48 protein-coding genes (1 of these 48 running past the window's edge) are annotated in these 57,671 nt (G+C 70.3%); 29 read left to right on the top strand and 19 right to left on the bottom strand.

The window, feature by feature from the left end:
• Window positions 1-223: the 3' portion of a VOC family protein gene (locus EGT67_RS04220; protein WP_127914818.1), read on the top strand. The gene continues 164 nt to the left of window position 1, outside the view; the window shows 223 of its 387 coding nt (coding positions 165-387); its start codon lies beyond the left edge, outside the window; it ends in the stop codon at window positions 221-223.
• Between the two features lie 5 nt (window positions 224-228).
• On the opposite strand, the gene EGT67_RS04215 is transcribed toward EGT67_RS04220, so the two are convergent.
• Both EGT67_RS04215 and EGT67_RS04210 read right to left on the bottom strand, forming a co-directional pair.
• A complete protein-coding gene (locus EGT67_RS04215; RefSeq protein ID WP_241565914.1) occupies window positions 229-1,206 on the bottom strand; it encodes a glutathione S-transferase family protein in 978 nt (325 codons plus the stop codon).
• Between the two features lie 134 nt (window positions 1,207-1,340).
• Window positions 1,341-2,045 (bottom strand): GNAT family N-acetyltransferase, encoded by a 705-nt coding sequence (locus EGT67_RS04210; RefSeq protein WP_164877482.1) that lies wholly within the window; start codon window positions 2,043-2,045, stop codon window positions 1,341-1,343.
• A gap of 121 nt (window positions 2,046-2,166) precedes the next feature.
• Here EGT67_RS04210 and EGT67_RS04205 point away from each other — a divergent pair, with 121 nt between their 5' ends.
• Both EGT67_RS04205 and EGT67_RS04200 read left to right on the top strand, forming a co-directional pair.
• The gene (locus tag EGT67_RS04205; RefSeq protein ID WP_127914815.1) at window positions 2,167-4,536 is read left to right on the top strand and encodes an ATP-binding protein; all 2,370 of its coding nucleotides are present in this window, start codon (window positions 2,167-2,169) and stop codon (window positions 4,534-4,536) included.
• Between the two features lie 138 nt (window positions 4,537-4,674).
• Window positions 4,675-5,538 carry an alpha/beta fold hydrolase gene (locus EGT67_RS04200; RefSeq protein WP_127914814.1) on the top strand — a complete coding sequence of 288 codons (864 nt, stop codon included), beginning with the start codon at window positions 4,675-4,677 and terminating at the stop codon, window positions 5,536-5,538.
• A 3-nt stretch (window positions 5,539-5,541) separates the two neighbouring features.
• Here EGT67_RS04200 and EGT67_RS04195 read toward each other — a convergent pair whose 3' ends face one another.
• Window positions 5,542-6,687: an acyl-CoA dehydrogenase family protein gene (locus EGT67_RS04195; protein WP_127914813.1), complete on the bottom strand. Its 1,146-nt coding sequence runs from the start codon at window positions 6,685-6,687 to the stop codon at window positions 5,542-5,544.
• A 115-nt stretch (window positions 6,688-6,802) separates the two neighbouring features.
• Here EGT67_RS04195 and EGT67_RS04190 point away from each other — a divergent pair, with 115 nt between their 5' ends.
• The 8 genes from EGT67_RS04190 to EGT67_RS25005 all read left to right on the top strand — a co-directional run bounded on the left by EGT67_RS04190 (window position 6,803) and on the right by EGT67_RS25005 (window position 14,832).
• The gene (locus tag EGT67_RS04190) at window positions 6,803-7,612 is read left to right on the top strand and encodes an enoyl-CoA hydratase/isomerase family protein (RefSeq protein WP_127914812.1); all 810 of its coding nucleotides are present in this window, start codon (window positions 6,803-6,805) and stop codon (window positions 7,610-7,612) included.
• Window positions 7,613-7,696: 84 nt separating this feature from the next.
• A complete protein-coding gene (locus EGT67_RS04185; RefSeq protein WP_127914811.1) occupies window positions 7,697-9,217 on the top strand; it encodes a class I adenylate-forming enzyme family protein in 1,521 nt (506 codons plus the stop codon).
• Entirely contained in the window at window positions 9,207-9,968 is a 762-nt protein-coding gene (locus EGT67_RS04180; RefSeq protein WP_127914810.1) for a crotonase/enoyl-CoA hydratase family protein, read from the top strand. Before EGT67_RS04185 ends, EGT67_RS04180 begins: the two co-directional genes overlap by 11 nt.
• A gap of 4 nt (window positions 9,969-9,972) precedes the next feature.
• The gene (locus EGT67_RS04175) at window positions 9,973-10,941 is read left to right on the top strand and encodes an adenosine deaminase (RefSeq protein WP_127914809.1); all 969 of its coding nucleotides are present in this window, start codon (window positions 9,973-9,975) and stop codon (window positions 10,939-10,941) included.
• Between the two features lie 66 nt (window positions 10,942-11,007).
• Window positions 11,008-11,871 (top strand): hypothetical protein, encoded by an 864-nt coding sequence (locus tag EGT67_RS04170; RefSeq protein ID WP_127914808.1) that lies wholly within the window; start codon window positions 11,008-11,010, stop codon window positions 11,869-11,871.
• A gap of 49 nt (window positions 11,872-11,920) precedes the next feature.
• A complete protein-coding gene (locus EGT67_RS04165) occupies window positions 11,921-12,313 on the top strand; it encodes an ArsR/SmtB family transcription factor (protein ID WP_127914807.1) in 393 nt (130 codons plus the stop codon).
• Window positions 12,306-14,270 (top strand): heavy metal translocating P-type ATPase, encoded by a 1,965-nt coding sequence (locus EGT67_RS04160; protein ID WP_127914806.1) that lies wholly within the window; start codon window positions 12,306-12,308, stop codon window positions 14,268-14,270. Before EGT67_RS04165 ends, EGT67_RS04160 begins: the two co-directional genes overlap by 8 nt.
• 406 nt (window positions 14,271-14,676) lie before the next feature.
• Window positions 14,677-14,832: a DUF6131 family protein gene (locus EGT67_RS25005; RefSeq protein WP_241565913.1), complete on the top strand. Its 156-nt coding sequence runs from the start codon at window positions 14,677-14,679 to the stop codon at window positions 14,830-14,832.
• A 40-nt stretch (window positions 14,833-14,872) separates the two neighbouring features.
• Here EGT67_RS25005 and EGT67_RS04155 read toward each other — a convergent pair whose 3' ends face one another.
• From EGT67_RS04155 to EGT67_RS04135, 5 genes are all read right to left on the bottom strand, one after another.
• The gene (locus EGT67_RS04155; RefSeq protein WP_206612300.1) at window positions 14,873-16,156 is read right to left on the bottom strand and encodes an MFS transporter; all 1,284 of its coding nucleotides are present in this window, start codon (window positions 16,154-16,156) and stop codon (window positions 14,873-14,875) included.
• Window positions 16,146-16,817, bottom strand: a complete 672-nt coding sequence (locus tag EGT67_RS04150; RefSeq protein ID WP_127914804.1) for an ArsR/SmtB family transcription factor — start codon at window positions 16,815-16,817, stop codon at window positions 16,146-16,148. Before EGT67_RS04150 ends, EGT67_RS04155 begins: the two co-directional genes overlap by 11 nt.
• Window positions 16,818-17,129: 312 nt before the next feature.
• Complete coding sequence (locus EGT67_RS04145; protein ID WP_127914803.1) at window positions 17,130-18,302, bottom strand: thiolase family protein; 1,173 nt, start codon at window positions 18,300-18,302, stop codon at window positions 17,130-17,132.
• Between the two features lie 83 nt (window positions 18,303-18,385).
• The gene (locus EGT67_RS04140) at window positions 18,386-19,750 is read right to left on the bottom strand and encodes an amidase family protein (protein ID WP_241565887.1); all 1,365 of its coding nucleotides are present in this window, start codon (window positions 19,748-19,750) and stop codon (window positions 18,386-18,388) included.
• Between the two features lie 34 nt (window positions 19,751-19,784).
• Complete coding sequence (locus EGT67_RS04135) at window positions 19,785-21,095, bottom strand: D-arabinono-1,4-lactone oxidase (protein ID WP_127914802.1); 1,311 nt, start codon at window positions 21,093-21,095, stop codon at window positions 19,785-19,787.
• Window positions 21,096-21,172: 77 nt separating this feature from the next.
• Here EGT67_RS04135 and EGT67_RS04130 point away from each other — a divergent pair, with 77 nt between their 5' ends.
• Window positions 21,173-21,844, top strand: a complete 672-nt coding sequence (locus EGT67_RS04130; protein ID WP_127914801.1) for a TetR/AcrR family transcriptional regulator — start codon at window positions 21,173-21,175, stop codon at window positions 21,842-21,844.
• Between the two features lie 48 nt (window positions 21,845-21,892).
• Window positions 21,893-23,071, top strand: coding sequence for an amino acid deaminase/aldolase (locus tag EGT67_RS04125; protein ID WP_127914800.1), 1,179 nt, complete (start codon window positions 21,893-21,895; stop codon window positions 23,069-23,071).
• A 9-nt stretch (window positions 23,072-23,080) separates the two neighbouring features.
• On the opposite strand, the gene EGT67_RS04120 is transcribed toward EGT67_RS04125, so the two are convergent.
• Window positions 23,081-26,551: a TM0106 family RecB-like putative nuclease gene (locus tag EGT67_RS04120; protein ID WP_127914799.1), complete on the bottom strand. Its 3,471-nt coding sequence runs from the start codon at window positions 26,549-26,551 to the stop codon at window positions 23,081-23,083.
• Window positions 26,552-26,652: 101 nt separating this feature from the next.
• Between EGT67_RS04120 and EGT67_RS04115 the strand changes: the two genes are divergently transcribed.
• Complete coding sequence (locus EGT67_RS04115) at window positions 26,653-27,297, top strand: alpha/beta hydrolase (protein WP_127914798.1); 645 nt, start codon at window positions 26,653-26,655, stop codon at window positions 27,295-27,297.
• Entirely contained in the window at window positions 27,297-28,052 is a 756-nt protein-coding gene (locus EGT67_RS04110) for a maleylpyruvate isomerase N-terminal domain-containing protein (protein WP_127914797.1), read from the top strand. Before EGT67_RS04115 ends, EGT67_RS04110 begins: the two co-directional genes overlap by 1 nt.
• A 70-nt stretch (window positions 28,053-28,122) precedes the next feature.
• Here EGT67_RS04110 and EGT67_RS04105 read toward each other — a convergent pair whose 3' ends face one another.
• The 3 genes from EGT67_RS04105 to EGT67_RS04095 all read right to left on the bottom strand — a co-directional run bounded on the left by EGT67_RS04105 (window position 28,123) and on the right by EGT67_RS04095 (window position 31,507).
• Window positions 28,123-29,910, bottom strand: a complete 1,788-nt coding sequence (locus tag EGT67_RS04105) for an AMP-dependent synthetase/ligase (protein ID WP_127914796.1) — start codon at window positions 29,908-29,910, stop codon at window positions 28,123-28,125.
• A gap of 164 nt (window positions 29,911-30,074) precedes the next feature.
• Window positions 30,075-30,794: a heme peroxidase gene (locus EGT67_RS04100; RefSeq protein WP_127914795.1), complete on the bottom strand. Its 720-nt coding sequence runs from the start codon at window positions 30,792-30,794 to the stop codon at window positions 30,075-30,077.
• Between the two features lie 68 nt (window positions 30,795-30,862).
• Window positions 30,863-31,507, bottom strand: a complete 645-nt coding sequence (locus EGT67_RS04095; protein WP_127914794.1) for a phosphoribosyltransferase — start codon at window positions 31,505-31,507, stop codon at window positions 30,863-30,865.
• Between the two features lie 124 nt (window positions 31,508-31,631).
• Between EGT67_RS04095 and EGT67_RS04090 the strand changes: the two genes are divergently transcribed.
• Window positions 31,632-32,159 carry a DUF7700 domain-containing protein gene (locus tag EGT67_RS04090; protein ID WP_127914793.1) on the top strand — a complete coding sequence of 176 codons (528 nt, stop codon included), beginning with the start codon at window positions 31,632-31,634 and terminating at the stop codon, window positions 32,157-32,159.
• A gap of 50 nt (window positions 32,160-32,209) precedes the next feature.
• Here the strand turns inward: EGT67_RS04090 and EGT67_RS04085 are convergent, their stop codons facing one another.
• Window positions 32,210-33,493: a TrpB-like pyridoxal phosphate-dependent enzyme gene (locus EGT67_RS04085; protein WP_127914792.1), complete on the bottom strand. Its 1,284-nt coding sequence runs from the start codon at window positions 33,491-33,493 to the stop codon at window positions 32,210-32,212.
• A gap of 223 nt (window positions 33,494-33,716) precedes the next feature.
• Here EGT67_RS04085 and EGT67_RS04080 point away from each other — a divergent pair, with 223 nt between their 5' ends.
• Window positions 33,717-35,507, top strand: coding sequence for a DEAD/DEAH box helicase (locus EGT67_RS04080; RefSeq protein WP_127914791.1), 1,791 nt, complete (start codon window positions 33,717-33,719; stop codon window positions 35,505-35,507).
• Between the two features lie 182 nt (window positions 35,508-35,689).
• Window positions 35,690-36,274: an NlpC/P60 family protein gene (locus EGT67_RS04075; protein ID WP_127915287.1), complete on the top strand. Its 585-nt coding sequence runs from the start codon at window positions 35,690-35,692 to the stop codon at window positions 36,272-36,274.
• On the opposite strand, the gene EGT67_RS04070 is transcribed toward EGT67_RS04075, so the two are convergent.
• The 3 genes from EGT67_RS04070 to EGT67_RS04060 all read right to left on the bottom strand — a co-directional run bounded on the left by EGT67_RS04070 (window position 36,275) and on the right by EGT67_RS04060 (window position 39,766).
• Complete coding sequence (locus EGT67_RS04070) at window positions 36,275-38,164, bottom strand: ABC transporter ATP-binding protein (RefSeq protein WP_127914790.1); 1,890 nt, start codon at window positions 38,162-38,164, stop codon at window positions 36,275-36,277.
• A 95-nt stretch (window positions 38,165-38,259) separates the two neighbouring features.
• The gene (locus EGT67_RS04065) at window positions 38,260-38,904 is read right to left on the bottom strand and encodes an AMIN-like domain-containing (lipo)protein (protein WP_127914789.1); all 645 of its coding nucleotides are present in this window, start codon (window positions 38,902-38,904) and stop codon (window positions 38,260-38,262) included.
• 85 nt (window positions 38,905-38,989) lie between these two features.
• Entirely contained in the window at window positions 38,990-39,766 is a 777-nt protein-coding gene (locus EGT67_RS04060) for a deoxyribonuclease IV (protein ID WP_127914788.1), read from the bottom strand.
• 114 nt (window positions 39,767-39,880) lie between these two features.
• Here EGT67_RS04060 and EGT67_RS04055 point away from each other — a divergent pair, with 114 nt between their 5' ends.
• The 9 genes from EGT67_RS04055 (at window position 39,881) to EGT67_RS04015 (ending at window position 52,830) form a co-directional block, all read left to right on the top strand.
• Window positions 39,881-40,642, top strand: a complete 762-nt coding sequence (locus EGT67_RS04055) for an SDR family NAD(P)-dependent oxidoreductase (RefSeq protein ID WP_127914787.1) — start codon at window positions 39,881-39,883, stop codon at window positions 40,640-40,642.
• Window positions 40,639-41,226, top strand: a complete 588-nt coding sequence (locus EGT67_RS04050) for a hypothetical protein (RefSeq protein WP_127914786.1) — start codon at window positions 40,639-40,641, stop codon at window positions 41,224-41,226. Before EGT67_RS04055 ends, EGT67_RS04050 begins: the two co-directional genes overlap by 4 nt.
• A 74-nt stretch (window positions 41,227-41,300) precedes the next feature.
• Window positions 41,301-43,652: an arylsulfatase gene (locus EGT67_RS04045; RefSeq protein WP_127914785.1), complete on the top strand. Its 2,352-nt coding sequence runs from the start codon at window positions 41,301-41,303 to the stop codon at window positions 43,650-43,652.
• 72 nt (window positions 43,653-43,724) lie between these two features.
• On the top strand, window positions 43,725-44,492 hold the full coding sequence (locus EGT67_RS04040; RefSeq protein ID WP_127914784.1) for an ABC transporter ATP-binding protein: 768 nt from the start codon (window positions 43,725-43,727) through the stop codon (window positions 44,490-44,492).
• Window positions 44,493-44,496: 4 nt separating this feature from the next.
• Window positions 44,497-47,022, top strand: a complete 2,526-nt coding sequence (locus EGT67_RS04035) for an ABC transporter permease (RefSeq protein ID WP_127914783.1) — start codon at window positions 44,497-44,499, stop codon at window positions 47,020-47,022.
• Between the two features lie 60 nt (window positions 47,023-47,082).
• Window positions 47,083-47,526 carry a hypothetical protein gene (locus EGT67_RS04030; RefSeq protein ID WP_127914782.1) on the top strand — a complete coding sequence of 148 codons (444 nt, stop codon included), beginning with the start codon at window positions 47,083-47,085 and terminating at the stop codon, window positions 47,524-47,526.
• A 90-nt stretch (window positions 47,527-47,616) separates the two neighbouring features.
• Window positions 47,617-48,792 (top strand): acyl-CoA dehydrogenase family protein, encoded by a 1,176-nt coding sequence (locus tag EGT67_RS04025; RefSeq protein ID WP_127914781.1) that lies wholly within the window; start codon window positions 47,617-47,619, stop codon window positions 48,790-48,792.
• An 8-nt stretch (window positions 48,793-48,800) separates the two neighbouring features.
• Window positions 48,801-49,934 (top strand): acyl-CoA dehydrogenase family protein, encoded by a 1,134-nt coding sequence (locus EGT67_RS04020; RefSeq protein ID WP_127914780.1) that lies wholly within the window; start codon window positions 48,801-48,803, stop codon window positions 49,932-49,934.
• A gap of 34 nt (window positions 49,935-49,968) precedes the next feature.
• Window positions 49,969-52,830 carry an ATP-binding protein gene (locus EGT67_RS04015; protein WP_127914779.1) on the top strand — a complete coding sequence of 954 codons (2,862 nt, stop codon included), beginning with the start codon at window positions 49,969-49,971 and terminating at the stop codon, window positions 52,828-52,830.
• Here EGT67_RS04015 and EGT67_RS04010 read toward each other — a convergent pair.
• Together EGT67_RS04010 and EGT67_RS04005 are read right to left on the bottom strand one after the other, a co-directional pair.
• Window positions 52,824-53,762 (bottom strand): hydroxymethylglutaryl-CoA lyase, encoded by a 939-nt coding sequence (locus tag EGT67_RS04010; RefSeq protein WP_127914778.1) that lies wholly within the window; start codon window positions 53,760-53,762, stop codon window positions 52,824-52,826. The two genes, EGT67_RS04015 and EGT67_RS04010, sit on opposite strands and share 7 nt — an antisense overlap.
• The gene (locus EGT67_RS04005) at window positions 53,762-54,997 is read right to left on the bottom strand and encodes a CaiB/BaiF CoA transferase family protein (protein WP_127914777.1); all 1,236 of its coding nucleotides are present in this window, start codon (window positions 54,995-54,997) and stop codon (window positions 53,762-53,764) included. Before EGT67_RS04005 ends, EGT67_RS04010 begins: the two co-directional genes overlap by 1 nt.
• Before the next feature lie 132 nt (window positions 54,998-55,129).
• On the opposite strand from EGT67_RS04005, the gene EGT67_RS04000 reads away from it, so the two are divergent.
• Both EGT67_RS04000 and EGT67_RS03995 read left to right on the top strand, forming a co-directional pair.
• Window positions 55,130-56,005 (top strand): SDR family NAD(P)-dependent oxidoreductase, encoded by an 876-nt coding sequence (locus EGT67_RS04000; RefSeq protein WP_206612299.1) that lies wholly within the window; start codon window positions 55,130-55,132, stop codon window positions 56,003-56,005.
• A gap of 58 nt (window positions 56,006-56,063) precedes the next feature.
• Entirely contained in the window at window positions 56,064-57,236 is a 1,173-nt protein-coding gene (locus EGT67_RS03995; protein WP_127914776.1) for a hypothetical protein, read from the top strand.
• A gap of 7 nt (window positions 57,237-57,243) precedes the next feature.
• On the opposite strand, the gene EGT67_RS03990 is transcribed toward EGT67_RS03995, so the two are convergent.
• A partial coding sequence (locus EGT67_RS03990) for a beta/alpha barrel domain-containing protein (RefSeq protein WP_476742037.1) occupies window positions 57,244-57,671 on the bottom strand: 428 nt, incomplete at its 5' end.

The raw sequence follows: 57,671 nt of genomic DNA, 5'->3' as shown, positions 1-57,671 counted from the left end.
GCTCGGCTCGGTGCGGCCGGACTCGGTGCTGGCGGATCTGCCCGCCGGTGTCGGCGCGGTCTACCTCGTCACCGACGATCCGGACGGCCTCTACACCCGCGCGGTGGACGCCGGCGCGGTGGTGGTCAAGGGGCTCGTCGACGAGGACTTCGGTTCCCGCGGCTTCACGTGTCGCGACCCGGAGGGCGTGTACTGGAGCTTCGGGACGTACGCCGGCGAATAGACGGGTCAGTCGCGCCGGGTGGTGGCCCAGTGTGACAGCGGCACAACCTCTTCCGGTCGCGGCGGGTGCGGGGGCGTGCCGCTGCCGAAGGGGCGGCCGCCGAGCACCTCCCGGTTGTGCGGCTCGAGCCAGTGCGACAGGTCCGGCCCCTTGGGCACGATCTGCGTCGGATTGATGTCCTTGTGGACGATGTAGTAGTGCTGCTTGATGTGGGTGAAGTCGATCGTGTCCCCGAATCCGGGGGTCTGGAACAGGTCCCGCGCGTAGTTCCACAACACCGGCATCTCCGACAGCTTGCTCCGGTTGCACTTGAAGTGCCCGTTGTAGACGGCATCGAACCGGGCCAGCGTCGTGAACAGGCGGACGTCGGCCTCGGTGATGGTGTCGCCCACCAGGAACCGCTGGGTCGACAGTCGCTCGGTCAGCCAGTCGAGGCGCTCGAACAGTCGGTCGTAGGCGGTGTCGTACGCGTCCTGTGAACCGGCGAAGCCGCACCGGTAGACGCCGTTGTTGACGTCTCGGAACACCAGTTCCGCGACCTCGTCGATCTCACCGCGCAGGTCCTCCGGGTACAGGTCAGGCGCGCCGTCGCGGTGGAACTCCTTCCACTCGGTCGACAGGTCCAGCGTGATCTGGGCGAAGTCGTTGGTGACCACCTGACCGGTCGCGATCTCGACGATGGCCGGCACCGTGATGCCGCGGGGGTAGCCGGGGAAGCGGGCGAAGTACGCGTCCTGCAGTCGCGGGATCTTCAGCACGGGGTCGACTCCGCCGGGATCGAGGTCGAAGGTCCAGCTGCGTTCGTCGTGGGTGGGCCCGCAGATGCCCATGGACAGAACGTCTTCCAAGCCGAGGAGGCGGCGCACGATGATCGCGCGGTTGGCCCACGGGCAGGCGCGGGCGACGATCAGGCGATACCGGCCGGGCTCGACGGGGTAGCCGTCCCGTCCGTCGGCGGTGATGCGCGTCGGAATGTAGTTCATGTCCCGGGTGAACTCCTCGCCCGGTTCGACGAAGGTGGCGCCGGCGTCCGTCGATCGGGGACCGTCGTCGGTGTCGGTCGTGCGTTCCGTGCCGTCGTCACTCATCGCGCATCAGCTCCGTGTGTCGCTCCCTCTCACACGGTACTGGGCGCCACCGCGATCGACACGTACGTTCCGAGTTCCTCGTACCCGAGGCCGGCCGCCAGCCGCCGGGACGCGACGTTGTCCCGATGGGCCCGCCACTGCGGGATCAACCCCGCGTCGAGGGCGTCGTTGGTGGCGAGGCGGGTGGCGGTGGCACCGAATCCGCGTCGGCGGGCGCGCGGCGCGGTGAGCGCACCCATGTCCGCGATGATCCCCTGCCATTCCGCGTACCCGGCCGATGCGAGCGGACGGTGCGCGTCGTCGACGACGGTGAACCAGTTCGCCTTGTCGCCGAGACCGGCCTCGGCGACGTCGTCGGGCGGGCACGCGGCCTGGAGTTCGAGGACGTGTTCGAACTCGTGCGAGACCAGGGGTTCCTCGACGGCGATGCCCTTGCCGAAGTCGCCGGCCCAGCCCAGCTCGACGGGTCCGGAGCTGCGGCCGGAATGGTCCTTCGCGAGCGCGAGCAGCCCACCGGATCGGGTGAGCTCCTCGTCGGAACGCGACTGTGCGCGTTCCACGGCCCAGGCGGGGCCGACCAGCGCGCAGGCGCCCGCGATCGTCACGAAGCGAATGCGGCCGTCCGAGTCGTCGACCCGGACGGGGCGGACCCCGGGATCGTCGAGGGCACGATCGGGGAGGCCGAGTTCCCGCGCCCACGCGAGCCGGATGATGTCGATCTGATGGCCGTCCACGTGGTCAACGGTAGTGCCGCGGTCGGGTCGGGACGCCGCCCGGATCCGTTCGGCGAGCATCGACTCGCCGCGGGCGGGGGTACCGTCGAGTCAGCAGGGGCGCGAGAAAGCGTGGCGGTCCATGTCAGCAGCCGTACGAAGCAGAATCGGGAATCTTCCCTCCGCGCTGACGACGTTCGTCGGACGCCGCCGCGAGGTGACGGCGGCCAAGCGATTGCTCTCCGGGTCCCGACTGGTGACGTTGACCGGCATCGGCGGAGTGGGCAAGACGCGGCTCGCGCTCGAGGTCGCCGGGGACGTGCAGCGCGACTTCCCGGACGGCGCGTGGCTCGTCGAGTTGGCGGAGGTGCACGAGCCGGATCTGGTTCCGGACACCGTCGGAGCGGTGTTCGGGCTGCACGACATGGCGACCCGTTCGCCGATGGACCTGTTGGTCGAGCATCTCGCCGGCCGCGACCTCCTGCTGGTTCTCGACAACTGCGAGCACTTGGTGGGGGCGGCCGCGAGACTCGTCGACGAGTTGCTGCGCGAATGCCCGGGGCTGCGTGTCCTCGCGACGAGCCGCGAGGCACTGGGCGTGGGCGGGGAGGCGCTGCTCCTGGTCCACCCGCTACCCGTGCCGGATCCGGCGTCGCTGCCCGCGCTGGAGGCGCTGCCGCGATACGAATCGGTGACGCTGTTCGTCGAGCGAGCCCGCGCCGCCGTCCAGGATTTCGTTGTCACCGAGGACAACCGGAAGGCGATAGCCCGGATCTGTCAGCGGCTCGACGGGCTCCCGCTGCCGATCGAGCTGGCGGCCGCGCGGATGCGGGCGCTGTCGGCGGAGCAACTCCTGGAGCGGCTCACCGATCGCTTCCGGCTGCTCACCGCGGGCAGCCGGGTGGCACCGTCCCGTCAGCAGACGCTGCGCCTGAGCGTCGACTGGAGCTACGACCTCTGCACCCCCGAAGAGCGCCGGTTGTGGAGTCGGTTGTCGGTGTTCTCCGGAGGCTTCGAACTGGACGCCGTCGAAGGCATCTGTCCACACGCGGTCGGGACGGGCGCCGTGCTGGATCTGGTGGCCTCGCTGCTCGACAAGTCGATCCTCACCGTCGAGGAATCGGGTTCCGTGCTGCGGTACGGGATGCTCGAGACGCTGCGCGACTACGGCCTGGAGAAGCTCGACGAGGTGGGTGAGCGCACGGAGTGCCGGCGTCGGCACCGGGACTGGTACCTCGGTCTCGCCGAGCGTGCCGACGCGGATTGGATCGGTCCGCATCAGGTGGAGTGGATCACCCGGCTCACCCGCGAGACGGCGAACCTGCGCGACGCGCTCGAGTTCTGTGCGGGCGAGCCGGGGGAGGGAGCGCGCGGCGTCCGGCTGGCGAACGCACTGTTTCCGTTCTGGTTCTGTCGGGGGAACTTCGGCGAGGCCCGGCGCTGGTTCGACCGCGCGTTCGCGGCATCGGACCCGCAGCCGGTGCCGGTGCGCGTGCTGGCGCTGAGCGTCGCCAGCCAACTCGCGGGGATGCAGGAGGACTTCGCGGCGGGAGCCGAACTCGTCGGGGAGGCGGAGCGACTCGCGGGGCTCATGGGGGATTCGGTGACCGACGCGATGGTGGCCCAGGCCGCCGGTCGGCAGGCGCTGTACCGCGGCGAGTTGGGGAGGGCGCTCGAGCTTCTGGACAGCTCGCTGGCACCGTTCCGGGAGGCGGGGGACGTCCACCGGTTGATCTGGGCGCTGCAGGCCGCCGGACTGGTCTGCGGCATGACCGGCGACGTGATGCGCGCCCAGGCCTGCCACGAGGAGGTCCTGGCGATCACCGAGGCGCGCGGCGAGCGCGAGTACCGCGCCCGGGCGATGTACCTGCTGTCCCTGACGCTGTGGCGGCAGGGCAATCGCGGTCGGGCCTCCGAACTGTTCACCGAGGCGCTGCAGCTGACCCGGTCGGTGGGCGACCACTTCGCGGGCGCCGGATGTCTCGAGTCGCTGGCGTGGGGTGCGGCCGCCGCTCGGCACGGTGAGCGGGCCGCGGTCCTGTCCGGCGCGGCGGAGGCGCTCCGGCACGGGATGGGCGTGCCGCCGGTCCTGATCCCGACCATGCTGGCGTGCCACCAGGAGTGCCGTCGGCTGTGCCGCCGGATCCTCGGTGACCGCGCGTTCGAGGCGGCGTTCGCGAAGGGCGCGGCACTCGATTTCGTCGACGCCGTCGACTACGCCCTCGGTCGCGGGGACGGCGCCGGCCTCTCGCGGTCCGAGATGGACGCCCCGACCGCGCCCATGCGGATCGTGCGGCCGTCCGCCGAGACGACGGCGCTGACCCGCCGCGAACGCCAGGTCGCGGAACTCGTCGCCGACGGCCTCACGAACCGGGAGATCGCCGAGGCCCTGGTGATCTCGCAGCGGACGGCGGAGGGGCACGTCGAGCGGGTGCTCGCCAAACTCGGGTTCGGCTCGCGCACCCAGATCGCGGCGTGGGTCGTCGCCCACCGCCACGAGCCGTCGTCCTGAGCTGCGGAGACGGACCGCCCGCAGGGGCGATGTGGCGCGCAACACGTATGCAAACGGGTAGTTCTACCGTCGCGCGGGCCGGGTACGAACGGCGACGCTGTGAGCGTCCCTTCCCGACCACGCGAGACGAGGCCCCCGATGCGCCGACAGCCGCAGTTCCACCCGACGATCGATCCGCGGTCGAGCGTGGACCCGTCGTGGCGGGAACTGGACGTCGACGGACTGGCCGTTCCGTACGCTACGGCCGGGCGTGGCCGACCGGTCGTGTTCCTGCACGGCTTCGGCCTCACCCATCGCACGTACGCGGGGGCGATCGGCCGGTTGGCCGGGGCCGGGGTGCGCGTCTACGCCCCCGCGCTGCCGGGCTTCGGAGGCACCGGCGCGCTGTCCGCGCGCAGTCACGGGTTCGGTGGATACGCGCAGTGGGTCGGCCGGTTCCTGGATGCGGTCGGTGTCGACGAACCGATCACCGTCGTCGGTCATTCGTTCGGCGGCGGGGTGGCGCTCGCGTCCGCGCACGCCCTCGGCGACCGGGTGTCGGACCTGGTCCTGGTCAACTCCGTCGGCGGCGGCGCATGGGCCCCGGACGGGATCGTGCGCGAGATCCGCCACCGGCCGTTGTGGCGGTGGGGTGCGTCCGCGGCCGTCGACGCGGTCCTGACCGGGACGCCGGTGTCCGCGATCGCGTCGATCGCCGGCGACGCGCTGCGCAACGTCGTCCGCGACCCGGCGGCGCTGTGGCGGATCGGGGAACTGGCCCGGACGGCGGACCTGCGCGCCGAGGCGTCGGCGATCGCCGATCGCGGCGTGCCGACCGCGCTGCTGTGGAGTCGCGGCGACACCTTCATCCCCCGCGCCAGCTTCGAATCGCTCCGCACCGCGCTGCGCGACCCGCACGTGCACCGGGTCGCCGGCTGCCACGGCTGGCTGATCGGCGACCCGGACGCGTTCGGCCGGGCGGTCACCGAGATCCTCGGCTCGGCGACCGCCCGCGCCGCCTGACGGTTACAGCCCCAGGTCGCGGCCGATGAGTTCCTTCATGATCTCGTTCGAGCCCGCCCAGATCTTCGTCACGCGCGCGTCCATCCAGGCGCGGGCCGCGCGGTACTCCTTCATGAAGCCGTAGCCGCCGTGCAGCTGGACGCAGTGGTCCAGGATCTCGTTCTGCACCTGCGCGCTCCACCACTTGGCCTTCGCGGCGTCGATGGCGGTGAGCTCGCCGGCGTCGTGCGCGGCGACGCAGTTGTCGACGTACGCCTGCGCGACCTCGAGCTTGGTGACCAGCTCCGCGATGAGGAACTTGTTCCACTGCATCTGGCCGATCGGCTGCCCGAACGCCTTGCGCTCCTTGGCGTACTCGATGGTCTCCTCGAGGATCGGGCGGGCGTGCGCGAGGTTCGCGACCGCGGCGCCGATCCGCTCCTGCGGCAGCAGCTGCATCATGTGGATGAAGCCGCCGTCGAGCTCGCCGATCATGTTGGCGCTCGGCACCCGGACGTTGTCGAAGAACAGCTCGGCGGTGTCGGACTCGGGCTGGCCCACCTTGTCGAGCTTGCGGCCGCGCTCGAAGCCCTCGGTGCCGGCCTCGATCGCGAACAGCGTGATGCCGCGCGCCTTCTTCTCCGGGCTCGTGCGGGTCGCGACGATCACCAGGTCGGCGCTGTAGCCGTTGGTGATGAAGGTCTTCGAGCCGTTGATGATCCAGTCGTCGCCGTCGCGCACCGCGGTGGTCTTCAGCGCCGCCAGGTCGGAGCCGCCGGACGGTTCGGTCATGCCGATTGCAGTGACCATCTCGCCGGTGCAGAACTTGGGTAGCCACCGCTCCTTCTGCTCGTCGGTGGTGAGCTTGACGAGGTACGGCGCGACGATGTCGTAGTGGATGCCCAGGCAGGAGCTGAACGCGGCGCTCGCGCGGGCGAGTTCCTCGCCGAGGACCGCATTGAAGCGGTAGTCGCCCGCCTCGCTGCCGCCGTACTGTTCGGGCACCTCGAGGCCGAGGAATCCGTTGCGTCCGGCCTCGAGCCACACCTCCCGGTCGATGTACCGCTGCTCGATCATCTTCTCCTGATGCGGCATCACGAAGCGGTTCACGAACTCGCGGGCGGATTCGCGGAACGCCTCGTGATCAGGGCCGTACAGGGTGCGCTTCATCCCAAACCTCCGGTGTGGTGTCACTCGTCCCGAGCGAGCATACTCACGAGTAACTTGGTGCCGGTCCGGTGCGCCACGGCCGTGCGACGGACGCCGGCTGTGGCACGCTGTCGCCATGGCTGCAGAGTCCTCCGGGTCCGCGGGCCCCACCCGCCTCGAGCGTGTCACCACCGACGGCGGCGCCGAGATCGCGATCCTCACGCTGGCGCACGGACCGTTGAACCTGTTCGACCAGGCCATGTTCGACGCCGTCGTCGCCGACATCGCCGAACTCGTGGCGCGGCCGCCGCGGGCGGTGCTGCTGCGGGCCGAGGGCAAGGTGGTCTCCGGTGGCGTCGACGTCCACGTGTTCGACGGCCTCACCCCGGAGCAGGGTGCCGAGCTGTGGGAGTCGCTGTTCGCGCGGATCTGCCACCCGCTCGAGGCGCTGCCGTGCCCGGTCGTGTTCGCGGCGCACGGACTCACGCTCACCGCGGCGTTCGAGATCGCCCTCGCGTGCGACATCGTCGTCGCCGCGCCCGGCGCCCGGTTCGGGCTGGTGGAGACGGTCGTCGGGCTGACGCCGTCGATGGGCGGTCCGCAGCGGCTCGCCGAGCGGGCGGGGTCCGGGCGGGCCCGCGAGTTGGTGATGACCGCCGACCTGTACGACGCCGCGACGCTGCACGAGTGGGGTGTCGTCAACTACGTGCACGAGGACGTCGACGGAGAGGCGCGGGCCCTGGTCGCGAGGCTCGCGGACGGCCCCACCCGCGCGCACGCCGCGACCAAGCGAATCGTCGCGGCGTGGCGGTCGGGCGGTGTCGCGCACGCCGACTCGGTGACCCCGGAGGTGTCGGGCGCGCTGTTCGGTACCGACGACCTGCGCGGCGCGGTGCGCAGTTTCCTCGCCACCGGGCCCGGGCACGCGACGTACACCGGGCGATAACGCGGCGCCGACCGGGCGGTTCGCTCGGCGTTTGTGTGACGGGGGTCATATAGTCGGGGCCAAACCGACTCGGTGGAGGTGGCTATGGCGTCGCTGCTCGAGTACCCCGTCGCGACCGATCGATCGCGTGGCGACCGGATGGTGCGCTGCGCCGACGGGCTGCTGCACTACTCCGGACTCACCTCGTGCCTCACCGAACTCCTCGACATCGCGGCGCACCGCTACGCGGGGCGTGAGGCCGTCGTCGACGCCGCCGCCGGTGCGCGGCTGACGTACGCGCAGCTGTGGACGTCGGCGTCCCGGGTCGCCGGGGGTCTGCTCGATCGGGGTGTCGGCATCGGGGACCGCGTCGCGATCCGGCTGCCGAACGGGGCGCAGTGGGTGCAAGCGTTCCTCGGTGTGCTGCTCGCGGGTGGTGTGCCGGTGCCCGTCCACCCCGGACACCCGGATGCGACGCTCCGGCACATCCTGGCGGACAGCGGCAGCGACCCGGTACTCGACGGGGATCTGCCCGCGGGTACCCCGTTCATCGACGACGGTGCGGCACTGAGTGATTCGGCGCTGCTCTTCTACACCGGCGGCACGACGGGGCTGCCCAAGGGCGTCGAACTCTCTCACGAGAACGTGCTGTCCACGATCGAGGCCGTGTGCCGGTCGTGGGGTGCCGACGCGGAAGGCGTCCGGCATGCCGTCGCGCTGCCGCTGAGTTCGGCGGCGGTGTGCGTGCTGCAGTTGCTCCCCGCCCTGGTGTCCGGTGGCACCGTGGTCGTCGCGGCCGAGTTCGACGCCGAGACCCTGCAACACGTCATCGATGTCGAAGGCGTCGAACGGCTTTCGGCCCCGGGATGGTTGTGTCGCGAACTGGCCCGCGTGTCGGCCGCCGACACCGGATCGCTGCGGCTCCTCGCGCTGGACGACGAACTCGTGTCGGCGGCGACACTGGACCGACTGCACCGCCGGTTCCCGGCCGCCGACATCGTCTCGGGCTGGGGGATGACCGAGACCGGCGGCGCCGGCATGGTGCTGCGGACGGGCCCGGTATCGGGTCGGCTCGAACTACCGCATGGCGGAATGGAGTTCGCGGTCTGCGGCCCCGAGATCGATGCGGGTGTCGGGGAGCTGTGGTGTCGCGGACCGAGCGTGATGCGCGGGTACTGGGGCGATCCGGCGGGAACGGCCCGCACCACCGCCGGGGGCTGGCTGCACACCGGGGACGTCGTCCGGATCGGCCCGGCGGGGGACTTCCGGTTCGTCGGCCGCGCCGCCGACGCGGTCGAGATACCCCGCGGCGTCGTCTACAGCCGCGAGATCGAGGACGCGCTGCTCGACTGCCCCGGCGTGGACGAGGCCGTCGCGGTGGGGGTGATGACGCCCCGTGGCCCCGATCTCGGCGTGGTCGTCGTGCCGGAACCGGGCGTCGAACTGCGACTCGACGCGGTCCGTGATTTCCTCGACGCACCTCTCGGACACCGTCTGCCGCGCCGGCTCTGTGCGAGCGCGGCGGCGTTGCCGCGGGGTGCCACCGGACGAGTCGACCGACGGTCGGTCCGTTCGTGGCTGGAGAATGCCTGTACCACGACGAAGGGAAGTGCCGATGTCGGATGAGGTTCTGCTCGAACGGCGTGACCGCGTGCTGGTGATCACGATCAACCGCCCGGACGCGCGCAACGCGATCAACGGCGCGGTCAGCCGGGGGCTCGCCGCCGCCGTCGACGAGCTGGACGCCGACGCCGGGCTGTCGCTCGCGATCCTCACCGGTGCGGGCGGGAACTTTTGCGCGGGAATGGATCTCAAGGCGTTCGTGGCGGGCGAGAACGTCGTGGTGCCCGGCAAGGGGCTCGGTTTCACGGAGGCGCCGCCGCGCAAACCGATCATTGCGGCGGTGGAGGGCTACGCACTCGCCGGCGGCACCGAACTCGTCCTCGCCACCGACCTGGTCGTGGCGTCGCGGACGGCGAAGTTCGGGATTCCCGAGGTCAAGCGGGGGCTCGCGGCGGGTGCGGGCGGCCTGCTGCGTCTGCCCCGTCGGATCCCGTACCAGAAGGCGATGGAGTACGCCCTGACCGGTGACTCGTTCACCGCGGAAGAGGCCGCGGCGTACGGGTTCGTCAACACGCTGACCGAGCCGGGCGGGGCGCTCGCGGGCGCGCTCGCCCTGGCCGAGCGCATCACGGCCAACGGGCCGCTCGCGGTCGCGAAGACCAAGGAGGTTATCGTCCAGTCCGGGCAATGGGCCGACGACGAGGCGTTTGCGCGCCAGTTCGAGATCATCGGACCGGTGTTCGGCTCGGAGGACGCGCGCGAGGGTGCAACCGCGTTCGCGGAGAAGCGTGCGCCGGTATGGAAGGGACGCTGAGGACATGACCGCGACACCGTTTGCGGAACTGCACATGCACATCGAGGGAGCGCTCGGGCCAGAGCTGATCTTCGCGCTGGCCGAACGCAACCGGATGCACCTTCCGTACAGCGGGCTCGCCGACCTCGAATCCCGTTACGAGTTCACCGATCTGCAGTCGTTCCTCGACCTGTACTACGCGAACATGGCGGTGCTGCGGACGGCCGAGGACTTCGCCGATCTCACCCGCGACTACCTGCGGCGGGCCGCGGCGGCGGGGGTGCGGCACGCGGAGATCTTCTTCGATCCGCAGGCGCACGTCTCGCGGGGCGTGCCGCTGCAGGTGGTGCTCGACGGCATCCTCGACGCGCTCGCGGCCAGCGAGCGCGAGTTCGACGTGAGCAGCGGACTGATCGCCTCGTTCCTGCGGGACGAGCCGGTGCACGACGCGGAGGAGGTGCTCGCGGAGATACTGCGGCTGCAGGCACCGATCATCGGCGTCGGGCTCGATTCGGCGGAGGTGGGATACCCGCCGACGCTGTTCGAGGACGTGTTCGCCCGGGCCCGGGCGGAGGGCCTGCACGTCGTCGCGCACGCCGGCGAGGAGGGGCCGCCCGAATACATCTGGCAGGCACTCGATCTCCTCGGCGCCGAGCGGATCGACCACGGCGTCCGCTGCCTCGAGGACCCGGCCCTGGTGGATCGCCTGGTGGACGAGGAGATCCCGTTGACCGTGTGCCCATTGTCGAACGTGCGCCTGCGCGTGGTGGATTCGATGGACGATCACCCCCTGCGGTCGATGCTGCGTGCCGGACTGCGGGTGACCGTCAACTCCGACGACCCGGCGTACTTCGGCGGGGACCTCGGGGAGAACTTCGCGCAGCTGCGCGACCGGCTCGGTCTCACCGACAGCGAGGTCGATCTGCTCGCGCGCAATTCGATCGAGGCGTCGTTCGCGTCCCCGGCCCGCAAGGCGGAGTTGCTCCGGATGTAGGTCGGTTCGCGGACGGCCTGGCCGGATTCGGGGTCGAATCGCGTCGGCGGTGCCAGGATTGACGGTGTGGACGTGGACGCCGTCGCCGACGAGTTGTACCGGCTGGATCCGTCGGACTTCGTGGCCGCACGCGCCTCGTTCGTGCAGCAGGCGCGGGCGGCGAAGCAGCGTGACGCGGCCGCCGCGATCGCGGGTCTGAAGAAGCCGACCACGGTCGGATGGCTCGTCAACCTCCTGGCGCACGAACGTCCCGGTGAGGTGGACTCCGTGCTGACGTTGGGGGACGCGCTGAACCGGGCGCAGCGCCGTCTCGATGCCGAGACGCTGCGCGAACTCACCGAGCGGCGGCAACGGTTGGTGCGCGCGCTGGCGACGCAGGCGTCCGCGCTGGCCCGCGAGCGCGGCCGGGTGGTGAACGAGACTGCGCTGCGGCAGGTTTCGCAGACACTGCATGCGGCGATGGCCGATCCCGTCCTGGCTCGGACCGTGCGGCAGGGCCGTGTCCTCGCCGCCGCGAACTACAGCGGTTTCGGTCCGGCGGGTCTCGAGTCCGTGGAGGCCGGCGCGGACGACGGTGCGGCGGGTGCGGACACCGCGCGGGCGCGCTCGGGGCGAGGTGTCCGCGAACGCGAGAACGCACTGGAGCAGGCGCGCGCCGAGGTGCGCTCCGCGCGCGAGGAGGCCCGGCAGGCGCACGACGCACTGAGTGGGGCCGAGGCCGAACTGGCGGAGATTCGCTCCGACGCGGCGGAGGCGGCCGGTCGCGTCGGCGCTCTGCGCCACGAACTCGAGCATCTGGAGGAGCGCGTCGAATTCCTGGCCCGCGCGGAGGCCAATGCTGTCCGGTCCGTCTCGACCGCGCGTGACGACGTCGATCGAGCGGATCGGCGGGTCGCCGAGGCGGAGGATGTCGCTTCCGGTCTCGAGTGACCTGTCCGGCGACGTCGACTCTCATATCAATATTCATTAGTATGTTGATGTGACAGATCCCGTGGATACCTGCGACCTGCTGTGCCTCGACCTGCCCCATGCGGAGGGGATTCGCGCCGGCCTGCCGCCGCTGCCGAGTGTCGAATCCGCCGCGGGAGCGGCGCGGGCACTGGCGGACCCCACCCGCCTGACCATTGCCGCGGCGCTCGCCGCGGGCGACGAGTTGTGCGTGTGCGACATCGCGTGGGTGGTGGGGCAGGCGCAGAACCTGGTCTCGCACCACCTCCGGCAACTGAAGACCGCCCAGTTGGTGACGTCGCGACGGCAGGGGCGGTTGGTGATGTACTCGCTCACCCCGCGGGGGCGGGGGCTCGTGCAGGCCGTGCTGGGCGAGCAGTTGCAGGTCGAGGGTGTCTCTCCCCAGGAGGTCGCCCGTGGCTGACGCGTGCTGCGGTCCGGCGAAGGTCGATTCGGTGGCGGGCGAGTCGACGAGCCCGGACACGCGACTGACGCGGGTGCGCGAGTTGCGGTTCGCGGCGGTCGCCGCGGTGCTGCTCGCCATCGGATGGCTCGTCGGACGTGCGGGTTCCGAACAGGTGGGGGTATTGCTCGAACTCGCCGCCGCAGTGGTGGCGGGGTGGTCCTTCGCGCCGGACGCCGTCCGGAACCTGCGCCACGGCCGCATCGGTGTCGGAACGCTGATGACGATCGCCGCCGTCGGGGCGATCGCGCTCGGCGAGATTCCCGAAGCCGCGATGCTGGGAATCCTGTTCTCGATCGCCGAGGGGCTCGAGCGCTACGCCGTCGACCGGACCCGGCGCGGACTGCGCGCCCTGCTGTCCCTCGTCCCGAAGACGGTGTCGGTGGTCCGCGACGGATCGGAGGCGGTCGTCTCGCCGGACGATCTCGTGATCGGAGACGTTCTCGTGCTGCGTCCGGGGGAGCGCGCCGCGACCGACGGTGTCATCCGTGCGGGCCGGACCACCTTGGACCTGTCGGCAATCACCGGCGAGTCGGTGCCCGTCGAGGCCGGTCCGGGTAACCAGGTGCCGGCGGGCGCCGTGAACGGCGGCGGCGCCGTCGAGGCCACCGTCACCGCCGTCGCCGCCGACAGTTCCCTCGCCCGGATCGTGCACATCGTCGAGGAGGCCCGGGACCGCAAGGGAGCGGGGCAGCGTCTCGCCGACAGGGTCGCCAGGCCGCTGGTGCCCGCGATCATGGTTCTCGCCGCCGCGGTGGCGGGTCTCGGCGCCGTGCTCGGCGACCCGGAGCTGTGGCTCGCGCGTGCGCTCGTCGTCCTTGTCGCGGCGTCACCGTGTGCCCTGGCGATCGCGGTGCCGCTCACCGTCGTCGCGGCAGTCGGTGCGGCGAGTCGGCACGGCGCGTTGGTGAAGGGCGGCGCCGCGCTCGAGGAACTCGGCCGAATCCGGGTGATCGCACTCGACAAGACCGGCACCCTGACACGCAACACACCGCAGGTGATCGCCGTCGTCCCCCGCAACGGAACGGATCCGGACGAGGTACTCGCGGTGGCGGCCGCCCTGGAGTCGCGCAGCGAACACCCCCTGGCGCGAGCGATTCTCGACGCCGTCGGCGACGTCACCGCCGCCGACGACGTCGTCGCGATCCCCGGACACGGGCTCACCGGCACCCTCGACGGACGCACCGTCCGTCTCGGCAAGCCGGGATGGATCGAACCCGTCGACCTCGCCGACGACGTCGACGGTCTGCAGCGCGCGGGTGCCACCGTCGTGCTCCTCGAAGCCGGGGGAGTTGTGCTCGGGGCGATCGCCGTCCGCGACGAGTTGCGGCCCGAAGCGCCCGAGGCGATCCGGTCGCTCCGTCGTCTCGGCATCGACGTGGCCATGCTCACCGGCGACAACCAGCGCACCGCCGACGCCCTCGCTGCCCAGGCCGGGATTGCGACCGTGCACGCCGAACTGCGGCCCGAGGACAAGGCGGAACTGCTGCCGACCGTCGCGCACGGCAGGCGCATCGCGATGGTCGGCGACGGCGTCAACGACGCGCCGGCGCTGGCAACGGCCGACGTCGGGATCGCGATGGGGGCCGTCGGCACCGACGTCGCGATCGAGACCGCGGACGTCGCGCTCATGGGTGAGGACCTCCGACATCTGCCGCAGGTCCTCGCGCACGCGCGTCGGGCCCGCCGAATCATGGTGCAGAACATCGGCTTCTCGCTCGCGATCATCGGCGTGCTGATTCCACTGGCGGCGACGGGGGTGCTGGGACTCGCGACGGTGGTGTTCGTGCACGAGTTCGCGGAGGTCCTCGTCATCGGCAACGCCATCCGCGCGGCCCGCACCGCCGACCTCCCAACACTGACCACCGCGGCCGCCGGCGAATCCCATGAGACGGAGAGTCGTTCGGTGGCACCCTGAACGGCGAACCCCGTCGGATCGATTCGAGGACCGCCCGCGTGCACCGCAAGATGCCCGCGGCGGAGCGCACACGAATCCGGTTGTGCCACGGCGATGCCCAGGCGCTGTCCATCCCGGACGGCTCGATCGACACCGCCGTCCCGGCGAGACCGACTTCCTCGGCCCGCTCCCTGGGCTCGTCGACCGTCCGGTCCTCGTAGCGGTCCTGATCCTTCGGATGCGGATCCGACCTCCTACGCGCCGTGGTGGCACCTCCTGTTCGTCTGCTCGCGCGGTACCCGATTCGAGGTCGCCCGAAACTCGATTCGATCGGGTTTGGCGGCCGCCGTGGAGGGAATACAGGTGAAAGTGAGGCACTGGGCGCGACGGGCGACTGAGTAGTCCTCTCGTGAAGGTAGGTACAGCGATGATCGTGCTCGGTTTGATCCTGTTGCTCATCGGGTTTCTGACAGGAATCTCGATTCTCTGGACCATCGGAATCGTGCTCCTGGTGATCGGGGTGATCCTCGCGCTGCTGGGGGCGACCGGGCGCGCGGTCGGAGGCCGCCGCTACTGGTACTAGCGCCCGGCGGATCCGTCACGATTCACGGCGGCCACCGGCGTCATCCTGCGGGGGTCGAGACCGGTGCGTTCCGATCGCGGCGCGCCCAGAACAGCACGGGGATGAGGACCAGCGCCAGCGCGCCGCCGCCGAGGGACAGCGTCGCGTAGTCGGTCGCGGACATCACGACCCCGGAGACCGCACCGCCTCCGGCGCCCGCGAGGGCGATCAGGACGTCGATCGCGCCCTGGGTGCGTGGACGGTTCTCCGGCACGGTGGCGTCGACGACCAGGGCGGTCCCGGAGATCAGCCCGAAGTTCCAGCCGAGGCCCAGCAGCGCCAGGGCCACGATCAGCAACGCGAGCGAATCGCCGGGCGCGAGCGCCGCAGTGACGCCGGCCAGCAGCAGCGTGACGCCGGCGGCCGCGGCCATCGGCACCCGTCCGATCCGGTCGACGAGAGCGCCGGTGACCAGGGAGGGGAGATACATTGCGCCGACATGGATTCCGATCACCAACCCCACCTCGCCGAGTCCGTGATGGTGGGCGCGCATGTGTACCGGGGTCATCGTCATGATCGCGACCATGGCGATCTGCGTCAGCACCATCACCGCGGCGCCCACGTAGGCCCCCGGCGCGGGCCGAGATGCGGCGCCGGCGGAGGCGTCCGCGGCGGGCGCACCGGGGTCGATCCGGCGCGCGAGGAGGAAAGGGTCCGGGCGCAGCAGCGCGAACAGCGCCGTGCCGGCCGCGAGATACGCGACCGCGGCGAGCAGGAAGGGTCCGGACAGCGCGGGCAGGCCGAGGCTGGTGGCCAAGGCACCGAGCGGCTCGACGAGGTTCGGGCCCGCGACCGCGCCGATCGTGGTGGAGACCATCGCGATGCTGATCGCGGTGCCGCGCTGGGCGGCCGGAGCGAGATCCGTTCCGGCATACCGTGCCTGCAGGTTGGTGGCTGTGCCCGCGCCGTAGACGAACAGTGACACGAACAGCAGCGGCACGCTGTCGATCATCGCGGCGAGAACCACGCCGATTGCGCCGACGCCGCCGGCGCCGAACCCGAGACCGAGTCCGACTCGTCGACCGCGTGACTGCGTGATCCGCCCCACCAGGAACGCCGCCAGTGCCGAGCCCAGGGTGAACAGCGCCGTCGGGACTCCGGCCAGGCTGTCCGAGCCGAGCATCTGCTGGGCCAGCAGCGCACCGACGGTGATGCCGGCGGCCAGGCCTGCGCCACCGAGGATCTGGCTGAGGACGACAACGGTCAGGGTGCGCTTCTGGACCCGTCGGCGCTCCGCGTCGTCGAGGCCGGTCGCCTCCGGGACCCGCGCGTCGCTACGCGATATCAAGGTCGACCTCCTTGCTCACGCGCCACTCGACGACGCCCTCGTCCATCGCCTTCGCAGCGACGCCGTGATCGCCCAGCCACCGGGCCGCCTCGCGCGCCAGGCTGCAGAACTCGCCGCGGCAGTACACGACGACCTCCGCGCCGGCGGGGATCTCCCGGTACCGATCCGGGAGTTCGGCCAGCGGGATCGACACCGCGCCGGGGAAGTGTCCGGCGTCGAACTCCTCCCGGGGTCGTACGTCGACGACCGTCATCTCCGACGTGACGGCCGACGGATCGATCGACGGGGCGGCGCGACCGGCGTCCGCCTGCTCCATGTACTCGACGAGCGTGTGCCGCAGGTCGGGGTAGTGCCGCAACCCGACGCGCTTGGCGGCCAGGAAGAGTTCGGCGACGTCGTCACCAGCGAGTCGGTAGTAGATCGTGGTGCGTTCCCTGCGGGTGTCGACCAGTCCCGCCTGCTTCAGCGTCTGCAGGTGACCGGACACCGTCGTCACGCCCGTCCCGGACATTCGGGCGAGGGTCTCGACCGAGTGCTCCCCCTGGGCGAGCAACTCGATCAACTCCAGTCGGCGGCCGTTCGCCAGTGCCTTCACGACCCTCGCCAACGACTCGAAGACGGACGCCTTGTCGGTCGATCCGATATTCCCGAGATCCATGGAATAAGAATCTAGCAGCCCGTCGACCGCACGCGATCCGCATCCCCGCAGGGATGCGGATCGCCGGCGATGCAGGTCAGTGCATGGGCATGGTGGGCATCATCGGGACGATTCCCATGCTGTGAAGCCACATCATCATGTGATGGCACATCATCATCATCTGATCGGGCATGGCCGCTCACCTCCCTTCCGAGCAGGGTGGGTGTCACCTCTCAGCCTTGCATCCGGAGGGGCGTGTGTCAGCAGCGGAAACCGCGAAGGCGGCCGACCCGGCGAGGATCGGCCGCCTTCGTCACCGTGCGGTGCCCGAGGTCAGATGCGTTCGTAGATGGTGGCGTTCGCGGTGCCGCCGCCCTCGCACATCGTCTGCAGGCCGTAGCGGCCACCGGTGCGTCGCAGGTGGTTGATCAGCGTCGCCGCCAGACGCGCGCCCGAACCGCCGAGCGGGTGGCCGAGGGCGATCGCGCCGCCGAGCGGGTTGAGCTTGTCCGACGATGCGCCGGTCTCGAGCTGCCACGCGAGCGGCACGGAACCGAACGCCTCGTTGACCTCGAACGCGTCGATGTCGTCGATCGACAGACCGGACTTCTTCAGCGCCAGGGCGGTCGCGGGGATCGGGCCGGTGAGCATCTTCACCGGGTCGTCGCCGGCGACGACGGCGGTGTGGATGCGGGCGAGCGGCGTCAGGCCCAGTGCCTTGGCCTTCTCCGACGTCATGACCAGCACCGCAGCCGCGCCGTCGGAGATCTGCGACGCGCTACCGGCGGTGATGACGCCGCCCTCGAGGAACGGGGACTTCAGCTGGCCCAGCTTCTCGGTGGTGGAGCCGCGGCGGATGCCCTCGTCGGCGGAGAAGACCGTGCCGTCCGCGAGCGTGACCGGGGCGATCTCGGCGTCGAACGCGCCGGCGTCCTGGGCGGCGGCGGCGCGCTCGTGCGAGGCCACCGAGTACTCGTCGAGCTGCGCACGGGAGATGTTCCACTGCTGCGCGATCAGCTCCGCGCCGACGCCCTGGTTGAAGCGGCCGTTGAAGCCGGGGGCCTCGAGCTGGGCGGCGTAACGGTCGCGCGCGGGGCCCCCGGAGTCACCGGTGCCCGGAACGTTCGACGAGCCGAGCGGGACCGCGGTCATCATCTCGACGCCACCGGCGACGATGACGTCGGCCTGGCCCGAGATGACCGACGCGGCGGCCATCGAGATCGTCTGCTGCGACGAACCGCACTGGCGATCGACGGTCAGGCCCGGCACCGACTCGGGCCACCCGGCACCGAGGACGGCCATGCGGCCGATGTTGCCGGTCTGCATGCCGACGCTGTTGACGTTGCCCCAGTAGACGTCGTCGACGACGGCCGGGTCGATGCCGGTGCGCTGGGCGATCGAGCGCAGCACGTGGGCGGACAGCTCCACCGCGTGCACGTCGGCGAGCGATCCCTTCCGCTTGCCGATGGGGGTACGGACTGCCTCGACGATCACTGCGTCACGCATGGCGCCTCACTCTCTCCGAAACGTAAGTGGATCGAGCTTAATCAGGTAGACGATTATTTGAAGAATGTTGTGTTCGACGTCACTCAGCGGTGCGCCGCCACCCCGGCCCCGGCCACCTGTTCGGCGAGCGCGAGCAGGTCCCGATCCCGACCGGGCGGCCCCACCAGGGACAGTCCCGCCGGGAATCCGTCGGAGGTCTTCACGGGCACGGTGACCGCGGGAAGTCCCGCGACGTCGGCCACCGTCGTGAGCAGACCTGTGGTGCGCAGCAACGCCGCGAGGTGGACACTCTCGGGGTCGTCCGCCGTCGACGGCGCCGGCGAACCGGTGGTGGGCAGGAGCAGGACGCGGGAACCGAGGAAGTCGCGCACGATCCTCCCCGCGTCGCGGAGCGTGTCGAGGCTGCGGCGATACGCCGACTCCGAGACCGTCGACGCGGCCAGGAAGTTGACCCGGGCTTCGTCGGTGATCGATCCGGTCGCCGTCGACACCCAACCGGAGTGCTGCTGCCACGCCTCGTAGCCCTGGACCGTGACGACCGCGTCGTACCAGTCGGGCAGGGCGGCGACGTCGAACTCCTCCTCGGCGAGGGTCGGTAGGCCCGACCGTCTCCACTGCGCGAGCGCGCCGCGGATCGCGGGTTGGACGCCGCTGTCCGCGATCGCGATCAGGCCCGGCGACGTGACGGCCGCGTCGAACGCGGCCTCCGGGGCGGGCGGGAGCAGGACGTCGCCGACGGTCGAGAGTGTCGCGGCGTCGGCACACACCCATCCGACGGTGTCGAACGTGCGCGAGAGCGGCATCATGCCCACCGTCGACACGGCGCCGGTTGTGGGGCCGAACCCGTACATCCCCTGATACGCGGCGGGTATCCGGACCGACCCGGTCGTGTCCGGGCCGATGCCGACCGCCGCGTGGCCGCGGGCGACGGCGGTGGTGGCGCCCGACGTCGCTCCGCCGGGAAGGCGCCCCGCGGCAGCCGGATTGGGCGGCGTGCCGTAGGCGGTGTTGATGCCGGAGTGGCCGAACCCGAAGGCCACGGTCTGCGCGATGCCGACGACGACGGCACCGCGCGCCTGCAGGCGGGCGACGCTCTCGGCCGTCGTGGTTTCCGTGGGCGCTTGGCCGAGCCAGCCGGGATTGCCCGCGCCGACCCGCTGCCCCTGCAGGGAGAACAGGTCGGTGACCGCGACGGTCAGGCCGTCCGCCTGCCCGGAACCCGTTGCGGGAAGCAGCGGATCGCCCTGCACCCGCCAGGTCGCCTTGTCGGCGGCGACGATGTCGCCGCCCGGGAGCGGCGGCACGCCCGGGTCCTTCAGGTCCTCACCGCAGCCCGCGAGTAGCGCGGCGCCGCCGAGTGCGGTTCCCAGCGCGCTCGCGCGCAGGAACGAACGACGATTCAGGCGCGGGAGGTCGGGTCCGGTCGGCACGTCGCCCACAGTAGCCACGCGCCGACCGGAATCCGTCGGATCGGCCCTCGTGTCAGCCGAGAACCTGACGGAGGTAGTCGTTGTCGAACGTCCGCGCGGGGTCGAACTTGTCGCGGACCGTGCAGAAGTCGTCGAACCGCGCGTAGGTGGGGCGCAGGTCGGCCGCGGTGCGGCTGTGCATCTTGCCCCAGTGCGGGCGACCGTCCACCGAGCGCGCGATGGCCTCGACCGCGTCGAAGTACTCTCGGTGATCGCGCCGGTGATACTGGTGCACCGCGATGTAGGCGCTGTCCCGGCCGTTCGCGGTCGACAACCAGACGTCGTCGGCGGGTGCGAAGCGCACCTCGACCGGGAACGCGATCCGGCAGTCGGACCGGTCGAGCCAGGTCGAGATCTCGCGCAGGGTGTCCTTCACCGCCTCCTGGGGTACCGCGTACTCCATCTCCTTGAACCGGACCCGCCGCGGCGACGCGAACACCTCGTAGCTCCGGTCGGTGAACTCCCGCGCCGACAGCGCGCGCGCCGAGACCTGGTTGATCTGCGGAATCGTCGACGGGAACGCGGCCGTGAACCGGTTGATGCCCTCGAACAGCGTGTTGGAGAGCAGTTCGTCGTCGATGTAGCCGCGAACGCGGCCCACCGGCTGCAGCGGCGTGTGCCCGGGCAGTCGGGTGTTCCGCTTCGTCAGAACACGATTGGTGTGCGGGAACCAGTAGAACTCGAAGTGGTCGACGGTCGCGAGATCGTGTTCGAGACCCTCGAGCGTCTCGTCGAGTGCCGCCGGGCCCTCGACCGCACGCATCGTGTACCTGGGCTGGACCGCCAGGTCGAGCTTGGTGATGATGCCGATCGAGCCGAGGCTGATCTTCGCGGCCTGGTAGAGGTCGGGGTTCTCGCCGTCGGAGCAGTCGACGACCGAGCCGTCCGCGAGGACGATCTGCAGTCCGCGGATCAGCGTCGCGAGGCCGCCGAATCGTGCTCCGGTTCCGTGGGTTCCCGTCGAGAGCGCGCCGGCGATCGACTGCACGTCGATGTCGCCGAGGTTGATCATCGCGAGCCCGCGGTTCCAGAGTTGCTCGTTGAGGCTCCGCAGACGGGTGCCCGCCCAGACGGTCGCGATCGGACCGTCCGGCGTGGTGCGCACGGATTCGATCCCCGCGATGTTGTCCAGGCTCACCAGTACGCCGTCGGTGACGGCGACTCCGGTGAACGAATGGCCCGCCCCCACTGCCTTGACGCGCAATCCCCGTTCGGTCGCGCTCGCGACGAGCGTGCTCAGTTCAGCCACCGATCTCGGAGTTTCGAATCGGTGAGGTGTCGACGAGTGGGTCCCCGCCCAGTTGCGCCACGTGTCCTGTGCCATTCCGGCAACTATTCACCTGGACGAGCGTCCAGGCAAATGAAACACGAAAATTCGACTCCGGGTTTTACGATCGGGGGATGTTGAATCGGCTCCCTGCGGAAGAACGCCGCGCCCAGCTCATCGAAGCGGCGCTGAACATCGCCGAACGCGGCGGTATCGCATCCGTGACGATCCGCGCCGTCGCGGAAGAAGCGGGCGTTTCGCTCGGCGTCGTGCACTACTGCTTCGAGAGCAAGGAAGCCCTGGTCGCGGCCATGGCCGAGAGCCTGGTTCTGCAGCTCAGCGCCGGTATGCGGGAGTCGTTCGCGTCGGTGTGGGACTCCCAGGAGCTGAGCGGTCTGCGCGACTTGCGCGAGGTTCTGCACACCGGTCTGACCGGCATGTGGCCGCTCGTCGAGGCCACCGCCGACCGTCAGTTGCTCACCTACGAGATCACCGCCTACGCGCTGCGCCACCGCGCGGCCGGTGCGCCGCTCGCGGGGAGTGTCGCCGACGAGCAGTACCGGATCATGGACGTCGAGGCCACGGTCTTCCTGCAGGAGAGCGCGCGCCGGACCGGCTGCAAGTGGACCGAGCCGGTCGAGGCGATCGCCCGTTTCGCGCTCGCGGTCATCGACGGGATCGTGCTGCGCTGGCTCGTCGACCGCGACAGCAACGCCATCCTCACCGAACTCGACGACCTCGTGCGCATCGTGGCGAGCAAGGCGGTGGAGGGGGAACCGGACCTGGACAATCGTTCAGGAGAGTGATCGACTGGTCCGGACGCCGGCCTTCTCGGACTGACGAACGGAACTGATGTGACTGCCACGATCGACCGACTCACCACCGCCACCGCCCACCTGGATCCACCGTTGGCGGCACTGGATCTCGCGACACTGCAGACGAATGCGGCCGACCTGGTCCGGCGTGCGGAGGGTACGCCGGTCCGGGTCGCGAGCAAGTCGGTGCGGTGCCGCGCGGTCCTCGAGATCGCGCTCGGATCCGGCCTCACCTCGTCGGGCGGCTTCCGCGGCATCATGTCGTACTCGCTGCGGGAGGCGATCTGGCTCGCGCGTCAGGGTGCCGAGGACGTCCTGATGGGTTACCCCACAGTGGACCGCGGTGCCCTCGCCGAACTCGGCGCCGACAGCTCGCTGCTCGACCGGATCACCCTGATGGTCGACGACGTCGCGCAACTCGACGTCGTCCGCGCTGCGGTGGGGTCCGACAAGGTGCGGCCGCGGATCTGCCTCGACGTCGACGCGTCGCTGCGGATCGGGCCGGCGCATCTCGGCGTCCGGCGGTCGCCGCTGCGCGAACCCGGCCAGGTGGCCCGGCTCGCGCGGCTCGCGAGCGACCGCGGATTCGCCGTCGTCGGCGTGATGTTCTACGAGGCCCAGATCGCGGGCCTGCCCGACACCAGTTTCGCGGTGCGGATGGTCAAGAAGGCGTCGGCGGCCGAGCTGTCCACGCGCAGAACGGCGGTCGTCGACGCCGTCACCGACGAGGTCGGCAAGCTGGAGATCGTCAACAGCGGGGGAACCGGATCGCTCGAGGTGAGCTCCGCCGACTCGAGCGTCACCGAGGTCACCGCCGGGTCCGGCCTCTACCTGCCGACGCTGTTCGACCGCTACCACTCGTTCACGCCCCGTCCGGCGATGTTCTTCGCGCTGCCCGCGGTCCGTAGGCCGACCCCGCGGGTCGCGACGCTGTTCGGCGGCGGCTACATCGCCTCCGGTCCGGCGGGCAACACCCGGGTTCCGGCGCCGGTGTGGCCGCGGGGACTGAAACTGCTGCGCAACGAGGGCGCGGGCGAGGTCCAGACACCGGTCACCGGCGCCGCTGCCGCGGAACTGGCGGTGGGGGACCGGGTCTGGTTCCGTCACGCGAAGGCCGGTGAGCTGTGCGAGCGCTTCACCGAGGTGCACCTGGTGGACGGCGACGGCAAGGCGACGGCGGCGCCCACCTATCGCGGGGAAGGCGTTTGTTTCGGGTGACCGTGTGGGTCAAAGACTCTCGCCCGCCAGCCGCATGAACGCGCCCAGTTCGGCCAGCCCGGCGGGTGTCGCGGGCAGGTAGTGGGTGAGCGCGCGCGATCGCACGATCACCGCACACCACTTGCCCCGCGACACCGCGACGTTCAACCGGTTGCGGGAGAGCAGGAACGACATTCCGCGGGGGACGTCGTCGGCCGACGACGCCGTCATCGACACGAACACCACCGCGGCCTGACGCCCCTGGAACTTGTCGACGGTCCCGACGAGGACGTCGGGGAAACCGGCGGCCGCGAGGTGCCGGCGGATCAGTCCGACCTGCGCGTTGTAGGGCGCGACGACGAGGACATCGGACTGGCCGAGCGGCCGCGTACCGTCGAACGCCTCCGGGTCGGTCCATGGCCGCCCCAGGAGCGCGGCGATCCTGGCGGCGATCTCGCGGGCCTCCTCGGCCGACTCCGTGGCGTTGCCGAGATGGTCGAGGATCGCGGTGTGCACCCCCGGTTCGACACCGTCGAGGCGACGGGCGGTGGTCACCGGTTCCTCCGACCGCAGTCTGCCGTCGTACGACAGCGCGGACACCGGGGCGCACAGCGCGGGATGCATCCGCCAGGTGCGCTCGAGGAAGTATCCGCGATCGGGAGGGAGCGCGTCGTGTCCCTGCGCGAGCCAGCCCAATGCGGAGTCGTCGACGGGCTCGGGGTGGGTGCCCTGGCTGACCTGCGGCAGCTGCTGCGGGTCGCCGAGCAGCAGCAGGTTCCGTGCCGCTGCGCCCACGGCCACGGTGTTCGCGAGCGCGAACTGTCCGGCCTCGTCGATCACCAGCAGGTCGAGGCTGCCGGGCGGAATCCGGTCGGCGTGCGCGAAGTCCCAGGCGGTGCCACCGATGACGCAGCCGGTTCCCGCGGAGGTGTCGAGGAACTCCGCGTAGGCGTTGGCGGTGATGGCCGTCCACCGGCGCGCCTCCGCACGCCCGTCCTTCTTTGCGACGAGTCGGCCGTCGAGCCCGGCCTCGACGACCGCGTCGAGCATGTTCTCGACCACCGAATGCGACTGCGCCACCACGCCGATCCGCCACCGGTGCCGACCGACGAGCTCGGCGATCACTCGGGCGCCGGTGTAGGTCTTGCCGGTGCCGGGTGGTCCCTGTACGGCCACGTAGGAGTCGTCCAGATCCAGCAACGCCGCGGTGATGGTCGCGGCCGGATCGCCGCCGGGTCCCAGGCCGGGAAGCGGGGAGCCGCTGCGGGTGCGGGGTTCGATCCGCCGCAGGACGTCGACGGCGGCGCGGCGCGGCAACGCGGGCAGCGACTCCGCCATCTCGTCGGCCGCCGCCGCGACGGCCTTCTCGATTCGAACCGTCGCGATCGGATGGCCCGGGGCGGTCGCCATCGGCAGGTCGTCGTATTCGACCGTGCCGGTGAGCAACTCCTCGACCACGATGTCGTCGTCGAAGTCGGCGTCGGAGCCGACGGACAGCACCACGGCGGTCGACGTTCCCCGCTGGGTGGGCTCCTCGCCGGCCAGCGCGTCCGGGAGCGGAGGTTCGTACAGGGTGAACACCTCCGCACCCGGTACCACCGTGCTGCCGGTGCCCAACCTGCCGGTCAACCGGAGGTGCCGGCGCAGCTTCCGCTGTTTCGGGGTGCTCTTGTGCCACCCCTGCAACTCCTCCGCATGCTCCACCTGCAGCACGTCGCGGGTGTCGGACCACTCGTCCACCGGCTGCGTCAGCCGGTCGAAGTGCGCCCACCAGAACGGCTTCCGCTCCCGCCCGTGGTACCCGATCGCGGCCGCCATGAGCGCCGCGGCCTGCTGGTCGGCGGAACGCGCCTCGCGCGGGCCGTCGCCGGCGAAGCGCCGCAGCACGCGTTCGGCGTGTCCGGCGGTGTCGTCGTCTGCCGCGGGAGCGGACGGCGCCCGTCGGTGCGGGGACACGCCGTGCTCGGCGGCCCGGGCCAGCAACCAGTTCCGCAACTCGCGCGTGGAGACGCAGTCGTACTCGTTGTAGTCGGCGATGCCGTGCAGCACCTCGTCCGCGTCCTCGGTCCGTCCGCTATCGCGCAGATCGCAGTAGTCGGCGTAGGCCACGACCGAATCGGCGGCGTTCGTGACGTCGCCGCCGCGCAGACGGTCGCCCATGTAGAGGGGCTCGAGCTTCTTGATGCTGTAGGAGCGTTCCCCGATCCGTAGCGACGCGCGGACGATCGGGTACAGGTCCACCAGCACGCCGGCGCGCAGCAGGTCGTCGACGGCGTCCTCGCCGACGCCGTGCCGTCCGGCCAGGCGCAGCAGAGCGGACTTCTCGTACGCGGCGTAGTGATAGATGTGCATGCCCGGATGTTCGGCGCGCCGGGCCCGGACGTACTCGAGGAAGTCGATCAGTGCGCGCCGCTCCTGCCGCCGGTCGTGGGCCCAGAACGGCCGGAACACCGGACCCGACGACCCCGGCCGCGGCTCCTCGACCACACCGAAGAGGTACTCGAGGCCCCAGTCGGTCGAACCTGCCTCGGACCACAGGGGATCGCCCTCGAAGTCGAAGTAGAGGTCACCGGGATCGGGCGCGGGGAGCGTCGCGAGTGCGCCGGCGTCGAACACCTCGACGGTGGTGCCACCGTCCCGTTCCTGGCGCAGTTGGATGGCGGCCTGCGCCCGCAGGGCCGAGAGGGTCCGGCCGGACAGGTCCGGGACGGGGTCGGTGTGCGCGGCGAGGTCGTCGATCGTCGAGACGCCACCCGACACCAGCTTCTGGCGGCTGCTCGCACGAATCCCCGCTACCAGCAGCAGGTCCCGATGGTTGTCGACCTCCGTCGCGCACGTGTCGCAGCGACCGCACGCGAGGTACCGCTCGTCGCCCCACACCACGGGGACGCCGCCGTCCCGGTGCGCGTCGAGGACTCGCTGCAGGTCGGCGCGGCGTGCCGCGTACACCGGGGCGAGGTCGGCGAGCACGTGGACCGAATCGGTACCGTCGCCGAGCAGGAGGTGCACCTGCGGTGCCGGACGGATCCCCGCGGCGGCGAGCGCGTCGGCGTACGCGGCCAGTTGCAGCAGTGCCGGAACCTCCGCGTGGCGGGCGAGCTTCGTGTCGTACACCGCGTACGTGTCGTCGTCGCGGACGAGGAAATCGCAGAACCCGAGGAAGCGTCCGTCGAAGAACGTGCCCTGGTAGATGACCGGGACGCCGGCGTGGGCCGACTCGACGGTGGCCCGGTGTGCGTCGTGCAGGCCGGTGGCCGTGTGCTCGGGACGGGCGATCGTCTGGACCCGGCCGAAGCGGCGTTCGAAGTCCTCGCGCACGCTGCGCTCGTGTGCGGCGCCGAGGCGAGTGGTCCGTTCGAGCATCGGATCGGTGTCGGATCCGGTTGCGGCAGGCCCGAATCCGAGGAGGCCGTCGAGGCGCCGGAGCAGCGCGAACTCGCACGTCGCGGCGAGTGTCAGGTCGCCGGGACTGTAGACCACGACGCCGTCGAGCAGGAACATGGCGCCCCTTTCCCGGTCGGTTCCGGCCGATTGTGCCACCGAGCCCCGACAAAGAGGGTGCCGTCGCGTGACGCGGCGATCGCGCTGCGCACAATGGAGCCATGCCGTTCTTTGCCGGAGCCACCGGGCAGATCCACTACCGCCGCTGGCCCCTCGCGTCCACCGAAGGACGGGCCCTGCCCCGGGCCGGGGTCGTCTTCCTGCACGGGATGGGGCAGCACACCGGTCACTATCATCGGTTCGCCGCCGGTCTCGCCGCCCACGACATCGAGATGTGGGGCATCGACCAGGCCGGGCACGGGCTCTCGGAGGGAACTCCCGGCGCGCCCGGCGCGCTCACCGACCTGGCCGACGATGCCGCGCGGATCACCGAGATCGCCGCGGGCGACAGGCCGGGCCTGCCACTGGTCCTCATGGGGCATTCACTCGGCGCCGCGGTGTCCGTCACCCTGCTGCGCCGCGGGCTCGCGCCGTTCCATGCGGCCGTGCTCTGCGGGACCCCCAAATCGGTTGTGCGGCAGGAGGAGACGGCGGACTTCGCGGATCCGGGGTTTCCGGTGCTCGCCATCCACGGTGTCGACGACCGGTTGGCGCCGATCGACGGCGTGCGGACCTGGACGGCGGGGCTCGCGGGCGTGACGCTGCGGGAGTATCCCGACACCGGACACGACCTGCTGCACGAGAAGAGCCACAGGACGGTGACGAACGACGTCGCCGACTTCGTCCGCGGCGCTACCGTGTCCTGATGGATTCCACAAGTCTGCTGTCCGCGCTGCGCGAGCAGGGCGAGATGCTGGCCGCGACCCCGATCGTGGCGTTGTCCGAACCGGTGCCGATGGTTCCGGGGTGGACCGTCGAACACGTGGTGCGACACACCGGCAAGGTGCACCAGTGGGTGATCGCGGCGTTGCAGGCCACGGCCGACACGCCGCTGTCGGAGATCGTTCGCGTCGGCGACATGCCGAGAGGTCCGGAATGCGTTGCCGCATACCGACTCGCGTTCGATTCCCTTCTGGACACCTTCGAGCGTCTGGACCCCGAGCACCCGGCGCCGACGATGGTCGGGCCGGGCACGGCGGCCTGGTGGCTGCGGCGGCAGACCCACGAGGTGTCGGTCCACCGGATCGACGTGTCCGACACGCTGCGGGCGGCGGGCGGCCCGAGCGTGCCCGAACTGGACCCGGAGATCGCGGCCGACGGTGTCGACGAGTGGGTGCACATCTTCCTGGCCATGCTCGCCCGGGGTGATCGGCTGCCGGAGTCGCTCGACGGCCGCACCATCCACCTGCACGGGACGGACACCGAGGCGGCGGAATGGCACCTCGCCTTCGAGTCGGGTGCGGTGACGGTGACGCGCGAACACCGCAAGGGCGACGTCGCGCTGCGCGGTCCGGCGCAGGATCTGCTGCTCACCCTGTGGCGGCGGCGTCCGCTCGCGCGCCTCGACGTGATCGGCGACGAGACCGTCGCGGGGGACCTGCTCGCGGCGGCCGCAGTGTAGGTTCCGGACGGCTCCGCACGGCTCGGGGCCCGGATGCCGAGCATCCGGGCCCCGAGCCGTGCCGTCTCGGCTACGTGTAGATCCGCGCGATGGCCTCGGCGTGCTGCTCGTGGATGATGTTGCGCTTGAGCTTGAGCGTCGGGGTCAGCTCGCCCGAATCGACGGTGAAGTCGACCTCGAGGATCCGGTACTTCTTGATCTGCTCCGGGTTGGAGACCTTCGTGTTGCCCTCGGAGACCGCCGCGTCGATCTCGGCGACCAGGTCGGGATGCTTGACCAGTTCCGCGATGGGGGTGTCGGCGGCCAGGCCGTTCCGCTCCTTCCATCCGGGCAGGGCCTCGGGGTCGAGCGTGATGAGCGCGCCGATGAAGGGCTTCGCGTCGCCCACGACGAGGCACTGGCTGATCAGCGCGTGGGCGCGCAGGGCGTCCTCGAGCACGGCCGGGGCGACGTTCTTGCCGCCGGCGGTCACGATGATCTCCTTCTTGCGGCCGGTGATCGAGACGTAGCCCTCGGTGTCGATCGATCCGAGATCGCCGGTGTGGAACCATCCGTCGCGGATCGCCTCGGCGGTGGCCGCCTCGTTGTGCCAGTAGCCGCCGAACACGACGGGACCGCGGATCAGCAGTTCGCCGTCCTCCGCGATCTTCGCGGCGTGGCCGTTGATCGGCTTGCCGACCGTTCCGACCTTCTGGTCGCGCGTGGTGTTGACGGTGACGGCCGCGCTGGACTCGGTGAGCCCGTAACCCTCGTACACCGGGATGCCGACACCCCGGAAGAAGTGGCCGAGGCGGGCGCCGAGCGCGGCACCGCCGGACACCGCCCGGTCGCATTCCCCGCCCAGGGCCGAGCGCAGCTTCGAGTAGACGAGCTTGTCGAACAGGGCGTGCCGCAGGCGCAGGCCGAGGCCGGCGCCGCCGGTCTCCTGCGCCTCGCTCCAGGCGATCGCGGTGTCGGCCGCCTTGGCGAAGATCTTGCCCTTGCCGCCGTCCTCGGCCTTCTGCTTCGCCGAGTTGTAGACCTTCTCGAACACGCGCGGGACCGACAGGATGAAGTTCGGCTTGAACACCGCGAACTGGTCGAGCAGCGTGGTGAGGTCCGAGGTGTGCGCGACGGTGACCTTCGCATCGAACGCGCCGAACGAGATGGCCCGCGCGAAGACGTGCGCGAGCGGCAGGAACATCAGCGTGCGCCGGCCCTCCTCCAGCGCGTCGCCCAGCGCGATCCGCACTGCGGCGGATTCGGCGTAGAAGTTCGAGTGCGTGAGCTGCACGCCCTTGGGCCGGCCGGTGGTGCCGGAGGTGTAGATCAGGGTGGCGGGCGAGGACGCGCGCACCTGGTGCCGCCGCTCGTGGAGTTCGTCGTCGCTGATGCCCGTGCCGCGGGTGATCAGTTCGTCGATCGCGCCGGCCTCGATCTGGAGGACCTCGCGCAGTGCGGGCGCGGCCTCGGCGACGTCCTTGACGGTCTCGGCATGGGCCGACGTCTCGACCACGAGTAGGGAGGTGGCGGAGTCCTCGAGGATCCATTGCGCCTGATCGGCCGACGACGTGTCGTAGATCGCGACCGTGCAGCCGCCCGCGGTCCAGATCGCGTAGTCGAGCACCACCCATTCGTAGCGGGTGGACGACAGGATCGCGACGCGGTCACCGAGTTCGATGCCCGAGGCCATCAGGCCCTTCGCGACGGCCGTGACCTCCTTCGCGAACTGGGCCGCGGTGACGTCCACCCAGCCTCCGTTGCCCGGCTTCTTGAAGGGCACGAGATTCGGGCATTCCGCTTCGTAACGAAAGACCGTGTCGGCCATCGACGCGTCTTCCGGGATTGTGAACGACTGTGGAACCGAATACTCACGCACTTTGACCCCTCCAAGAAATGACATGATGGATGTGCATTGCATCACACTTGGAGTCTCATTGCACTAAGTCGGGCGCCCGATTTGCGGCATTCCACATCGCCACCAGGGAAAATAAGTGTAACCGTAAGTCCTGCTAACTTTCTGCAGGTGGGGGGCCTGCGGCGTCACGCCACCGGCACGAAGTGGTCCTCGCGGGTGCACCTCCACCGGCGCACGGCGTGCTCGAGCGCGGCCGGCGGGACGTCGAGTCGGTCGGCCGCCGCGGCGAGGATCGTCGACGGCCGGGTGTCGGGGGCAGAATCCGCGGCCGAGTCGGGCAGCGCCGATCGCACGAACTCGTCGATGGCGCGGGCGCTGTCGACGGCGCCCGGAACGCCGGCGAGCACCAGCAGGTGCTGCCAGGTGGTGTCGTCGCGGGCGCCGCTGGACTCGTCCCACGCGGCGCGCAGGTGGTGCCGGGTCCCGGCAGTGCGGGTCGCGCCCACCAGATCCCCGACGGAATCGATCCGCAGGGTGTGGAGGCGCTCCGCGGTGCGCTGGATCTCGGTGGCGCGCAGCGGGGCGGTCGACTCGGAGTAGCGGCGCTTGTAGTTGCCGATCTTGCCGGCCCACTGATCGGCGCTGCCCGCCTCCTCGAACGTGCGGAGCAGCGCGCGGGCGCCGTCGGTGATCGGCCCCGACTCGTGGGCGTGTCGATACGCGAGGTACCGGTCGACGACGGTGCCGGCGTCCGCGAACCGGGTTCCGGCGGCCTGCACAGATTCGATGATGCACAGCGCCAGGCTGTGGCGGTACTCCTCGGGTGACACCCACCCGGCCGGATCGCCCAGTCGTTCGCGGCAGGCCTGTGCCACCGCCTGTACTTGCTGCTCCGAGACGCTCACGGATCCTCCCTGACTGCGTGGGGCCTCCGAAACGTGTATCGCCGGCGAGGCGCGGGATGTTGCACCGGTCATGTGCCGGGTTCGCAGGCCCGCGCCAGCAGATCCGTGACCTCGCGGTCGTCGAGTTGGTGGAAGTCGATGTAGGCGCCTCCGACGCCGCCGAGATTCGCGGGGACGAACGGGCACACCACCTCGTCCGCGGTGACCCGCAGCCGCGACATGGCCTCGGGGGACGCGACCGGTACCGCGACCACGATGCGACTCGCGCCCTGGGCGCGGGCCACCTGGCAGGCGACCGCGGCCGTGGCGCCGGTGGCCATTCCGTCGTCGACGAGCACCGCGGTCCGCCCGGTCAGCGGTGTCCGGGGGTGGCCGCCCCGCAGGGTGTCGGCTCGTCGAATCAGTTCCTGGCGTTCCCTGGCCCGCACCGCGTCCACCGACCGGCGCGACACGTTACCCAGGCGGACGACGTCCTCGTTGAGCACCTCCGCGTCGCCCTCGCCGATCGCGCCCATCGCGAGTTCCGGCTGCCACGGCACGCCGAGTTTGCGAACCAGGATGATGTCGAGGGGGGCGCCGAGCGCGTGCGCGACTTCGAATGCGACCGGCACGCCGCCGCGGGGGAGTCCGAGTACGACCGGGTCCGTCCCGCGGAGGTGGCTCAGCGACTTGGCCAGCGCGCGACCGGCTCTCGCGCGCGTCGCATAGTGCATGCGCGTGCTCCGTTTCGCTCTCGGTTCCGACGATACGCCCGCGGGCCCGGGAACGGGCGGATACAGTTTTGCCAACCAATCAATTGATTGAGTGGCACAGCATCCACTGACGAGCGGAGAATCGATGTCCGACGACCACGTCCACCCCTACCGGTTGGGAATCCCGTTCGACGTCATGCCGGTACCGGTCGTGCCGGAGCACTGTGTGTCGATCGATGCCGGCCCGGTCCGGTTCACGGTCGAGTCCCGGACGCTCACCAACGAGATCATGATGCGGGGTCTCGCGGACGCGGGCATGGCGACGCCCGATGTGGACTACGTCGCGCGGCTGAACCTCGACGATTCCGGAATGTCGTTGCACGTCTTCGGATTCGACGACGGTCGCGAGTACCTGCGGTTCGACTGCTTCGAGAGTGAGCCGCACTACCACTACGTCGACCACGACAACGCGGTGAACACGGTGGTCCGCATCGACAACGTCGCCGAGTCGGACCCGGTCGGGTGGGCGCTGGCGCGCATCGCCGAGCGGCTGCCCGAGATGCTCGAGCACGCCGGAGCGCGCGGGCTGGCCGCGGACGTGCGCGCCCGGTGGTCCGAGGTCGAGCCGGGTATCGCGCCGGTCGCCGAGTTGCTGCGCGGCAATCGCCGCTGACGACCGCGGGCCGCGGCGGAGCATTCCGCCGCGGCCCGTGTCGGTGTCGACTAGGCCGTCGAGACCAGGTTGCCGTCGATGTGTGCCTGGTAGGCGGGCAGGTCGAGCATGCCGTGGCCGGACAGGCCGATGACCAGGACCTCGGGCTCGGTCAGGCCGCGGGCGTACTCGGCGGCCGCGGCGATCGCGTGCGCCGACTCCGGGGCGGGGACGATGCCCTGCGTGCGGGCGAACAGCACGCCGGCGTCGAAGGAGTCCTGCTGGTCGATGGCCTGGCCGGTGACGTAGCCGAGCTCGACCGTGTGGCTGAGCAGCGGCGCCATGCCGTGGTAGCGCAGGCCGCCGGCGTGGATCGGGTCCGGCACGAAGTCCTGGCCGAGCGTGTGCATCTTCAGCAGCGGCGTCAGGCCGGCGACGTCGCCGTGGTCGTAGCGGTACTCGCCCTTGGTGATCGACGGGCACGCGGCGGGCTCGGCGGCGATGATCCGCGTCTGCGCCTTGCCGTGCAGCACCTCGCGAATGAACGGGAACGCCAGGCCGGCGAGGTTGGAACCGCCACCGGCGCAACCGAACACCACGTCCGCGTTGGCCTCGCCTGCGGCCCGCAGCTGCTCGACGGCCTCGAGGCCGATGACCGTCTGGTGCAGCACCACGTGGTTGAGGACGCTGCCGAGCGCGTAGCGCGCGTCGGGGTCGTTCGCGGCGACCTCGACGGCCTCGGTGACGGCCATGCCGAGCGAGCCCGGGGTGTCGGGGAACTCGGCCAGCATCTTGCGGCCCGACTCGGTGAGGTCCGACGGGCTCGGGTGCACGGTGCCGCCGTAGGTCTCCATCAGGTGCCGGCGGTACGGCTTCGACTCGTAGGACGCGCGCACCTGCCACACCTCGAGGTCGATGCCGAACTTGGCGCACGCGAACGACAGCGCGCTGCCCCACTGGCCGGCGCCGGTCTCGGTCGTGATCTTCTTCACGCCGTCCTGCGCGTTGTAGTACGCCTGCGCGACCGCGGTGTTGGTCTTGTGGCTGCCGACCGGGCTCACGCCCTCGTACTTGACGTAGATGCGGGCCGGGGTGCCGAGCGCCTTCTCGAACTCCCGTGCGCGGATCAGCGGCGCGGGCCGCCACGTCCGGTACGCCTCGCGGATGGGTTCGGGGATCTCGATGTACTGGTCGGTGGCGACCTCCTGCTCGATCAGCGCGCTCGGGAACAGAGCGGCCAGGTCAGCGGCCTGAACCGGCTCCCTGGTGCCCGGGTGCAGGTGAGGCGGCGGGGCGACCGGCAGGTCCGCGACGATGTTGTACCAGTGGGTGGGGATGGGTGTCGTATCGGACACTGCGGGTTCCTCTCGAAATGACGGGGGGTCGCCCACATTGTGATCCCGGTCATTCCGGGCGCGCGGGCGGGGTCGTCCCTGCTCCGGTTCCGTCCCGAAGCACTGAACGGGAGTTCACGATACGGATCGGCCCCGAAAGCGGTACATGATTTCCCGTTCAGGGGTTCGGAGGGGGAGGAGGGCGGCAGGGTCATACCACGCATCGACTAAACTGACTGGTCAAATGAGTGACACCGAGCGTGACCCGCAGTCCGACAACAATCCCATCACCTTCGCCGACCTGCAGATCGACGAACGTGTGCTGAAGGCCCTCTCCGATGTCGGCTACGAGTCGCCCTCGCCCATCCAGGCCGCGACCATTCCGCCCCTGCTCGCGGGCAACGACGTCGTCGGCCTCGCGCAGACCGGTACCGGCAAGACAGCCGCGTTCGCGATCCCGATCCTGTCCCGCCTGGACGTGGAGCGGAAGGTGCCCCAGGCGCTGATCCTGGCCCCCACCCGTGAACTGGCGCTCCAGGTTGCGGAGGCGTTCGGCAAGTACTCGGCCCACATCCCGGGTCTGCACGTGCTGCCGATCTACGGCGGCCAGGCGTACGGCGTGCAGTTGTCGGGCCTGCGCCGCGGCGCCCAGATCATCGTCGGCACCCCCGGTCGCGTGATCGACCACCTGGAGAAGGGCACGCTCGACCTCTCCAATCTCGAGTACCTCGTCCTCGACGAGGCCGACGAGATGCTCAAGATGGGCTTCCAGGACGACGTCGAACGCATCCTCGCCGATACGCCCGAGTACAAGCAGGTCGCGCTGTTCTCGGCGACCATGCCGCCGGCGATCCGCAAGATCTCCAAGCAGTACCTGCACGACCCCGTCGAGATCACCGTCAAGGCGAAGACGGCGACCGCCTCGAACATCACGCAGCGGTGGGTGCAGGTGGCGCACCAGCGCAAGCTCGACGCGCTCACCCGGATCCTCGAGGTCGAGTCCTTCGAGGCGATGATCATCTTCGTCCGGACGAAGCAGGCCACCGAGGACCTCGCCGAGCGGCTGCGGGCCCGCGGCTTCTCGGCCGCCGCGATCAACGGCGACATCGTCCAGGCCCAGCGCGAGCGCACGATCGGGCAGCTCAAGTCCGGCGCGCTCGACATCCTCGTCGCCACCGACGTCGCGGCACGTGGTCTGGACGTCGATCGGATCTCGCACGTCGTCAACTACGACATCCCGCACGACACCGAGTCGTACGTGCACCGCATCGGCCGCACCGGCCGCGCCGGCCGCACCGGTGACGCGCTGCTGTTCGTGGCCCCGCGCGAGCGGCACCTGCTCAAGTCGATCGAGCGCACCACGCGGCAGCCGCTCACCGAGATCCAGCTGCCGACCGTCGAGGACGTCAACGCCCAGCGTGTCGCGAAGTTCGGGGACTCCATCACCGCGAGCCTGAGTTCGGACAACCTCGCGCTGTTCCGCAAACTGATCGAGGACTACGAGCGCGAGCACGACGTGCCGCTCGCCGACATCGCCGCCGCGCTGGCCGTGCAGTCGCGCGACGGCGAGTCGTTCCTGATGGAGCCGGAGCCCCCGGCCCCGCCGCGCCGCGAGCGTGAGCCTCGGGAGCGGCCGGCCCGCCGGTTCGACGAGGGCGGACCGAGCGGCCCGCGCATCGGCCGCGACGGCCAGGAGTTCGCGACGTACCGGATCGCGGTCGGCAAGCGGCACAAGGTGGTGCCCGGTGCCATCGTCGGTGCCATCGCCAACGAGGGTGGCCTGCGCCGCAGCGACTTCGGGCACATCAGCATCCGCCCCGATCACAGCCTGGTCGAACTCCCGGCGAACCTGCCGCGCGAGACCTTCGAGGCGCTGCGCGCGACGCGGATCTCGGGTGTGCTGATCCAGTTGCAGCAGGACCAGGGCGCGCCGACGGGGCGCCCGTCGTCGCGCGGCGGACGGGACGACCGGGCCGGCGGCAAGTTCAACCGCGGCAAGGGCGACAAGTTCGGCAAGCGTCGTCCGCGTGACTGACGCCTGACCAGGGCGAACGACCTCCGGAGGGGTGTCGGCGGGTGGAGTACCCGTCGGCACCCCTCGTTTTTCCATGCCGTCGATCCTGTGACAGGAGTGATTCCTGCTCTGTAATGTGCCTCACAGTTTGTGGTCGGGGGGATCCGCGCATTTCCGAGCAAGGAGGCACGAGCGTGGCCCACATGATTCGTCGAGGATTGATCGCAGCAGGACTCATAGCCGGTGGTGCCATCGGATTGGCCGCACCCGCCGCCGCGCAACCGGACATCGTCGGCTCGATATCCGGCGCGGCCGATTTCACCAACGGTCTGGCCGACATCGCGTCGTCCGGCAGCAGCGGCGGCACCGGGAGCGCCAGCCTGTTCGCCGGCAGCGGCGACATCGCGATTCCGCTGCCGATCCCCAGCCCGCGGGCCCTCGCCGCGCTCGCGGCGGCGACCACGCAGGCCGGGAAGCGGTACGTGTGGGGTGGCAACGGCCCCGACGTGTGGGACTGCTCCGGGCTGGTGCAGTGGGCGTTCCGAACGGTGGGGATCAACATGCCGCGCACGAGCCAGGAGATGGCCCGCTTCACGGGAGGCATGCTGGTTCCGCTCTCGGCGCTGCAGCCGGGTGACGTGATCACGATGGACACGTACGACATCGCCGGGCATGTCGGCATCTACGCCGGCAACGGGATGGTGTTCAACGCCTACAGCTCCGGCGTCCCGATCGGGCTGACACCGTTGTCGGACTTCCGGATCCACAACATCCGGCGGTACTTCTGATCAGCGCACGACCTCGGTGAGGACCGGGGCGCCGGTGTCGAACTGCGTCCGGTACAGCTCGGAGTAGCGTCCGCCGGCGGCCAGCAGTTCGGAGTGGTTGCCGCGCTCGACGATTCGGCCGTCCTCGACGACGAGGATCTGGTCCGCCGCGCGAATGGTGGACAACCGGTGGGCGATCACGACCGCCGTCCGACCCTCGAGGGCCTCGCCGAGCGCTTCCTGCACGGCGGCCTCCGAGGTCGAGTCGAGGTGGGCGGTGGCTTCGTCGAGGATCACGACGCGCGGCTGCGCCAGCAGCAGTCGCGCGATCGTGAGACGTTGCCGTTCACCGCCGGACAGGCGGTAGCCGCGTTCGCCGACAACGGTGTCGAGGCCGTCGGGCAGCGATTCGATCAGTGCCTCGAGGTTCGCGCGGCGCAGCACGTCCCACAGGTCGGCCTCCGTCGCCTCGGGCCGGGCGAGCAGGAGGTTCGCCCGCACCGACTCGTGGAACAGGTGCCCGTCCTGCGTCACCATGCCGACGGCCGCCCGGAGTGAATCGGTCGTCAGGTCGCGCACGTCGACACCACCCACCAGGACCGCGCCGGAATCGACGTCGTACAGCCGCGGAAGCAGTTGCGCGATGGTCGATTTACCCGCGCCGGACGACCCGACCAATGCGACCATGTGGCCCGGTTCCACGCGGAACGAGACGTCGTGCAGCACGGTCGCGCCGCCACGGGTGTCGAGGCCGGCCACCTCCTCGAGCGACGCAAGCGAGACCTTGTCGGGGGAGGGGTAGGCGAACTCGACCGACCGGAACTCGACCGACGCCGGTCCCGCGGGGACCTCGACGGCGTCGGGCTTCTCCGCGATGAGCGGCTTCAGGTCGAGGATCTCGAAGACCCGCTCGAAGCTGACCATCGCGCTCATGACGTCGACGCGGGCGCTCGCCAGCGAGGTGAGCGGCGAGTACAGCCGGGTGAGCAGCAGCGCGAGCGAGACGACGGCGCCGGCCTCGAGTTGTCCGCGCAGCGCGTAGTAGCCGCCCAGGCCGTAGACGAGGGCGAGGGCGAGGGCCGAGACGAGGGTGAGGGCCGTGACGAACACCGACTGCAGCATCGCGGTGCGGACACCGATGTCGCGGACCCGACGCGCGCGCACCGCGAACTCGGCCGACTCCATGGACGGCCTGCCGAACAGTTTCACCAGGGTCGCGCCGGGCGCCGAGAACCGCTCGGTCATCTGGGTGCTCATCACCGAATTGTGGTTCGCGGCCTCGCGACTCAAGCGCGCCAGCTTGGTTCCCATGCGGCGGGCCGGGATCACGAACACCGGCAGGAGCAGCAGCGACAGCAGCGTGATCTGCCACGAGATGCTCACCATCACGACCAGGGTGATCGCCAGCGTCACGAGGTTCCCGACCACCCCGGAGAGGGTGTCGCTGAACGCCCGCTGAGCACCGATGACGTCGTTGTTGAGGCGGCTGACGAGCGCGCCGGTGCGGGTGCGCGTGAAGAACGCGATCGGCATCCGCTGCACGTGATCGAACACGGCGGTGCGCAGGTCGAGGATGAGGTCCTCTCCGATGCTCGACGACAGCCACCGGGTGAGCACGGCCATGGCCGCCTCGAACAGCGCGATGGCGGCGATGGCCGACGCCAGCAGCACCACGACGCGGACGTCGTCACCGGCGACGATCGCGTCGACCACGCGACCGGCGAGCACGGGGGTCGCCACCGCGAGCGCGGCGGTGACGACGCTGAGCAGCACGTACCAGAGGATGTGCCTACGGTGCGGCCGCGCGTACCCGGCGACCCGGCGCAGTGTGGCCCGGGAGAAGGGGCGACGGTCCTGTTGCGCGTGCATCGCGTTGTACATCGCGTTCCACGCGGTCACGTCCATACTCATCCGTCGCCCCTCTCGTCGGCCCCGCCACGATAGGACAGGGGTACGACACCGAAGGTAGAACCTCGAGAATGGTTGAGGTCAAATCGGGAGGTGCGTCAGCGGGCGACGTCGACGACCAGGCGCGTCGGCTCGGTGAGGGTGTAGACGCGGTACGAGACGTCCCGGTCGGTCAGCCCGATGAGCGTCTGGTCGGTGCCCTCGAAGATTCCGGCGTCCCGCACCTCGGTCACGACGACGGGGTTCTCGACCTCGAGCGGGTTCGGGCCCGAGTACGGCTCGACATTGGTCATGAACGGCATCGAGGAGCCGTCGACGAGTACCTGGAGGATGCCCTCACCGGCGACCGCCAGGGGATTGCCGCTGCCCTGCTGGGTCGCGGTGGACACGATGTCGGCACGCCAACCGGGGGTTCCGGTTCCGCCGAACTCGTAGACGACGCGGTCGAAGCCGTCGTGCTTGCCGACGCGGATGTCGGTGATCGTCAGCGCGGCGTCGGGCGACGCCGCTGAGGTCTGCTGGGACTGCCCGGTCGGTGCCGCGGTGAGCGTGCCCTCGGCGGGCGCAGCGAGCGCCTTCGGCTGACGGTTCGAGTCGGAGTCGGAGTCGACGGCGGCCGACGAGGTCATCGACGTGGTCGATGCGGTCGGCTCGGATTCGGCGCTGGTACACCCCGCGAGCGCGAGCGCGGCGACAGCGACGGACGACAGGGCGAGGGTGCGGCGGGACCGGTAGTGCGTCATGTCCGGGATGGTAGGTGCCGGTGGCGGGTCGGTTCACGTCCGACGCGGCGTCGTGGCCGATTCGGTATGTGATGTCGGAGACTCGTCAGTCGCCGGCCAGCGCATCGCGCAGGTACGCGAGGTCGTCGGCGATCCCGTCGGCGGGGGTCTCGAGGATCACGGGGGCGTCGGCCGCGGAGACGACGGCGGTGAGCATCGCGGGGTCGATCATGCCGGTGGCCAGGTTCGCGTGCCGGTCGCGGGCGGAGTCGAACTCGTCGCGTGAATTGTTCAGATGCACCAGGTCGATCCGGCCGGTGATCGCCTTGACCCGCTCGACGATGCCGAGCAGTTGCTCACCCCCCGCCCACGCGTGGCACGTGTCGAGGCAGAAACCGGCGCCGAACTCGCCGACGGCGTCCCACAGTCGTGCGATCGCATCGAGATGCCGGGCCATGGCGAAGTCGCCGCCCGCGGTGTTCTCGATGAGGATCGGCACGGGGAATCCGCCCTTGTCCTGCTGGCGTTCGAAGAGCTTGCGCCAGTTCGCGACACCGGCGGCGGGATCCTCGCCGTCGCGCACATGGCCACCGTGGACGACGAGGCCGACCGCGCCGATGTCGGCGGCTGCCGCGGCCTGGTCGGTGACCGCCTTGCGCGACGGCATCCGGAGTCGGTTGTTGAGGCTGGCGACGTTGATGACGTACGACGAGTGCACGACGACGTCGATGGGGCTCTGCAAGATCCGCTCCGTCTGCGGATGCGGCTCGGGCTTGTCCCATTTCTGCGGGTCGGTGAGGAACAGTTGGACGATTTCCGCGCCGAGTCGTTCGCCGGCCCCGATGGGGTCGGCGTCCTGCCGGACATGGGCTCCGATCCGCATGACGTCGAGAGTAGCGGCCAACTGGTCCCGATCAACGGGAAACGCGACGTGACGGTCGGCGGCACCTGGTTGTGTGTGCGTCGACACGTTACTGATGCGGGAGATTGAAACCACATGGGCAAGTTGGATGGAAAGGTCGCGCTCATCACGGGCGCAGGCCAGGGCGTCGGTCAGGGCGTCGCGTTCGCGCTCGCCAAGGAGGGCGCGCGGATCGCGGTGTCGGGGCGGACCGAGTCCAAGCTGATCGAGACCTGCGAGGCGATTGCCGCTTTCGGTGGTGTCGCCGAACCGGTCGTCGCGGACGTGTCGGACGCCGACGACATCACGCGTGCCGTCGACACCACCGCGGCGCTGTTCGGTGGCGTCGACATCCTGGTCAACAACGCCAGCCTCAACCCGTTGGGGCCGATCAACGACCTGAAGGCGGACGTCCTCGAGCGGGCCTACACCTCCGGTCCCATCGCCGCGCTGCGAACGATGCAGGCCTGCTACCCGTACATGAAGGAGCGTGGCGGCGGCGCGATCGTGAACATGGTGTCCTCGGTCGCGGTTCGCTGGGACGCGAGCGGGTACGGCGGCTACGCGTCGGTGAAGGAGGCGGTGCGGTCGCTCACCCGCGCCGCCGCGTGCGAGTGGGGTGTCGACAACATTCGCGTCAATGCGGTTGCTCCGCATGCGATGTCGCCCGGTCTGCAGCGCTGGACGGAGGCGCGCCCGGAGGAGGCCGCCGCGTTCGTCGCGAGTATCCCGATGCGCCGGATCGGCGACTGCGAGACCGACATCGGTAACGCGGTCGCGTTCCTCGTCGGGCCCGACGCGACGTACCTGACGGGTGCGACGGTGCCGCTCGACGGTGGCCAGGCGCGCTGGTCGTGACGGTGGTCAAGCGGGCGTTCGCGTTCGCCGACGCGCTCGGTGCCGTCGACGTCGGCGGTCGGTCGGCCGTCGACGTCCACCGACCGGGGATCTTCCGGACCAATTCCGTTGCACCGCAGTCGGACGACGTCCCGCTGCGGACCGTCGTGTGGTCGTGGGGCGACGCGCCGGTCGACGTCGGCGTCGAACCCGACGCCGTGTTGACGCTCGCGGAGTCGGTCCGCTGGGACCGCCGCGATCCCACCGCGGGGATCACGGGGGCCGGGATCAAGCAGGTGTGTTTCGTCGCGCGCCGTGCTGATGTCCCGCGCGCCGAGTTCGAGCGCCGCTACGCCGCGCACGCCGAGATCGCGCGGGTGCACCATCCGGCCGTGAGCAGGTATGTGCAGAACCTCGTCGTCGATGCCCGTGGCGAGGGTGCCGGCGCGATCGAGGCCATCTCGGAACTGTGGTTCGACACCGTCGACGACTACCGCGAGCACTACTATGCGGGACCCGGCAGCCCCGATGTCGTCCGAACGGACGTCGTGGACTATCTGGACTTCACCAGGGGTTTCAACGTGATGATGGAGACGCGGGGCTAGTCGCCCGAACCTGCCCCGGAGCCTCCCGGTGCGTGTGATGATGAGACCCTCACGCGCATCGGGAGGACCCGGCCATGGCTGCGGAGTTCACGGGCAAGGTTTCGGTCGACATCCGGGATTCGACGCCGGACTGGGCGCCGTTCGCGGAACCGCGTGCGCCGGAGGGCGCCCCGAACGTCCTGTACCTGGTGTGGGACGACACGGGGATCGGCACCTGGGACTTCTACGGCGGTCTGGTCGAGATGCCGAATCTGCGGCGGATCGCCGAACGTGGGGTGTTGTTGAGTCAGTTCCACACCACCGCGCTGTGTTCGCCGACGCGCGCCGCGCTGCTGACCGGGCGGAACCCGACGTCGGTGGGGATGGCGACGATCGAGGAGTTCACCGACGGGTTCGCCAACTCGAGTGGTCGGATACCGGCCGATGCGGCACTGCTGTCGGAGGTGCTGGGCGAGAGGGGCTGGAACACCTACGCCGTCGGCAAATGGCACCTGACCCCGTTGGAGGAGTCGAATCTGGCTGCCACCAAAAGGAATTGGCCGCTTTCGCGAGGGTTCGAGCGATTCTACGGATTTCTCGGCGGTGAGGCCGACCAGTGGTACCCCAATCTGGTCTACGACAACCATCCGGTCGATCCGCCGTCGTCGCCGGAGGACGGCTACCACCTGTCGAAGGACCTGGCCGACAAGTCGATCGAGTTCATTGGCGACGCCAAGGTCATCGCGCCGGACAAGCCGTGGTTCCTCTACCTGTGTCCGGGCTGCGGGCATGCGCCGCATCATGTTTCGAAGGAATGGGCCGACCGGTACGCCGGCCGTTTCGACATGGGCTACGAGCGGTACCGCGAGATCGTCCTCGACAACCAGAAGCGGCTCGGCCTGGTTCCCGCGGACACCGAACTGTCGCAGATGAATCCGTACGCTGACGAGGTGAGCGCGGACGGCGTGCCGTGGCCGGTGGGGGACACCGTCCGCCCGTGGGATTCGCTCGACGACGACGAGCGGCGGCTGTTCTGCCGGATGGCGGAGGTTTTCGCCGGATTCCAGAGTTACACCGATGCCCAGATCGGCCGACTGCTCGACTACCTCGAGGAATCCGGGCAGCTCGAGAACACGATCGTCGTGCTGCTGTCCGACAACGGTGCCAGCGGCGAGGGCGGCCCCAACGGCTCGGTCAACGAGTACAAGTTCTTCAACGGCTACCCGGACCGGGTCGAGGACGGTCTGGCCAAGATCGACGACCTGGGCGGTCTGGAGACGTACAACCACTACTGCACCGGGTGGGCGATGGCGTTCAACACCCCGTACAAGCTGTTCAAGCGGTACGCGTCCCACGAGGGAGGGATCGCGGACCCGTGCGTGATCTCGTGGCCGGACGGCATCTCCGCGCGCGGCGAGATCCGCGACAACTACATCAACGTCTGCGACGTCACGCCCACGGTGTACGAGTTGCTCGGCGTGGATCCGCCGCTGCTGGTCGGTGGGGTGCCGCAGCGCCCGCTCGAGGGGGTGAGTTTCCGTCCGGTCCTCGGCGACCCGGAGGCGGCGACCGGCAAGACGACCCAGTTCTACTCGATGCTCGGCACCCGCGGAATCTGGCACGACGGCTGGTTCGCGAACACCGTGCACCCGGCGGCCCCGTCCAACTGGGCGCACTTCGACCAGGACCGCTGGGAGTTGTTCCACATCGAGCGGGACCGCAGCCAGGTCCGCGACCTCGCGGCGGCGCGGCCGGACAAACTCGACGAGTTGCGCAGGCTGTGGTTCGACGAGGCCGCGAAGTACGACGGGCTGCCGCTCAACGACCTCGACGTGCTGTCCGCGTTCCTGCGTTACCGGCCGTACCTGACGGGGGCACGGGAGTCGTTCGTCTACTACCCGGACGCGGCCGAGGTGGGGCCGGGCGCCGCGCTGGAGATGCGGGGGCGGTCCTTCTCGGTGCTCGCGGACGTGAGAGTCGAATCCGACGACGTCGAGGGCGTCCTGTTCGCGCACGGCGGCCGACTCGGCGGCCACAGTCTGTTCGTGCAGGACGGACACCTGAAGTACGTCTACAACTTCCTCGGGGAGGACGAGCAGGTCGTCGTCGCGTCCGAGCCGGTGCCCGTCGGCGCCCACGTGCTCGGGGTGCGCTTCGACCGGACCGGGGCGGCGGACGACGGGTTCACCCCGATCGGCGACGTGACCCTTCACGTCGACGACCGCGAGGTCGGTTCTCTCGGTGGCGTCCGGATCCAGCCGGCGATGTTCTCCGGGGTGGGGGAGGGAATCCGGGTCGGACGCGACACCGGCCAGTCCGTTTCGCGGCTCTACCGGGCACCGTTCCGTTTCCGCGGGGGAACCGTCGCGCAGGTGACCGCCGACGTCTCGGGCGCCCCGTACCTCGACCTCGAGCGGGAGATCGCCCGCGCCTTCTCGCACGACTGACGGGTCATCCCTGAGTCCGGGTACAAGATCAGGGATGTCCCCGATGGTTTTCCGTCACCCGCTCGGGTGAGGATGTTGGGCATGCCAACCGAAACCGAGATGCCCACCGAGACCACCGTTGCCGCTCGTGCGGTCAACCTGACGAAGGTGTACGGGTCGGGGGACACCCAGGTCCACGCCCTCGCAGGCGTGTCCGCGGAGTTCGCGCGGGGGGAGTTCACCGCCATCATGGGGCCGTCCGGCTCCGGCAAGTCGACGCTCATGCACTGCCTGGCCGGTCTCGACGCGGCGACGTCGGGTTCGGTGCTGATCGGCGCGACGGATCTGACCACCCTCTCGGACAAGCAGATGACGCAGCTGCGCCGGGACCGGATCGGGTTCGTCTTCCAGGCGTTCAACCTGGTGCCGACCCTCACGGCGCTCGAGAACATCACCCTGCCGCTCGACATCGCCGGTCGGAAGGCCGACCAGCAGTGGCTCGACACCGTGGTCGACCGGTTGGGTCTGCGCGATCGGCTCGACCACCGTCCCGGTGAGCTGTCCGGCGGCCAGCAGCAGCGTGTCGCGTGCGCGCGGGCGCTCGCCGGACAGCCGGAGATCATCTTCGGCGACGAGCCGACCGGCAACCTGGATTCGCGCTCGTCGGGTGAGGTGCTCTCGATCCTGCGGGCCGCGGTCGACGAGTTCGACCAGACGGTCGTGATCGTCACGCACGATCCGCGGGCCGCGAGCTTCGCCGATCGCGTGGTCTTCCTCGCCGACGGGCAGATCGTCGACGAGTTGCGCGAGCCCACCGCCGAGTCGGTCCTGGACCGCATGAAGAACCTCGAGACGGTCTGACACCATGGCGGTCACCAATTCCCCGATGCGCAGGGTGTCCCTGCGCAACCTCGCCGCCCACAAGGTGCGGCTGATCCTCACCGTGCTCTCGGTCGTGCTCGGCACGGCGTTCGTCGCGGGGTCCTTCGTCTTCACCGACACCCTGCAGAAGACGTTCGACAGCATCGTCGACGGCTCCGCCGACGGCATCGACGTGCGTGTCAGCCCCGTCGAGCAGGGCTCGAGCGGCGTCCCGATCGCGGACGTCGACACCATCCGCGCGGTCGACGGCGTCCGCGCCGTCGCGCCGTCCGTGGGCGGTCAGATAGTGGTCCTCGACTCGGCCGGCAAACCCACGCAGAACGGCGGCGCCCCCAGTATCGGGTCGTCGTATCTGCCGCCGGAGCAGCAGTTCGGCGAGCCGACGAAGTTCGTGACCGGTACCCCGCCGGAACAGGCCGGACAGATCGCGCTCAACGAGGGCGCCGCGAAGCGTGCCGGCCTGGAGGTCGGCGACCACACACGCGTGCTGACGATGAACGGGTGGAACGACGTCACGATCTCGGGCCTCTACGCCCCCGAGACCGACACCGGTGGGTACGTCGGCGTGCTGTTCACGGACGCGCAGGCGCGGCAACTGTTCACCGACGGCAGCCACGTCGGGTACATCGACGTCGCGGGCACGGGGGTCTCGCAGGACGAACTGCGCGACCGGATCGCGGCGGCGCTGCCCGACACGAAGGTCCAGACCGGCGCCGAGGTGCGTGAGGAGACCAAGGACGAGATCGGTCAGGCGCTCAGCTTCGTCAACTACTTCCTGCTGGCGTTCGGCGCGATCGCGCTGCTGGTCGGCACCTTCATCATCTACAACACCTTCTCGATGATCGTCGCCCAGCGCCTGCGCGAACTCGCGCTGCTGCGTGCGATCGGCGCCAGCCGCAAGCAGGTGGGCCGGTCGGTCGTCCTGGAGGCGCTCGTCGTCGGCGTGATCGGCAGCGCGCTCGGCCTCGCGGCCGGTGTGGGACTCGCGTACGGACTGCGCGGCCTGCTCAACGCGTTCGACCTCGGCCTGCCCGAGGGCTCGTTGCAGGTCGCGCCCCGCACGATCATCGTGGCGCTCGTCCTCGGTGTGCTCGTGACCGTCGTCAGCGCCTACGCGCCGGCCCGCCGGGCCTCGAAGGTGCCGCCGGTGGCGGCGATGCGCGAGGAGTTCGCCTCCACCGGCGACACCCTCAAGGTGCGCACCCTGATCGGTTCGATCGCTGCAGTGCTGGGTGTTCTCGCTCTGGTCGTCGGCGCCCAGTCCACCGGTGGCGGCGCCGCGGCGACGGTCGGACTCGGCGCGCTGGGACTCGTCCTCGCGGTGCTGCTGGCGGCTCCGGCGTTGTCGCGTCCCGTTGTCGGTGCCCTCGGCGCGGTGTTCGCCAAGCCCTTCGGCCCGGTGGGTCGCCTGGCCCGTACCAACGCGGTGCGCAACCCCAAGCGCACGGCGGCGACGGCGTTCGCGCTGACCCTTGGCCTGATGCTGGTGTCGGTGATCGGTGTGTTCGGTGCGTCCGCCAAGTCGAGCGTGAACGCGCTCGTGGACAAGGGCGTCGAGGCGGACTTCGTGCTCAGCGGACCGCAAGGTATCGGTGTCCCGGCGGGCGCCGCCGCGGCCGCCGGGCAGGTGACCGGCGTCGAGCAGGCGGTCTCCCTCCACGGTGTCGCCGTGAAGATCGACGACGAGGACGTGTTCGGCACGGCCCTGAGCGGTTCGCCCGACGGCGTGCTCGACTACACCATGAAGGAGGGGACCACCTCGATCACCGGCACCGACATGCTGGTCAGCGAGACCGAGGCCGCCGACCACGGGTGGAAGCTCGGCACGCCGGTCACCCTCACCGACCGCGACGGCGAGCAGGTCACCACGACGGTGACCGGCATCTACGCCGACAACCAGCTGCTCGGTCCGTGGGTCGTCTCCGACCAGGTGTACCAGGACGTGACGCCGCTGAGCATGCGCACCGAGTGGGCGGTGCTGATCAAGGCGGCGCCGGGTTCCGACCTGACCGCGATGGCGTCCGACCTCGCGACCGCGACCGACCCGTTCGTCGTGGTGCAGGTCCAGGACCGGGAGCAGTTCAAGGGCACCCAGGGGCAGCAGATCGACACGCTGCTCGCGGTGCTGTACGGCCTGCTCGCACTCGCGGTCGTCATCGCGATCCTCGGCATCGTCAACACCCTGGCGCTCTCCGTCGTCGAACGTCGACGTGAGATCGGCATGCTGCGGGCAGTCGGAATGCAGCGGGCGCAGGTGCGCCGCACCATCTACCTCGAGTCGGTCCTGATCGCGGTGTTCGGCGCCCTCGTCGGTGTCGTGCTCGGTGTGGTCTTCGGCTGGGGCTTCGTGCGGACGCTCGCCGACGAGGGCCTCGACCAGATCTCGGTCCCGTGGGGTCAGGTGGTCGCGATGCTGATCGGGTCCGCCGTGGTCGGCGTCCTCGCGGCACTGTGGCCGGCGAGTCGGGCGGCGCGGACCAAGCCCCTCGAGGCCATCGCCGACATGTAGGGGCAGGGTGCTCGGGAACGGTACCGCCGCGGCGCTTCGCCGCGGCGGTACCGTCTTCACGTGAGCAACCTGCAGGACATCGGTGAACGCGACGGCTGGCGCTGCTGGCTGTGCGACGAGCCCGTCGACCCGGACATGTCGGTGAACGATCCGCGTGGGCCGAGCGTCGACGGCCTCAGCACCGCGAAGAAGAGCAAGGGCAAGTCGGTTCAGGAGCGCCTGGCGCACCGCGCGTGTAATACGAAGAAGGGGGCCGTCAAGCCCGTCGTGCCGTGGCCCGACGAACTGTTCGTCGTCGACCCGGCGCCGATCATCGGTGTCGTCGAGCAACTGGGCCGCAAGGGTGGCCGGGTCGCAGTGGCCCGGTGTCCGGGCGAAGCGGACGCCGTGGCCGCGGGTGAGTGGCTGCTCGATCGGCTCTCGCGGCTCGCACCCGATCTGGCCCTGACGACCCGGGTGGATGCCGGCGCCGGGGGATTTCTCCTGGTCCTGGAGACGCGCTAGCCCCCGCGCAAAGCCGCCGTTCGTCACGCCGGAGGGAGTAGCGTTCGCAACGAGACCACTCCAGATCCGTGCGCGTGAAGGGAATCGTCGATGAACCTGGCCCTGACCGCTGAGGAGCGCGCTTTCCGGGAGGAGATGCGGACCTTCTTCCGCACCGAGATCCCCGCGGAGATCCGCGAGCGGGTGGCGTCCGGTGCGCCGATCGGCCGGGACGACTTCGTCGCGACGCAGCGCATCCTCAACGCGGCGGGGCTCGCGGTGCCGCACTGGCCGGTCCGGTGGGGCGGTCGCGACTGGTCGGTGGTGCAGCGGCACATCTGGCTCGACGAGATGCAGTTGGCTGCGGTGCCCGAACCGCTGGCGTTCAACGCGAACATGGTCGGCCCGGTGATCGCGACGTTCGGGTCGGAGGAGCAGAAGGAACGGTTCCTGCCGGCGACGGCGAACCTCGACATCTGGTGGTGTCAGGGATTCTCCGAGCCCGGAGCCGGGTCCGACCTGGCCTCGCTGCAGACCCGCGCGGTGCGCGACGGCGACCACTACGTCGTCAACGGGCAGAAGACGTGGACGACGCTGGCCCAGTACGCCGACTGGATCTTCTGCCTCGTCCGCACCGACCCGGACGCCCCGAAGAGGCAGGCGGGAATCTCGTTCCTGCTCGTCGACCTCACGTCGCCGGGTGTCACGGTGAGGCCGATCCGGTTGATCGACGGCAGTTACGAGGTCAACGAGGTGTTCTTCGACGACGTCCGCGTGCCGGCCGAGAACCTGGTCGGCGAGGAGAACGCCGGGTGGAGCTATGCGAAGTTCCTGCTCGGCAACGAGCGCACCGGCGTCACGGGTGTGGGCCGCGCCAAGGTCAGGCTGGCGCGGGCGAAGGAACACGCGGCGCACACGCCCCTCGGCACGGGCAGCCTCCTCGACGATCCGCTGTTCGCGGCCCGCGTCGCCGAACTCGAGAACGAACTGCTCGCACTCGAATTGACGCAACTGCGCGTCGTGGCCTCCTCGGCGCACGGCAAGCCCGATCCCGCGTCGTCGTTGCTGAAGCTGCGGGGCTCGGAACTGCAGCAGGCCGCGACCGAACTTCTGGTGGATGTGGCCGGACCGGACTCGCTGCCGTTCGACGCCGGACCCGACATCGAGTCGCCGTTGTGGGCGCAGCGCGCGGCCCCGATCTACCTCAACTACCGGAAGGTGTCCATCTACAGCGGGTCGAGCGAGGTGCAGCGCAGCATCATCGCCTCCTCGATCCTCGGACTGTGAGGCGGGGAATGGACTTCGAACTCGATGACGAACAGAAGTTGTTGCGGGACACCACGAGAGGCCTGTTGGACCGCAGCTACGACGCGGAGGCGCTCGCCGAGGTGAAGGCGTCACCGCGGGGGTGGAGCGCGGACGTGTGGGGTCGGCTGGCCGAGACCGGGCTGCTCGGACTCGGGTTCGACGACGAGGACGGCGGATCCGGGGCCGGGCCTGTCGAGGTCGGGTTGGTGATGACGGAGTTGGGGCGGCGACTCGCCCCCGAACCCGTGCTCGACGCGGTCGTGGTGCCCGGCAGCGTGATCGCGGACGTGGGCAGCGAGGCGCAGCGACGGAAGATCCTGCCGGCCGTCACCGGCGGCGGCCTGCTGCTGGCCTTCGCGCACGCCGAGCCTGGGACCCGCTGGCCCGCGGTCGACGTGACCACCCGCGCTGTCCGGCAAGGGGATTCGTGGACGATCATCGGAACCAAGAATCCGGTTCTACGCGGTGACTGTGCCGACACGCTCGTCGTCTCGGCGGCGCTGCCGGACGGTGGGGTCGGCGTGTTCCTGGTGGATGCGGACGCCCCCGGCGTGGTCCGCCGACGGTACGCCACACACGACGGTCTGCGTGCCGCGCAGATCGAGTTCGGCGACGTCGCCGCCGAACCGCTGGGTGACGGCGGGGATGCCGTCGCCGCGATCCGGGCGGCGCAGGTCCGGGCTCAGGCAGCACTGTGCGCCGAGGCCGTCGGCGCGATGGAGGAGGTGCTGCGGTTGACCACCGAATACCTCCGCACCCGTAAGCAGTTCGGCGTGCCGTTGGCCAGCTTCCAGACGCTCACACAGCGCGCCGCGGACATGTACGTGTCGCTGGAGTTGGCGCGGAGCATGAGCCTGTACGTGACGATGTCCCTCGCGGACGGCGTGGTCGATCCCGTCGTCGCGTCCCGCGCGAAGCTGCGGATCGGCAGGTCGGCGCGGCACATCGGCCAGGAGGCGATCCAGATGCACGGCGGCATCGGCATGACCGCCGAATACGCGGTGGGCCACTACGTGTCCCGGCTGACCGCGATCGAACACACGCTCGGCTCGGCCGACGACCATCTGCGGGCCCTCGCCGCCGACGTCGCCGGGCACGACATGGTCGACGTCGCGGATTAGCTCGGGCCCGCGGCGCGGCGTGAAGGGAGTTGGGGTGGGGGCAGACGGAATCGAGTTCACGGTCCTGGGTCCGGTCGCGGCCACTCGTGGCGGACGGCAGATCGTCCTGGACCAGCAGCAGAGGGCGTTGCTCGCCGCGCTGCTGGTGGCCTTCCCGCATTCGGTCGACATCGAGCGGTTGCGCGCCCAGGTCCGGTATACGGGCGCTGCCGCGGCCGGGAACGGTCAGGCCGGGGGCGGACCCGATCCGCTCGAGCAGGCGCTCGAGGGGCTCCGCAGTCGGCTGGACGACGGGGACAGTGTGCTGGTGCGGGACGGCACCCGATACCAGTTGGTCGTGCCGCGTGACGCGGTGGACTCGGCGCGGTTCCTCGACGAGGTCCGCCGGGGCGACGCGATGCTCGAGCGCGCCCCGGACACGGCGGCCGACGCCTACCGCGAGGGTCTGCGCCAGTGGCGCGGCCTCGCGTACGAGGGGCTCCCGGTGTCGGCGTTCGCCGACACCGTCTTCATCGAGTCCGAGGTGGCGCGACTGACCGAGCGCCGTTTCGAGGCGCGGATCGCGTTGGCCGGCGCCGAACTCGCGGCCGACTCCCCGGCGGCGGCCGCGGTGGAGGCCGAGGCCCTCGTGGCGGACCATCCCCTCGACGAACGCGCCTGGGAGTTGCTGACGCTGGGGCTCAGCCGGTCCGGTCAGCAGGCGCACGCCCTGGCGGCGCTCCGACGCTGCCGCGCCATCTTCGACGACCGCCTCGGGTGCGAGATCGGCGCCGGTCTCCGACGCATCGAGACGGCCCTGATGACCCACGACAGCGTCTATCTCGAATCGGCGCAGCTGTCACCGCCGCTCGAGATGCCGAACTCGAATCTGATCCAGCCGCGGACCCGGCTGGTGGACCGTGAGCGTGACGTGTCGTCGATCGTGCAGTTGGTCGACGAACGTCGGCTCGTCACCCTCGTCGGTCCCGGCGGCGTGGGCAAGACGCGGCTGGCGGTGGAGGTGTGCCGGCGAGTCGAGGCACCCGACGGTCCGTGGATCGTCGATCTCACGAAAGTCAGTGACGGCGCGTTGATTCCGTCGACCATCGCGACGCTGCTGGCGTTGCCGGGAGTCGGGTCCCCGACGCATCTGGCGGAGACGATGGCGGCCCGGTCGTGTGTCCTCGTGCTGGACAACTGCGAACACGTCGCCGACTACACCGCGGACGTCGCCCGGGCGGTGCTCGCCAGTTGCCCGGACGTCCGGATGATCGTCACGGGACGCGTGCCGCTCGGTGTCGAGGGCGAAGGCGTCCACGAGGTCGCGCCGCTGTCGGTGGACGACGCTGCCGTCGAACTCTTCGCCGAACGCGCCGTCGGGGTGAGCGCCACGTGGACGCTCAATGCGAAGAATCGGCGTGCGGTACAGGCGATCTGCCAGGAGGTCGAGGGACTGCCGCTCGGTCTGGAGCTGGCGGCGGCGCAGCTGCGCTACGTGACCGAGCAGGCGATCGCCGACGGCCTCGCAGACCGCTTCGCGCTGATGCACGGAGACCCGGCGCCGGCGATCGGGCCGCGCGGGCGGATGTGGGACACCGTCGACTGGGCCAACCGGCTCATGTCGGGTGGGGAGGCCCGCCTGTTGCGCCGGATCTCGGTGTTCGCGGGTTCGTTCGACGTGGAGGGCGCGACCGCGATGTGCGTGTTGGGTTCTACGGCGGAGGTTTCCGTGGTGCTGACGTCGCTGGTGCGGCGGGGCCTGCTGCGGGTGGTGCCGGGGTCGTCACCTACCCGCTATCGGATGCTGGCGACGATCCGCCGGTTCGCGCGCGACCAAGCCGACGACGCCGAGTCGATCGCGATCCGCGCGGCCCACCGCGGTTTCGTGCTGGCGCGGGTGGAATCCGTCTCGGCGGCACTGCACAGCTCCCGCGGGCGGCAGGCGATCAGGCTGCTCGCGGCGGACCAGGCGGAGCACCGGGCCGCCCTCGAGTCGGCGTTCGCGGTCGACGACGCCCACTACGCGCTCGACCTGGCGGGCCGTCTCTCCTGGTTCTGGTACCGGACCGGGAACATCGGTGAGGGTCTGCAGTTCCTGCGGACCGCGCTGGACCTGGTGGCGGGCGACTGGCGGCCGCCCGAGCCTCGCGTGATGGCGCGCGCCCTGGACGGGCTGGCGTCGTTGACCTACCTGACAGGTGACGCCGCGACCGCCGAGGACGCGGTCCGTCGGGGCGGGCAGTTGTGGTCGTCGATCGGGGACGTCGGCGAGGTGGCCCGCGACGAGGCGTGGCGCGCGCACTTCGTGGCGATGCAGGGGCGGTCCGACGAGGCGGTCGCACTGGCGCGTCACGCGGTCGACCTGGCCGTCGAGCACGACGCGGGATGGATCGAGGCCGAGGCGCGGATGGTGCTGGGCATGCTGCTGCGGTCGATCGGTCAGGCGGAGGAGGCCCGGGTCGAACTGCGGGACGCGATCCGCGCCGGCGAGCGGTACGGGCACCGCTGGGCGGTGACGTCGTCGACGTGGGCGCTGATGAAGGCCGCGGCCGACGCGGGCGACGTGGAGGGAGCGCTCGCGACGATGCGTGTACTTCGCGCGGACCTCGACGAGGAACCCGACGTCATCTCCTGGCTGGTGATGATCCATTCGACCGCCGCGGTGCTGGCCACGGCGGGCCGCCCGACGGACGGCGCGGTGCTCATGGGCGCGGTGGACAGCCTCGGCGCGCAGGCCGGGTTCCTGCCGGCGTGGATCGACGCGGTGGACGGTCCCATCGAGGCCGCCGTCGTCCACGACGCCCTCGACGACGACGAGTACGAGCAGTACGCCAACCAGGGTGCCCACCTCAACCGCGAGCAGATCAACCGGTTGGTCGGCGAGTTGGTCGAGGGTCCTGTCGTCGAACGTCACTGACTCCGTGGACGCACCCACTCGAAAGCGTTTGCCTCGGAACGGGTTCCCTCGGCGGTGCGGGACCGGTTGGGTTCGCCCAACTCTGCGAGCATCGGAGTGGCGATGTCGACGAGCGCGGTCAAGGTCCCGGGTGTGAGCCAGCCCGGTCGGGTCGCGAACGCGATGTCCTCGGTGGAGGTGTTCCCGCTCGCCCCGGGCGCGAACGGGCACCCGCCCAGCCCGCCGAGGGCGCCGTCGACGACGCTCGCCCCGGCACCGATCGCGGCGAGCGTGTTCGCGACGCCGAGCCCCCACGTGTCGTGACCGTGGAAGACGATGCGGCGCTGGGGAGATTCGGCCTTCACCCGGCCGACCAGCGCGGCCACCTGCGCCGGGACCGCCTGGCCGAGTGTGTCGGCGACGACGATGTCGTCGGCGCCGTCGGCCCGTGGGTCGTTCGCGATCGACAGCACCCGGTCGGCCGGGACCTCGCCCTCGAAGGGGCACGTGAACGACGTGGCGATGCACAGTTGGATCCGTCCGCCGACGGCGCGGGTCAGTTCGATCGCGGCGGGCATCGCGGCGAGGCTGTCGTCGGTGGAGCGCCCGATGTTGGCGCGGTTGTGCGAATCCGACGCCGAGAAGCAGTACTGGAAGTTCCGGGCGCCGGCCGCGGCGGCCTTCTCGACGTGGCGCGGGGTGGCCACCCACACCCAGCAGCGGTCCAATTCCTCGGGCGTCAGTTCGCCGATCACCTCGAGCGTGTTCGCCATGGGCGGGACCAGATCCGGTCGGGCCATCGAGCCGACCTCGAGTTCGGGGACTCCGAGGGCCAGCAGGCCGCGGGCGATCTCGAGCTTACGAGCGGTCGACAGCGGCTTGCCGGTGAGCTGGAGCCCGTCGCGCAACGTGACGTCACGCAGAATCGACTGCGGTGCAAAGGAGTAGGTCATCACGACTCCGTCTCGGCGATGATTCGGTCGATGTCGGCGTCGGATCTGCCGAGCACCGACGCGAGCACCTCGCGCGTGTGCTCGCCCAGGTCCGGCCCGACGTGGTCGATCGGCAGCGACTTGTCCCCGATCACCGGCACGATCCCCGGGAAGCCGACCGGTTGCGGGGTGTCGGCGCCGGTGTCCACGTCGAACGTCTGAATCATGTTGCGGGCGTTGTACTGCTCGTCCTCGACGATGTCGGCGGCGGTGTAGATCGGTCCGGACGGGACGTTCGCGGCGTCGAGGATGCGCAGCGCGTCGTCGCGGGTGTGCCGCGACGTCCAGGCCCCGATCGCGGCGTCGAGTTCGTCGCGGCGCGCCCACCTGCCGGCGTTGGTCTGCAGTTCCTCGTCCGCCGCGAGGTCGGGGCGTTCGATGGTTTCCATGTAGCGCTGGAAGATCGCGTCCCCGTTGCCCGAGATGATGATGCTCGTGCCGTCGTTGCACGGGTACGCGTTCGACGGAGCGATGCCCTCCATGCGGCCACCGACCCGCTCGCGCTTGACGCCGTAGGCGAGGTAGTCGGGGACGAGTGACTCCATCATCGACATGATCGACTCGTTGAGGGCGACGTCGATGATCCGCTGCGGCAGCGCCAGAGACTGCCCGCCGTGCGACTTGCGCTGGTACAGCGCCATCACCGACCCGAATGCGGCGTACAGACCGGCGATCGAGTCGCCGATCGACACGCCCACCCGCACCGGCGGCCGGTCCGGGTCGCCGACGAGTTCCCGGAAGCCGCCGAGGGCCTCGGCGACGGCCGCGAAACCGGGCCGCTCCGCGAGCGGGCCGGTCTGCCCGAACGCGGAGATCCGGGTGATCACGAGGTCGGGGTTCACCGCGTTCAACTGCTCGGGCCCGATGCCCCACTTCTCGAGGGTGCCGGGACGGAAGTTCTCGAGCAGGATGTCGCACTTCGCCGCGAGGTCGAGGACCAGGCGGCGGCCCTCGTCGGACCGCAGGTCGAGCACGATCGACTTCTTGTTCCGGTTGATCGTGCGGTACAGCATCGAGGTGCTGCCCGAGTACAGGCGCCAGTTCCGCAGTTCGTCGCCGGTGAGGGGTCGCTCCACCTTGATGACTTCGGCGCCGAAGTCGGCGAGCAGTCGGCCCGCGGTGGGGGCGGCGATGTAGTTGCCGAGTTCGAGGACGCGCACACCGTCGAGCGGGCGCGTCGGGATGTCCTGCGTCATGCCCCGATTCAAGCAGCTTCCGGGCCGACGTGGTTTCCCGACCATCGGGAAGTGACATGCACCGAGGCCCGCGCCTACGGTGTGCTGATTGAGACGTGGGCCACACTCGCGGTGTGGCTACCCCGACGATGGATGGAGTGCATGGTGGGACTGAGTTCGGATCGGATCGTGGTGGTCACCGGAGCGAGCCGCGGAGCGGGCAAGGGCATCGCGCTCGCCCTGGGTGAGACCGGCGCCAAGGTGTACGTCACCGGGCGGACGCAGACCGAGGGTGACGCCCCGCTGCCGGGCACCGTGTTCGCGACGGCTGAGGAGATCACCCGCCGCGGCGGCGAGGGTGTGCCGGTGGTGCTCGACCACAGCGACGACGCGCAGGTCGCGGCGTTCTTCGAGCGTCTGCGCGAGGAGCACGGCCGCCTGGACATCCTCGTCAACAACGCGCTGGCCGTTCCGGACGAGCTGACCAAGAAGGGCCCGTTCTGGGAGAAGTCGCTGTCGCTGCTCGACGTGCTGGACGTCGGCATGCGGTCGAGCTACGTCTCGAGCTACTACGCCGCGCCGCTGCTCGCCGCCAACGGCGAGGGCCTCGTCGTCAACACGTCGTCCTTCGGTGGCACCTGCTACATGCACGGACCCGCGTACGGCGCAGGCAAGGCCGCGGTCGACAAGATGGCCCACGACATGGCCGTCGACTTCCGTCCGTTCAACGTCGCGGTCGTCTCGCTCTGGATGGGTCTGCTCATGACCGAGCGCACCAAGGCCGGGTTCGACGCGAACCCGGGCGCGTACGACGGCCTGGCGGCGACGGCGGAGTCGGCGGAGTTCCCCGGACGTGTCATCGACGCCCTCGCGAAGGACCCCGAGCTGATGAAGCGCAGCGGTCAGGTGCTCGTCGGCGCCGAGGTCGCGGAGGAACTCGGCGTCAAGGACCTCGAGGGGAAGCAGCCGCCGTCGCACCGTCAGTTCCTCGGCAACCCGCCGGTGTTCTCGGACGCCGTCATCGACTGACGACGCGCACGGAAATTTCTGGAACAGTGGTGGGCAGACGGCTCCTGGAGGAGGCATCATGCCCGCACCCGACCAGTCCGCGGCCGAGCGTCGCGCGCGCATCAACGAACAGGTCCGCTGCTGGTGCGAGCGCGCGCGTCTCGACGGTCGACATCCGCCGCTGTCGGACACCGCGTCCGTGTTGATCGCGGCGGGGCGCGTCGACGCGGCCACCCGCGGGATCCTGGCTTCCCGTCGCCGGGTGGCGCGGACCCTGCCGTCGGTCGGCGGCTTCGGACATCTGCGCCTGCTGGCCGACGAGCACGCCCGGATCGTCGGTAGGGCCGCGTCGATGCGCCCGGGACCGGTGCAGTTGGCGTACCGGTACCGGGCGGCCGAACTCGGCAAGCGGCTCGACGGCCTGCGCTCGGCCATGACGATGTCGAACGTGCACTACGCGGGCGGCGTGCGCGCCATCCGTCGGGACCGCCGCGACGGGATACACCTCGATCCGGAGCAGCGCGACGCGCTGTTCGTCGCGTTGACCCGAACCCCGGCGCCGCTCCCGGTGGAACGGCGGCACCTGCACGAACTACGCAACGCGATGCTCGAGGGCACGGCGTCGCGGGTGGCGCGCGTGTCCGAGCACACGAGGGCGGAGGACGTCGGCCGGCGTGCCGCCGACGCGCTGGGGCGTGCGGTGGAACCCGACGACGACCGGTTCGCCGACCGGTACGACACGCTGCTGTTCCTGGCCGGGACGCTGTACGACCGGATCGAGAGCTCGGCGGCGTGGCACTCGGAGCATTTCGCGGTGCAGCGGGCGCAACTCGACCTCGCGGAGGAGCTGACCCAGATCGCCGTCGACACCGTCGCGCTGCACGGGATCGTCGGTGAACTCGACGACGCGCTCGAGTCCACACCCGAGGCCCGCGAGCACGTCGAGTCCCGCCGCGACGCGCTCGCGCCGGTGTGGGACCAGTTGGTGGAACGGGTCGCCGCGCTCGCCCGGATCGGGGACCTGTTGGCGCAGGCCGAGATCCAGCTCCGGGCGATGGAATCGATGCGGTGGGCGACCAGCCTGGACAGCCGGATCGACGAGCTGATCGCACGGTCGGGGAACCGGGAGCTGTCGGCGGAGAACACCCACCAGGTGGGCGATCAACTGGGTGGGGTGGAGGAGCTCATCGGCACGTTCCGCAGCACCCTCGGTGGCGACATCGCGGCCCTGACCGCGCGCGGCGAGTCGTAGGCTCAGGTCACCAGCCGCGCTCGGCGAGGCGGTGGGGCTGGGGGATGTCGTCGACGTTGATGCCGACCATGGCCTCGCCCAGGCCGCGGGAGACCTTCGCGAGGACGTCGGGGTCGTCGTGGAAGGTGGTGGCCTTGACGATCGCGGCGGCGCGCTCGGCGGGGTTGCCGGACTTGAAGATGCCCGAGCCGACGAACACGCCCTCGGCGCCGAGCTGCATCATCATCGCCGCGTCCGCGGGGGTGGCGATGCCGCCGGCGGTGAACAGGGTGACCGGGAGCTTGCCGGCCTTGGCGACCTCGACGACGAGGTCGTAGGGGGCCTGCAGTTCCTTCGCGGCGACGTACAGCTCGTCCTCGGGCAGCGAGGTCAGGCGGCGGATCTCCTGACGGATCTTGCGCATGTGGGTGGTGGCGTTGGAGACGTCGCCGGTGC

The organism is Prescottella agglutinans, assembly GCF_004011865.1.
Lineage (GTDB): Bacteria > Actinomycetota > Actinomycetes > Mycobacteriales > Mycobacteriaceae > Prescottella > Prescottella agglutinans.
Note: the sequence above shows the minus strand (reverse complement) of the source record. Positions and strands in the feature narration are given on the sequence as shown.

Excerpts from the sequence above, each read along its gene's own strand:
- EGT67_RS04035 (WP_127914783.1), top strand. The coding sequence starts at position 44,497 with ATGGCGGTCACCAATTCCCCGATGCGCAGGGTGTCCCTGCGCAACCTC.
- EGT67_RS04020 (WP_127914780.1), top strand. The coding sequence starts at position 48,801 with ATGGACTTCGAACTCGATGACGAACAGAAGTTGTTGCGGGACACCACG.
- EGT67_RS04120 (WP_127914799.1), bottom strand. The coding sequence starts at position 26,551 with ATGTTCCTGCTCGACGGCGTCGTGGTCTACAGTCCCGGCGACCTGACA.
- EGT67_RS04150 (WP_127914804.1), bottom strand. The coding sequence starts at position 16,817 with ATGGATCTCGGGAATATCGGATCGACCGACAAGGCGTCCGTCTTCGAG.
- EGT67_RS04055 (WP_127914787.1), top strand. The coding sequence starts at position 39,881 with ATGGGCAAGTTGGATGGAAAGGTCGCGCTCATCACGGGCGCAGGCCAG.
- EGT67_RS04005 (WP_127914777.1), bottom strand. The coding sequence starts at position 54,997 with ATGACGCAGGACATCCCGACGCGCCCGCTCGACGGTGTGCGCGTCCTC.
- EGT67_RS04000 (WP_206612299.1), top strand. The coding sequence starts at position 55,130 with ATGGAGTGCATGGTGGGACTGAGTTCGGATCGGATCGTGGTGGTCACC.
- EGT67_RS04045 (WP_127914785.1), top strand. The coding sequence starts at position 41,301 with ATGGCTGCGGAGTTCACGGGCAAGGTTTCGGTCGACATCCGGGATTCG.
- EGT67_RS04200 (WP_127914814.1), top strand. The coding sequence starts at position 4,675 with ATGCGCCGACAGCCGCAGTTCCACCCGACGATCGATCCGCGGTCGAGC.
- EGT67_RS04040 (WP_127914784.1), top strand. The coding sequence starts at position 43,725 with ATGTTGGGCATGCCAACCGAAACCGAGATGCCCACCGAGACCACCGTT.
- EGT67_RS04135 (WP_127914802.1), bottom strand. The coding sequence starts at position 21,095 with ATGGCACAGGACACGTGGCGCAACTGGGCGGGGACCCACTCGTCGACA.
- EGT67_RS04110 (WP_127914797.1), top strand. The coding sequence starts at position 27,297 with ATGGATTCCACAAGTCTGCTGTCCGCGCTGCGCGAGCAGGGCGAGATG.
- EGT67_RS03995 (WP_127914776.1), top strand. The coding sequence starts at position 56,064 with ATGCCCGCACCCGACCAGTCCGCGGCCGAGCGTCGCGCGCGCATCAAC.
- EGT67_RS04080 (WP_127914791.1), top strand. The coding sequence starts at position 33,717 with ATGAGTGACACCGAGCGTGACCCGCAGTCCGACAACAATCCCATCACC.
- EGT67_RS04130 (WP_127914801.1), top strand. The coding sequence starts at position 21,173 with ATGTTGAATCGGCTCCCTGCGGAAGAACGCCGCGCCCAGCTCATCGAA.
- EGT67_RS04175 (WP_127914809.1), top strand. The coding sequence starts at position 9,973 with ATGACCGCGACACCGTTTGCGGAACTGCACATGCACATCGAGGGAGCG.
- EGT67_RS04115 (WP_127914798.1), top strand. The coding sequence starts at position 26,653 with ATGCCGTTCTTTGCCGGAGCCACCGGGCAGATCCACTACCGCCGCTGG.
- EGT67_RS04010 (WP_127914778.1), bottom strand. The coding sequence starts at position 53,762 with ATGACCTACTCCTTTGCACCGCAGTCGATTCTGCGTGACGTCACGTTG.
- EGT67_RS04190 (WP_127914812.1), top strand. The coding sequence starts at position 6,803 with ATGGCTGCAGAGTCCTCCGGGTCCGCGGGCCCCACCCGCCTCGAGCGT.
- EGT67_RS04065 (WP_127914789.1), bottom strand. The coding sequence starts at position 38,904 with ATGACGCACTACCGGTCCCGCCGCACCCTCGCCCTGTCGTCCGTCGCT.
- EGT67_RS04195 (WP_127914813.1), bottom strand. The coding sequence starts at position 6,687 with ATGAAGCGCACCCTGTACGGCCCTGATCACGAGGCGTTCCGCGAATCC.
- EGT67_RS04060 (WP_127914788.1), bottom strand. The coding sequence starts at position 39,766 with ATGCGGATCGGAGCCCATGTCCGGCAGGACGCCGACCCCATCGGGGCC.
- EGT67_RS04025 (WP_127914781.1), top strand. The coding sequence starts at position 47,617 with ATGAACCTGGCCCTGACCGCTGAGGAGCGCGCTTTCCGGGAGGAGATG.
- EGT67_RS04145 (WP_127914803.1), bottom strand. The coding sequence starts at position 18,302 with ATGCGTGACGCAGTGATCGTCGAGGCAGTCCGTACCCCCATCGGCAAG.
- EGT67_RS04070 (WP_127914790.1), bottom strand. The coding sequence starts at position 38,164 with ATGAGTATGGACGTGACCGCGTGGAACGCGATGTACAACGCGATGCAC.
- EGT67_RS04205 (WP_127914815.1), top strand. The coding sequence starts at position 2,167 with ATGTCAGCAGCCGTACGAAGCAGAATCGGGAATCTTCCCTCCGCGCTG.
- EGT67_RS04180 (WP_127914810.1), top strand. The coding sequence starts at position 9,207 with ATGTCGGATGAGGTTCTGCTCGAACGGCGTGACCGCGTGCTGGTGATC.
- EGT67_RS04095 (WP_127914794.1), bottom strand. The coding sequence starts at position 31,507 with ATGCACTATGCGACGCGCGCGAGAGCCGGTCGCGCGCTGGCCAAGTCG.
- EGT67_RS04185 (WP_127914811.1), top strand. The coding sequence starts at position 7,697 with ATGGCGTCGCTGCTCGAGTACCCCGTCGCGACCGATCGATCGCGTGGC.
- EGT67_RS04075 (WP_127915287.1), top strand. The coding sequence starts at position 35,690 with ATGATTCGTCGAGGATTGATCGCAGCAGGACTCATAGCCGGTGGTGCC.
- EGT67_RS25005 (WP_241565913.1), top strand. The coding sequence starts at position 14,677 with ATGATCGTGCTCGGTTTGATCCTGTTGCTCATCGGGTTTCTGACAGGA.
- EGT67_RS04215 (WP_241565914.1), bottom strand. The coding sequence starts at position 1,206 with ATGAACTACATTCCGACGCGCATCACCGCCGACGGACGGGACGGCTAC.
- EGT67_RS04090 (WP_127914793.1), top strand. The coding sequence starts at position 31,632 with ATGTCCGACGACCACGTCCACCCCTACCGGTTGGGAATCCCGTTCGAC.